Genomic DNA, 57427 nt, shown 5'->3' with positions numbered 1-57427 from the left:
GCTGGATTTTGACGGCGACATCAAGGCCTCGGCCACCGAGAGCCTGCGCCATGAAATCACCGCGCTGCTGAGCCTGGCCACGCCGAAGGACGAAGTGGTGCTGCGCCTCGAAAGCGGCGGCGGCATGGTGCACAGCTATGGCTTGGCCTCTTCGCAACTGGCGCGTATTCGTCAGGCCGGCGTGCCGTTGACTGTGTGCATCGACAAGGTCGCGGCCAGCGGCGGCTACATGATGGCGTGCATTGGCGAGAAGATCATCAGCGCGCCGTTCGCCATCCTCGGCTCCATTGGCGTGGTGGCGCAGTTGCCTAACGTGAACCGCCTGCTGAAAAAACACGACATCGATTTTGAAGTGCTGACCGCCGGTGAATACAAACGCACCCTCACCGTGTTTGGCGAAAACACCGAGAAGGGTCGCGAGAAATTCCAGGAAGACCTGGACATCACTCATCAATTGTTCAAGAACTTCGTGTCGCGCTATCGCCCACAGTTGGCAATCGACGAAGTGGCGACCGGTGAAGTGTGGCTGGGTGTTGCCGCCCTCGACAAACAACTGGTCGACGAGCTGCAAACCAGCGACGAATACCTGGCCACCAAGGCCAAGACCGCCGAGGTGTTCCACCTGCACTATGCCGAGCGTAAAAGCCTGCAAGAGCGGGTAGGCCTGGCGGCCAGCGGCTCGGTAGACCGTGTGCTGTTGACCTGGTGGAGCCGGTTGACCCAGCAGCGCTTCTGGTAAGTCCAGAAGGTAGCCGATCCCAATGTGGGAGCGGGCTTGCCCGCGATAGCGATGTCCCAGTCGATACATCTACCGACTGACCCGCCGCCATCGCGGGCAAGCCCGCTCCCACATTTAGTTCTGAGTCAGTCTGGAAGACTGTTGTTGTACTGAGGGAATTGGTTTTCGCATCAACATCCCCACCACCAACGCCCCCAGCAGCCCCAACAATCCCGCCACCCATAACACCGTGCTGAACCCGCTCACAAATGCCTGCCGCGCCAGCGGTTGCACTTGCGCCCGTGCGGGCTCCGGCAACAAGCCCATCGCCGCCGGCATATCCCCGGCCACTACCCGCGAGGCTATACCCGCCACCTGGTCCTGCCATTGCGTGTCGATACTCGCGCGCAGCAACTGCTCACTGTGGCTGCTCAGCAATGCCCCATACACACCAATGGCCAACAGGATCGCGCTGAAGCGCATGGTGGTGCTCATGCCCGACGCCATCCCCGCCCGGTCGCGTGGCACGCAGGCCATGATGTTTTTCTGCGTGTCGCCATTGAGCAGGCCGGCCCCGGCGCCCGTGACGGCAATCGCCAGCGCGAAGGGCAGGTAGCCGCCGACATTGACCGCCCAGGCGCTCAACACGTTGCCGCAGCCGACCAGGGTCAAACCCGTGGCCATCATTGTCGCTGGCGCAAAGCGCACCGCCAGGCGTGCACCGATGCGTGGGCAGATCAGCATGGTCAGGGCAAACGGCAACATGCCCAGGCCCGAAGCAATGGCCGAGAAGCCCAGGCCGTTCTGCAAGTAGAACGGCAGCAACGTCATCATCACCTGGGCGCAGCCGGCATAGGCAAACATCCCGAGCAGGGCGCCGATAAACCGTGGGTGGCGGAACAGTTGCAGGTCCACCATGGGCCGTTGTTGCGCGCGCTCGACCCGTACAAACACACCCAGCAACACAGCCCCGCCGATCAGGCGCGCAGAGGTCAACGGACTGTCCCAACCGATGCGATTGGCCTCGATCAGCCCCCAGATCAGGCACAACAGGCTGGCACTGAATGCCAGGCTGCCCCATGGATCCAGGCGTGCTGACTGAGTGTCGCGGGACTCTGGAATCGCACGCAGCACCAGCGCCATCAACCCCAGGCCCACGGGCAGGTTGAGGTAGAAAATCCAGCGCCAGCCCAGGTATTGGGTAATCAGGCCGCCCAACGTTGGCGCGGCGGTCATCGCCACGCCCATGCATGCGCCCCAGAACGCCCAGGCTTTGGCGCGTTCCACTTCATCGTGAAAGGTATGGCCGATGGAGGCTAGGGCCGACGTCAGCAGCAAAGCTGCGCCGACGCCTTTGACGGCGCGGGCAATGTCCAGAAACATGGCATTCGGCGCTGCGCCACACCCCATGGACGCCAGGATGAAAAGGCTCAAGCCCCAGACCAGGGTCTTCTTGCGCCCAAAACGGTCGGCGATGCTGCCGGCCGGTAACAGCAGTGCGGCGAACGCGAGCATATAGGCGCTGACCACCCACTCGATATCGGCGAAGTTGGCGCCCAGGTCGCGGGCAATGCTCGGCAGCGTCACGGCGACGATATTGGTGTCGAGCACGATCAGCGAACAAACGCCGGAGGCGGTCAGCAACGTCAAGCGCGGACTGACCTGGCTCATGGCTGAATTACCTTACGGGCAATATGGAAAAGGCAGTTGACGTACATCGCAAGGGCTCTCTAGTGTTGAGGTCTTGTGAGCTTATCCCTGGCGCTTGCTTGAGTTGTTAGCTGGGCTGAAGCACTTCATTACCTTTGAGCTAATCCTGCGATGGAAATCCGCCACTTCCGCTATTTCCTGGCGGTCGCCCGCCAGCGCAATTTCACCCGCGCTGCCGAGCAATTGGGCATCGCGCCGCCCACCCTGAGTCGGCAGATACAGGACATGGAAACCGCCCTGGGCACGCGTTTGTTTATCCGTCAGCAGCGCGAAGTCAGCCTTACCGAGGCGGGCGCTGCGTTACTGATCGAGGCGGAAGTCACCGTGCGTCAGTTCGAGTTTGCCCAGCGCAACGCCCAGCGCGCCGGACGTGGGGATATCGGGCATGTCGAACTGGGCTACGTGGCCTCGGCGGTATACTCGGGGCTGTTGCAGCGGCAAATGCAGGCGTTCAGCCAGGCGTTTCCGGATGTGAGCGTGAATGTGCGCGAATGCGCGATGGCCACATTGCCGACGGCGGTGGCGGACGGGCGCTATGACATCGGCTACATCCGCTCGCCGATGACGCTGCCCGATGGGGTGGAGGCAGTGCGCCTCGACAGCGAAGGTTTTGTGCTGGCGCTGCCGCAGGATTCCTGGCTGCTGGGGCTCAAGGCCATCGGCTGTGAACACCTGCAAAACGAGACCTTTATCTTGCCGGAGCAAATCAGCGGGACGTTGCACGTGGCGGCGCAGGGCGGTTATGCGCCGTGCCTCGGGCCGCAACCGGGCGGCTTGGTGGCGGTGGTGGCGCTGGTGTCGTTAGGGCAGGGCGTCGCGGTGGTGCCGGCGTCGATGGTCGGGCATGTGAGCTTGCCGGGTGTGGTCTACCGCAGTATCCACGGCAGCGAGGCGGCGTCCTGGCTGTCGTTGATTCACCGGCGCTTTGAGCAAGCGCCGGCAGTGGCGCGGTATATCCAGCAAATCAAACGCTCAGTCGGGGCTGCACCGAGTCCGCCAGGCGCGTGAGGATCAGGCAGCACGACACGGCGCCGGCATCCAGCACGCCGAGGGAGCGCTCGCCCAAACGGCTGGCCCGGCCGATTTTGGCGACCAGGTCTTTGGTTGAATCGCGGCCTTGTGACGCGGCGGCTTTCATCGCCTCCAGCGCATCGTTGAAACCAGCGCCTCCCGCATGCGCACGTTCGAAGGCTTCAACCGCCGGGATCAGCGTGTCCATCAAACACTTGTCACCCACGCCCGCTTCGGTGATGTCCTGCAGTGAGGTCAAACCGCCGCGCAGCAAGTGAGCAAAGGTCGCGGCGTCGATATTCTCGCTGCTGCGCACTTCGTCGGCCATGCCGATAAACAGGCTGCCATACAACGGCCCCATGGAGCCGCCGATGCCTTCCATCAGGCTCAGGGTCAGTTCATCCAGGGCCTGGGCCAGCGTCAGTTGGCGGCCTTCGATCATGCGGCCGCAATGGGCGAACCCCTTGGCCATGTTGATGCCGTGGTCGCCGTCGCCAATCGCGCCGTCGACTTCGCTGAGGTATTCACGGTTGGCCACGATCACGCTGACCAGGTCGGCGACGATGGCGCTGCCGTCGCGGGTGGAAAAATGCTGGCTCATGGTTCACTCCGCCTGGGTCATGCCGATGGAGCGGCACGGTTGGTCGATAAGGGTTTTCAGCTCGGCGTCGAGGCCGAGCAGGGTGAGGGTGACGCCCATCATCTCCAGGGAGGTGAAGTAGTTGCCCACGTAGCAACGGTGAATCTTCAAGCCCTTGGCCTTGAGCTGTCGCTCAACCTCGGCGTAAAAAATATACAGCTCCATCACCGGCGTGGCGCCCAGGCCCGAGACCAGCACCACCACACTGTCGTCCTTGCTGAAATCACGGTCAGCCAGGATCGGCGCGAGCATGCGTTCGGCCATGGCAGCGGCGGGTTCGATGGGGACGACTTCAATGCCCGGTTCGCCGTGATGGCCGATGCCCAGTTCCATCTGGCCGTCGGGGATCTGGAAGTTTGGTTTGCCCACCGCCGCAATGGTGCAGGGCGTGAGGCCGATGCCAATTGAGCGGCAGTGATCGACCGTTTTCTGGGCGACGCGAATCACGCCATCGAGGTCGTAATGCTGGGCAGCCGCGGCACCGCCGATCTTCCACATGAAGATCTCCCCGGCCACGCCGCGCCGCTTGGCGATATCGGCCTGGGGGGCGGAGGCCACATCGTCGTTGGCGACCACGGTACGGATGCGCATGTCTTTGCTGGCGGCCATTTTCATTGCCAGCTTTACGTTCATGTTGTCGCCGGCATAGTTGCCGTACAGGCAGGCTACGCCGGCGCCATGGTCGGCGGCGCGGAAGGCATCGAAAAAGCTCTTGGCGGTGGGCGAGGAGAAAATCTCGCCGACGGCCACGGCGTCTACCAGGCCCTGGCCGACGTAGCCGAGAAAGGCCGGCTCATGGCCCGAACCGCCGCCGGTCACGATGCCAACCCGGCCTTGCCCCGATGGCCTGGCTTTGACGATGACCCGAGGGTTGCTCTCGTATTGGCGCAGTTCGGGGTGGGCGACCAGAATACCGTGCAGCATGTCCTCGACCACTTGGTCCGGATCGTTGATGACTCGATTCATAACGCGGGTTCCTGTTCTTGTTCTAAAGGGCAACAACAATTCAATGTGGGAGCGGGCTTGCCCGCGATAGCGGTGGTTCAGTTGATAGATGTGTTGACTGATATACCGCCATCGCAGGCAAGCCAGCTCCCACAGGGTGGTGTGTTGCTGCTGGGATCAGGGCTCCAATACCACTTTGAGCGACTTGTCCCCGCGCTCCATCACCGCAAACGCTTCCTTGAAATCCGCCAGTGCGAATTTATGGGTCACCACGTCGCGCATGTCGATCTTGCGGTTGCCGATAAAGTCGATGGCGCGCGGGTACATGTATGGCCCCAGGTGCGAGCCCAATATGTCCAGTTCCTTGCGGTCGCCGATGATCGACCAATCTACCGTGGCTTCGTCATTAAATACGCTGAACTCGACGAAGCGCCCCAGCTTGCGCAACATCGCCAGGCCCTGGTTCACCGCCTTGTGGTGCCCGGTAGCTTCGATATAAATGTCGCAGCCATAACCGTCGGTGATCGCGCGGATTTTTGCCAGGACGTCGACGTCGGCCGGGTTCCACACTTCGTCGGCGCCCATGCGCAGGGCGAGGGCGGCGCGTTCGGGTTTCATGTCCAGCACGATCAGCTTTTTCGGGTTGCGCAGGCGCACGGCGCCGATGATGCCCAGGCCCAGGGTGCCGGCACCGGCCACCACCACCACGTCGTCATGGTCGACATTCGCGCGCTCGGCGGCATGCAGTGAGCAGGCCAGCGGTTCGATCAGGATCGCTTCGTCGGGGGCGATGGATTCCGGCACTTTGTGGATGATGCCTTCCTTGGTGAAGATCATGTACTGGGCCATGGCGCCCTGCACATTGTTCTGGAAGCCATACAGGTCATGCTTCTGGCACATCCAGTACTGGCCGTGGTTGCAGAAGCGACAGCCCCAGCACGGCACAATCTGCTCGGAGATCACCCGGTCACCCACCGCCACGCCGCGTTTTTCGGCGCCTGGGCCGAGGGCAACCACGCGGCAGACGAATTCATGCCCGGGGATCATCGGCGGTTTCACGTAGCGCGGTTGCTCGGCGTCGCCCCAGAACGACGGTGCGCCGCGATAGGTCTTGATGTCGCCCATGCAGATGCCGCACAGCTCGACTTTGGTGAGAATCTCGTCAGGCCCGGGTGTGGGCACATCGACGGTTTCCAGGCGGTAGTCTTCCGGGCCATGGCAGACCACGGCCTGCATGGTTTTCGGGATGCTGGGGGCGAGCTGTTCAGGGGTGCGTTCGGTGACGGTGGACATGACAAAACCTCACGACAAAAGATGAATTACTGAATGCTGTAGCCGCCGTCGATCACCATGTTGGCGCCGGTGATCATCTGCGCGGCATCGCTGAGCAGGTACAACGCGAGCCCGGCGATTTCTTGCGGCTGGGCAAAACGGCCCGCCGGGATCTGCAATTTGGCCCGTTCACCCACTTCACCGGCCCAGGCTTTCTTGCCCAAGGCGGTCTCGACGATGGTCGGGGAGATGGCGTTGACGTTGATCTGTGGCGCCCACTCCATGGCCAATACCTTGGTCATGCCGACGATGGCCGCCTTGCTCGCGCAGTAGGCGACGTGGCGGTCCAGGCCGATCACGGCGGCCTGGGAGGCGAGGTTGACGATGCGTCCGCCGCCGTTGGCGAGCATGTGTCTGGCGCACGCCTGGGCCACGAAGAAGCTGGCTTTGAGGTTGATATCCAGGGTGCTGTCCCAGGCGCTTTCGCTGACGTCGACGGCCTTGTCGAGCAGGACGATGCCGGCGCTGTTGATCAGGTAATCCAGGCGCTGGAAGTGTTCGAATACGTGGTCGATGGTGTGCTGCACCTGGTCGATCCGGCTGAGGTCGACCGCAATACCCAGATGCCCGGCGCCCAGGCTCGCGGCCACTTCCACCACGGCGGGGTCACGGTCCAGCAACGCCACGCGTGCGCCGCGCTCCACCAGCAGGCTGGCGCAGGCCAGGCCGATGCCGGCGGCGCCGCCGGTAATCACCGCGCAACGGCCGGTGAGGTCGAAGGCTTGGTTCCAGAATCCAGACATGCATGACTCCTCTTTCTAAAGCGTTGGAGATCCAATGTGGGAGCTGGCTTGCCTGCGATGCAGGCGACTCGGTCTTTCAGTCAAACCGAGGTGATGCCATCGCAGGCAAGCCAGCTCCCACACTTGACCGTATTTCAAGGCGAAAGCTGCTTACCGCCGCTGACCTGTTTGTACAGCGCATCCGCATTGGCATTGGTCACCGGCACCCACGGCAGGATGTAGTTCTTGGCGGTGCCGTCACCCCATTTCACGTCCTTGGCATAGCGTTCCCAAATCACCGACTGCGGCTTGTAGTCCTTACCGGCCAATGCGCGCAATGCCACGTCCAGCGCGCCCTGAGACTGGGCCTGGGCGTCTTGCAGGAAGGTGGTGACTTCGTCTTTCTTCGCCGCCTGGATCGCATCCGGCATGCCGTCGATCGAGGTGACCGGCACGTCTTTGGACGACAAGCCATGGGACTTCAGGGCTTGCACGGCGCCGAGGGCCATGTCGTCGTTCTGGGCGATCACGCCGTTAATGCCTTTGGGGTGCGCGTTCAGCCAGTCTTCGGTGAGGGTCAGGGCCTGGGCGCGGTCCCAGTTGGCGGTTTTTTTCTCGATGATCTTGATGTCGGGGTGTTTGCCCAACACTTCCAGCTCGCCTTTTTCCCGGTCGATCTGCGCCGACTGGCCAATCGGGCCCTGGATGATCACGACGTTGCCACGGCCGTTGAGCTTGTCGACCATGGCCTGGGCTTGCAGGCGGCCGCCTTCCACGTCGTCATTACCCACATAAGGCACGGAGGCATCGGCTACTTTCGTATTGGAGGCGATGACGACCACGTCGTTGCTCATGGCTTGTTTTACGGTGCCGACACCGGCCTTGGTGTCGATCGGCACGAACAGGATGGCGTCGTAGTGCTGGGTCACCATGTTTTCGATCTGGTTGTTTTGGGTCAGGGCGTCGTAGTTGCCGTCGAACACGGTCAACTGCACGGTGCCGTCCTTGACCGCCGGATGTTCCTTCAGCTCGCGGACCCAGTTCTGCATGAACTGGCCCTTGAGGCCGTACACGGCGGCGCCGATTTTGTAGGTCTTGCCATCGGCGGCCAGGGCAATACTGCTGGCGAGCAGGGAGAGAGCCGCAACGGCGGCCAACGTCATTCCAGGTTTCATGGTGAGAACTCCGCTTATTGTTGTAGGTCGTTCAGTTCATTTTTTGGAGGAAAAGCGACTAGCGTTTTTTCTTGCGCCACACGTCTATCAGTACTGCGAACACGATGATCAGGCCCTTGGCGACCTGCTGGTAATAGGACGACACGCCGAGCAGGTTCAGCCCGTTGTTGATCACGCCGATCAACAACGCACCAAACAGCGTGCCGACAATGCTGCCGGTGCCGCCCGACAAGCTGGTGCCGCCGATGACCACCGCGGCAATCGCATCCAGCTCATAGGAAACCCCGGCCTGGGGCAGGGCGGAGGTAGTGCGGGCCGACAGCACTACGCCGGCCAGCCCTGCGAGCAGGCCAGACACCACGTACACCGAAAACATCACCTTGCGCACGCCGATGCCGGAGGTGCGTGCGCTCTTTTCATTGCCGCCCACCGCGTACACATAGCGGCCGTAAGTGGTGTAGCGCAGCACCATCCAGAAGATCAGCGCGACCACGGCGAAGATGACGATGGGCACGCCAATCGGGCCGATCTTGCCAATGCCCAGCGCCAGGTAGGCGTCGGGCAGATCCGTGATGGGGCTGCCGTCGTTGAGAATGAAGGTCATGCCCCGTGCGACGCTGAGCATGCCGAGGGTGGCCACGAACGGCGGGATCGACAGGTTGGCGACCATAAAGCCGTTGACCACGCCGAGCATGGCCCCGGCAAACATCCCGGCACTGACCGCCGCCAGCAGGCCGTAGCCCTGAGTCGCGACCATCGCGCTGCACAGTCCGGCGAAGGCCAGTATCGAGCCCACCGACAGGTCGATGCCCTTGGTCAGAATCACGTAAGTCATGCCCACGGCGAGGATGCCGTTGATCGAGGTCTGGCGCAGGATGTCCATCCAGTTGCGCCAGGTCATGAAATATTCGCTGGAAAACGCCATCACCACGCACAGCAGGATAAACACCAGCGGCAGGCCGAAGCGGTCGAGGGATAAACGCAGTCGATTGCGCGGCGCGGCAGTCATGGGTGCAGCGATGGTTTTGGCATTCATGAGGCAAGACTCAACAAGGCTTCCTGGGAAAGGGCGGTGTCGGTGCTGATGGTCACCAGCCGGCCGCCCTTGAATACGGCGATACGATCACTCAGGTGCAGCAACTCGGGGGCTTCGGATGACACCACAATGGCGGCGCCACCGGCGCGCACGAACTGGTCGAGCAGGTGGTAAATCTCCTGCTTGGCGCCTTCATCAATGCCCCGGGTCGGTTCATCGCACAGCAGGCACACCGGTTCGGTCGACAGGCATTTGGCAAGCACCACTTTCTGCTGGTTGCCACCGCTCATGGAGGCCACCGGCAGTTCCAGGGATGTGGTTTTGATCTGCAGGCGCTTGACCATGTCCTGGGCGAGTTGGGTTTCCTTGCGCGCATTGATCAGCGACCAGCTCGACAGGCGTTTGTAGGCCGACAGCGCAATGTTGGAAAGAATGCTGCCGGTGAGTACCAGGCCACTGTCTTTGCGGTCCTCGGTGACCAGCGACATGCCGGCGTTGATCGTGGCTTTGGGCAAGCCGATCGGCATGGGTTTGCCTTGCAGGGTCACGCTGCCGGAGTCCGCGACGGTCAGGCCGTAGATGCAGTTGAGGAATTCGCTGCGCCCCGAACCCATCAGGCCATAAATGCCGAGGATTTCACCCTGGCGCAGTTGCAGGCTGATGTCGTGGAATTCGCCGTTGCGGCTCAGGTTGTCGACTTGCAGGCAGGTCGTGGGGGCGCATTCGCGGCCGACCTTGTGGTCAATGCGCGTCAACTCCTGGCCGACGATGCCGCGCACCAGGTGGTTGCGGTCGATATCGGCCATGCGTCCGCTTTCCACAAAGGCGCCATCGCGAAAGATGCTGTAGTCATCGGCGATCTGCGCCAGTTCGCTCAGACGATGCGACACATAGACGATACCGGCGCCTCGGGCAGTGAGGCGGCGGATGGCTTTGAACAGGGTTTCTGCCTCGCGCTCGCCGATGGCCGAGGTGGGTTCGTCCATGATCATCACCTGGCAGTCATGGCTGAACGCCTTGGCGATTTCCACCAGCTGGATCTGCGCCACGCTCAAACGGTGCATGGGGCGGGTGGCGTCGACGTCGAACTCCAGGCTTTCAAGCAGCTCGCGGGTGCGGCGGTTGAGGGTCTTGCTGTCGACAATGCAGCCGGCATGGCGCGGTTCGCGGCCCAGCCAGATATTTTCGGCGACGGTCATGTAGGGGATGGGTTCCAGCTCCTGGGTGATCATTGCGATCCCCGCCGCCAGGGCTTCACTCGGGCGGTTGAACTGAACGGGGGTGCCGTTAAGCGCAATGGTCCCGGCGTCGCGTTGGGTGATGCCCATCAGGATGCTCAGGAACGTCGACTTGCCTGCGCCATTGCCGCCGCACAACGCATGGACGCTGCCCGCCCGCAGAGAGAGGCGCCCGTCACGCAGGGCAGGCACCCCGGCGTAAGCCTTGGCGACGTGTTCAGCCTGGAGCAGTAATGGCGTGGCCATCGGCGTGTCCTCGTGCTGTGAATTCTTATTAGGTCGCACAGTCATGTTTCGCTGTGATCATATGTGTATCAAATGAAATTCTGATCAGTCAATCTCTTTCACTTAAAACGTAGGAATCTCATCCTGAGTGGTAATGGCGCCCTGTTATAGGGCTTTGACTGTCGGGTCAGTTAAAACTCACTTGACAGAAAGGGCTTAATGCCCGAGAAATGACTGAGAGAAATTTCATCTACTGATCATTTGATCGGTCTTAAATGCCCTCTCGGCAGTGGAGCCAGACGCCATGAACACACCTTTCCCGGTGGCTATCGGATGCGATGAAGCGGGTTTTGAGCTCAAAGAGCTGTTGAAGCGCCATATCGAGGCGCTCGGCTATCCGGTGACCGACTTCGGTACTCACTCCACGGCGCCGGTGCTGTATCCGGACATCGCCCTGGCCGTGGCCACCGCCATCAATGCCGGGCAGCAACGCCTCGGTGTGCTGGTGTGCGGCACCGGGATCGGCATGGCGATCTCGGCCAACAAGGTGTTGGGCATTCGTGCGGCCCAGGCCCATGACACGTATTCGGCGGAGCGCGCGCGCAAGAGCAACGATGCGCAAATCCTGTCCATTGGCGCGCGGGTGATCGGCGCCGAACTGGCCAAAAGCATCGTCAAGTCGTTCCTGGAGTCGGAGTTCGAGGCTGCGCGTTCTGGGGCCAAGGTCGAGCGGATCAATGCGATCGAGCGCGATGGGCATCAGTAGTGGACGTAACGGGGCAAGAGTCGGGAGAATGCGCCTTTGACGCCGAAACGGAAGCCCGTCCCCATGAGTGACAGTACCCAGCGCATTGCCAGCGATATCGATCAGATGACCGAAGTGGCGATGCTCTATTACCTTGAGAACGTCACTCAGGAAGCCATTGCCAAACGCTTCGACCTGTCGCGGGCGAAAGTCAGCCGCTTGCTCAAACGTGCGCGCGATGAAGGGATTGTCGAGGTGCGCGTCTTGCAGCACCCGGCGATGAACAACGAGCTGGAGCGGGCGTTGGTGGAACGCTTCAAGCTGGACCGCGCCTTGATCGCGGTCGACCACGGCGACCCCGACACCCAGCGCTCGGCTGTCGCCAGCCTGGTGGCGAATTACCTGAACAAGACGCTGAGCGACGGCATGATTGTCGCCGTGGGCATGGGGCGTAACGTCGGTGCCGTGGCGGATAACGTATTTTTGCCGGTGACGCGCAATTGCACGTTTGTCTGCGCCATCGGCGGTTCGCTCAAGGCCGGCGAATACATGAACCCCGATCATATTTGCCGTCGCCTGGCCCTGCGTTTTGGTGGCGAGAGCGAAAGCCTGTACGCCCCGGCGCTGGTGGCGAACCCCGAGTTACGGGGCGTGTTGATCAACAATGACACCGTGCGCTCGACCCTGGACCGTGCGCGGCGCGCGGACATTGCGCTGATTGGCATTGGCGACATGAGCGAGAACAGCAACATGGTGCGCATGGGCTGGTTCTCGCCGCAGGAGATCGCGCAGGCGCGGCTGTCGGGCACCGTGGGCGACATGATGGGGTATGACTTTATCGACATCCATGGCCAGCCGGCGGTCAACGCGATTCAAGGTCGGGTGATCGGGTTGACGGTGCAGGAGCTGTTTCGTATCCCGGATGTCGTGGCGATTGCCAGTGAGAACACCAAGGCAGCGGCGACACTTGGCGCGTTGCGCTCGGGGGTGATCAATACGCTGGCGACCACCGTAACGAATGCCCACACCATCCTGGCGCTGGATGATGCGACGCGCAAAACCTGATATTGCGCAGGTCAAAATGTGGGAGCGGGCTTGCTCGCGAAGGCGGTGTGTCAGTCGACATATGGATTGACTGAACCTCCGCATTCGCGAGCAAGCCCGCTCCCACATTGGTTTTGTGTGTGCTTGGGGACAGATTTTGTAATAATTTTGCGTTGTAGGAAGTTTGGGTTTCGCCTGTACGATTCAAGTCCTTTTCTCATTGCAGGACTTGCATGAACACCCTCTCGGAGCCTCCCAGTCGTCTTTCCCCAAGACATCCGCTGTCGCTGTTCCCGCTGAAGCACCCCGTATTCCAACTGCTAACCTTGTCCCGGTCCACTGACCGCGCTTTGCCGTGTCCGGCATTCTGAAACCTATAAAGAGACTCTATAAATGGAATGGTTAGCGGATCCAACGGCCTGGCTCGGCCTGTTGACCTTGATTGTGCTGGAACTGGTGCTGGGCATCGACAACCTGGTGTTTATCGCGATCCTGGCGGACAAGCTGCCGCCGGAGCAGCGCGATCGCGCGCGGTTGATCGGTTTGTCCCTGGCGTTGCTGATGCGTTTGGGCCTGCTGGCGAGTATTTCCTGGCTGGTGACGCTTACGCAGCCGCTGTTCGAGGTGTTCGACAAGAGCTTCTCCGGCCGTGACTTGATCATGTTATTTGGTGGTGTGTTCCTGTTGTTCAAGGCCACCATGGAATTGCACGAGCGCCTTGAAGGCCATGTGGCACAGCGTACGGGCAATGTGGCGTACGCGATGTTCTGGCCGATCGTGGCGCAGATCGTGGTGCTCGACGCGGTGTTCTCCCTCGACGCGGTGATTACCGCCGTGGGCATGGTCGATGAGCTGGCCGTGATGATGATCGCGGTGATCGTGTCCATCGGCCTGATGATCGTGGCGAGTAAACCGCTGACCCGTTTCGTCAACGCGCACCCGACAGTCATCATGTTGTGTCTGGGCTTTTTGATGATGATCGGTTTCGCCCTGACCGCCGAAGGCCTGGGCTTCCATATTCCCAAGGGCTACCTGTATGCGGCGATTGGTTTCTCGATCCTGATCGAGCTGTTCAACCAGATTGCCCGCGCCCGCCGCAAGAAGTCGGCGCAAGGCGTGTTGCCAGTGCGTGAGCGTACCGCCCATGCGGTGATGCGCTTGCTCGGCGGCCGAAGCCTGGCGGTGGAAGAGGTGGGTGAAGACGTGGCTGACTTGCTGGGCGAGCGGGATGCGACCCAGGGTCCGCTGTTTGATCGACGCGAGCGCGTAATGATCAGCGGCGTGCTGCAACTGGCCGAGCGGCCGATCCGTACCTTGATGACGCCACGGGCCAAGGTGGACTGTATCGATCTGGCGGACGATCCCGACACGATCCGCCGCAAACTGATGCATTCGTCCTACTCGCGCCTGCCGTTGATCCGCAACGGCGCGGTGGATGAGCCGCTGGGTTTCGTGCACAAAAAGGAATTGCTCAAGGAATACCTGGCCGGCAACGAGCCTAACCTGGAGCACCTGGCGCGTCGGGCGATCAACCTGCTGGAGAGCTTTTCGATCCTCAATGCCCTGGAGCAGATGCGCCAGGAGTCGACCCACATCGCCTTCGTGATCAACGAATTCGGCGACTTCATGGGCGTGTTGAGCATGACCGACATTCTCGAGTCCATCGCCGGTGAATTGCCGGACGCCAGCGAAATCGAGGGGCCGGATATTGTCGAGGAGGGCGAGGGGTTTCGCGCCAATGGCGCCTTGAACCTCAACCTGGTTCGTCAGCGTACCGGTTTCAATGCCGTTTCCACCGAGGATTATCAGACCCTAGCTGGCTTGGTGATGAGCCTGCTCGATCGCCTGCCGATGGTCGGTGACAGTCTCGAGCATGAAGGCTGGCGCCTGGCTGTGGCGGCGGTGGAAGAGCGACGGGTGACGCAGGTGCTGTTGGCGCCGGTGACGCGTAGTCTTTGAACACCTCCTCCAGGAGTGTTTCCTGTTCATGGGGGTCACCGATGCCCTTGAGGTTTTCGACCTCAAGGGCGTCTTTGTAGACCACCAGCGTGGGGGTGCCGCTAACCCCGTGAATCGGCGGGGTTTGGGTGGTGTCGAGGATCATGCTTTTTACACGCCCGGCGTATTGAGCGGCGATGCGATTGAAACGCAGGTCAGCCCCCAAGCACGCCGGGCAGTAGGGGGAAGTGAACAACACAATCACCAGCGGGTGTTCAGTCAGGATTCTTTGGTATTCGTCGAGGTCACGAATAACCGTTTTTGCAACACCCATGATGATCTCCTTGCGAGCCCGGCCAAATGGTTGCGGGTACGCTAAATCGCGAGATCACCACCGTCTACTGTCAACCTTCACAGGTAACGCTGCTCACGCATCGTCCGCGCGCTCCATGCGTTCCCGGGCCTTTCGCGCCTGATTCGCGCATTTCTTGTATTCCTCATTGTCCCTGGACGCCTTTGCCCGCCGGTAGTCATGGTGGTTCTGACCGGTGTAGTCGGCATTGAAGGCTTCCTTGAGTTTCTGCAGTTGTTCCTTGCATTCGTGGCGGTCGTTCGCGGCCGAGGCGCTGCCGGCTGCCAGGAATGAAAGCAAAACCAAAGTGAGGCTGAGCTTCATCAGAAAGGTCGTCCTTGTTGGCTTGAATGTGCCAAGGCTAGTCCAGCGTGGGGATTTTTGCATGGTGCGCCCGCGCCGCAAGGGTGCGGGGTAACACCGTTGTGGTGCACCCGGTTGGGGCCTTTCACGGCGGTGTGGGGCCTTGGGTAGCAATCTGATTTCCCATGATGGCATCACGCTGTACACCCCATGAGAAATTATCTTTCTGATTTATAACGAATTTATCCTTGGCATATTTTTCTGTTACTGCGTGTGGCACACTTTCTGCTGTCTATTCCGTTGTTACATACCAAGTTCCGGTATAGCGGAATACACAACTCCTGGAGTGCTTGTCATGCATCACCGACCTTCCGTGTTTAAAGCGTGTGTTTTTCTCTTCGCCGCATCGGCGTCCCTCGCAAGCATCGTGCACGCGGCGGACAGCAAGCTCGATGATGTGCTCAAGCGTGGGCATCTCATCGTGGGTACAGGCAGTACCAATGCGCCGTGGCACTTCCAGGGAGCGGATGGCAAGTTGCAAGGTTTTGATATCGACATCGGCCGCATTGTGGCCAAGGGATTGTTCAACGATCCAAGCAAGGTCGAATTTGTGGTGCAGTCGTCCGACGCACGCATTCCCAACCTGCTGACCGACAAGGTCGACATGAGTTGCCAGTTCATCACCGTCACCGCCAGCCGTGCGCAGCAGGTAGCCTTTACCTTGCCGTACTACCGCGAAGGCGTGGGCCTGCTGCTGCCGAACAACAGCAAATACAAAGAAATCGAAGACCTGCAAGCCGCAGGCGACAGCGTCACCGTGGCCGTGCTGCAAAACGTCTATGCCGAAGAGCTGGTGCACCAGGCACTGCCCAAGGCCAAGGTCGATCAGTACGACAGCGTTGACCTGATGTACCAGGCCGTGAACTCCGGCCGCGCCGATGCTGCCGCCACCGACCAATCCTCGGTCAAATACCTGATGGTGCAGAACCCGGGCCGCTACCGCAGCCCGACCTACGCCTGGAGCCCGCAAACCTACGCGTGCGCCGTCAAGCGTGGCGACCAGGACTGGCTGAACTTCGTCAACACGGCGTTGCATGAAGCCATGACCGGTGTGGAATTCCCGACCTACAAAGCCTCGTTCAAGCAGTGGTTCGGTGTGGACCTGCCAGAGCCTGCGATTGGTTTCCCTGTTGAATTCAAGTGATGTGTAAACCGGGGGCGCAGCGTGTTGCGCCCCGCTTCAGGTACTGCCGACCATGAACTATCAGTTGAACTTTGCCGCCGTGTGGCGTGATTTCCCCAGCTTGCTGGCGGGGCTCGGCCTGGGTCTTGAGCTGGCGTTGCTGTCGATCGCGATTGGCTGTGTGATCGGCTTGATGATGGCCTTTGCCATGCTGTCCAGGCACCGGGCGTTGCGAGTCTTCGCCTCGGTGTATGTGACGGTGATCCGCAATACGCCGATCCTCGTGCTGATCCTGTTGATCTACTTTGCCCTGCCGTCGCTGGGGATTCGTCTCGACAAAATCCCTTCCTTCATCATCACCCTGTCACTGTATGCCGGTGCCTACCTGACCGAAGTGTTCCGTGCCGGGCTGTTGAATATTCCCAAGGGCTTGCGTGAAGCCGGCTTGGCCATCGGCCTGGGCGAGTGGCGCATTCGTGCCTACATCACCGTGCCGGTGATGCTGCGCAACGTGTTGCCGGCGCTGTCGAACAACTTTATTTCGCTGTTCAAGGACACCTCGCTGGCCGCCGCTATCGCGGTGCCGGAGCTGACCTATTACGCCCGCAAGATCAACGTCGAAAGCTACCGGGTGATTGAAACCTGGATGGTCACGACCGCGCTCTACGTGGCTGCCTGTTATTTCATCGCCCTGCTGCTCCGTTACCTGGAACAGCGTCTGGCGATACGTCGTTAAGGAGGGTTTCCATGTACGAGTCCCCCAGCTGGCTGCATGAGTTGTGGATCGCCCGGGATACCCTCTGGGCGGGGTTTCAGACCAGCATCTACTGCTCGGTGCTGGCGATTATCTTTGGCACGCTGATCGGTATCTTTGCGGGGTTGATCCTGACCTACGGCAAATTCTGGATGCGTGCGCCGTTTCGTCTGTACGTTGACCTGATCCGTGGCACGCCAGTGTTTGTGCTGGTGCTGGCGTGTTTTTACATGCTGCCGGCGCTCGGTTGGCAGATCACCGCGTTCCAGGCCGGTGCGGTCGGCCTGACGTTGTTCTGCGGCTCGCACGTCTCGGAAATTGTGCGCGGCGCGTTGCAAGCCATCCCCCGTGGGCAACTGGAAGCGGGCAAGGCGATTGGCCTGACGTTCTACCAGTCCCTGGGTTACGTGCTGTTGCCTCAGGCGCTGCGACAGATATTGCCGACCTGGGTCAATTCCTCCACGGAAATCGTCAAGGCCTCGACCTTGCTTTCGGTGATTGGCGTGGCTGAATTGCTGCTGAGCACGCAGCAAGTGATCGCGCGTACTTTCATGACCCTGGAGTTCTATCTGTTCGCCGGGTTTCTGTTCTTTGTCATCAACTACGCCATCGAGTTATTCGGGCGCTACATTGAAAAGCGGGTGGCCTTGCCATGAACCAACCACACACTAACCCACCGCTGCTGAACATTCGCGGCCTGCGCAAACAATACGGCCAGGTGGAAGTGCTCAAAGGCGTCGACCTGTCCATGCAGCGCGGCAACGTGGTGACCTTGATCGGCTCCAGCGGCTCGGGCAAGACCACGCTGCTGCGTTGCGTCAACTTGCTGGAAGAATTCCAGGGCGGCCAGATCACCCTGGATGGCGAATCCATCGGCTACAGCGAAATCGCCGGCAAGCGTGTGCGCCACCCTGAACGCGTGATTGCCCAGCACCGCGCGATGACCGGCATGGCGTTCCAGCAGTTCAACCTGTTTCCGCATCTGACGGCGTTGCAAAACGTCACCCTCGGCCTGCTCAAGGTCAAGAAAATGGGCAAGGACGAAGCTGTGGCCCTGGCCGAAAAATGGCTCGACCGCGTCGGCCTGCTGGAGCGGCGCAACCACTTCCCCGGCCAATTGTCCGGCGGCCAGCAACAGCGTGTGGCGATTGCCCGTGCGATCGCGATGAACCCCAGCTTGATGCTGTTCGACGAAGTCACCTCGGCCCTCGACCCGGAGCTGGTTGGGGAGGTGCTGAGCGTGATCAAGGGCCTGGCGGAGGAGGGCATGACCATGTTGCTGGTCACCCACGAAATGCGTTTTGCCTATGAAGTGTCGGACAAGATCGTATTCATGAACCAGGGCCGCATTGAAGAGCAGGGCACCTCGAAGGACATCTTCGAGCGTCCGCAATCGCCGCGCCTGGCGGAATTTTTGAAGAACATTCGTTTTTAATCAGGAGCAACGTTATGACCATTACTCGTTACGGCACCGGCAGCACCGCCGGCGGTGGCCAGCCACGTCCTTTCGCCCGCGCGGTGGAAGCGGACGGCTGGCTCTACGTCTCGGGCCAGGTGCCAGCGGTGGACGGTGAAATCATCAACGGCGGCATCGTCGAGCAAACCCGCCAGACCCTGCGCAATGTGGTGGCGATTCTGGAAGAGGCCGGCTACGAACTCAAAGACGTGGTGCGCGTGGGTGTATGGCTGGAAGACCCACGGGACTTCTGGAGTTTCAACAAGGTATTCGGCGAATACTTCACCCCGGAACACGCCCCGGCGCGTGCCTGTGTACAGGCCAACATGATGGTGGACTGCAAGGTCGAGATTGATTGCGTGGCCTACAGGAAAAAAGGCTAAATGCCCCATTCTTGAAGCCATAGGAGATCCAATGTGGGAGCGGGCTTGCCCGCGATGACGGAGTGTCAGCCAGCCCATCTGGCACTGACCCACCGCAATCACGGGCAAGCCCGTTCCCACAGGGGATCACTGTGCAGCACCCACCTTTGACGGGACCGATTACTGCCATGACCGAAGACACCATCAAACGCCGCGCCAAAGGCCTGGACCGTGCTTTCGATATCCTCGATTTTCTCAAGGAGATCGGCCAGCCCCTGCGCCCGAATGATATTGCCAGCGGCATCGGCAGCCCCAAATCCACCGTCTATGAGTTGGTCGCATCGCTGCTGGAGCGGCGCATCCTGGAAACGGTGGGCAAGGACGGCCACGTCTACCTCGGCCGCCAGTTGTACTTCCTCGGCCAGGCGCACCTGCGCCATTTCGACCTGACCCGCGAGGCCGACCACGCCTTGCAGGAAATCGTCAGCCAAACCCACGAAACCGCGCAGATGTGCCTGCTCAATGGGCGCAAATACACGGTGGCGCTGATGCGCGAAGGTGAGCGGCATTTCCGTATTTCATCGGACATCGGCGAAAACGCACCCATCCCGTGGACTGCCTCCGGGCGCCTGTTGCTGGGGCACTTGAGCGACCAGCAAATCATCGACCTGATCGACTACGACGATTTCATCCTGCCGGACGGCCAGCGCCTGGCGCTGGACACCTTCCTGGCGCAAATCCGCCAGGCCACGCTCGACGGTTTCTTCTCTTTCGACAGCGTGGCCGACACCTTTACCCATTGCTTCGCTGCCCCGGTCCGCGACGCACAAGGCATCAGCATTGCGACCTTGTGCATCGTCGCCCCACGGGCCGACGCGATTAAAAATTACAACGACTATCGCCGGGTGTTGATCGACAGCGCCAACAACCTGGCCCGTCGCATCAACGAATAGGAGTTTTCCATGTCTGCCTTCAACGCCGTTGAAAAAGGCGCCGCCGCGATTGGCGCCCACCTGGTCCGCGACGTCAGCCTGCCGGCCCTGGTGCTGCACCGTGACGCCCTGGAACACAACATTCGCTGGATGCAAGCGTTTGTCAGCAACAGCGGCGCAGAACTCGCGCCCCATGGCAAAACCAGCATGATGCCCGCGCTGTTCCAGCGCCAGATCGCCCAAGGCGCCTGGGGTATTACCCTGGCCAATGCGGTGCAGACCCGCGCCGCCTACGCCGGTGGCGTGCGCCGCGTGTTGATGGCCAACCAATTGGTTGGTGCGCCGAACATGGCGTTGATTGCCGACCTGTTGGCCGATCCTGATTTCGACTTCCACTGCATGGTCGACCACCCGGACAACGTCGCCGACCTGGGCCTGTTCTTCGCTGCCCGTGGCTTGCGCCTGAACGTGATGATCGAATACGGCGTGGTCGGCGGCCGTTGCGGTTGCCGCAGCGAGCAGGACGTGCGCGAACTCGCCAAGGCGATCAAGGCCCAGCCGGCCCTGGCCCTTACCGGTATTGAAGGCTATGAAGGCGTGATCCACGGTGAACATGCCATCAGCGGCATCCGCGAGTTCGCCGCCAGCCTGGTGCGATTGGCCGTGGACCTGCAAAACAACGGCTCTTTCGACCTGCCCAAGCCCATCATCACCGCATCGGGGTCGGCCTGGTACGACCTGATCGCCGAGTCCTTCGAAACGCAAAACGCCGCCGGCCGTTTCCTCAGCGTGTTGCGCCCGGGCAGCTACGTGGCCCACGACCACGGTATCTACAAAGACGCGCAATGCTGCGTGCTCGACCGCCGCAGCGACCTCAATGAAGGCCTGCGCCCTGCGTTGGAAGTCTGGGCGCATGTGCAATCGTTGCCCGAGCCTGGCTTTGCCGTGATTGCCCTGGGCAAGCGCGACGTGGCCTACGACGCCGGGTTGCCGGTGCCGCTCAAACGCTACAAGGCCGGTATCCTGCCCGCCGAAGGCGATGACGTGACCGCGTGCAAAGTCACGGCGGTGATGGACCAGCATGCGTTCATGACGGTGGCGCCAGGGGTTGAGTTGCGTATCGGTGACATCATCTCGTTCGGCACCTCGCACCCTTGCCTGACCTTCGACAAATGGCAAGTGGGCTGCCTGGTGGATGAGCAGTTGCAGGTGATCGAGTCGCTGCATACCTGCTTCTAGACCGAGTCGCGGCCATCGCAGGCAAGCCAGCTCCCACATTGACCGCGTTGTATCTGAAGGAATGCAGTCAACTGTGAGAGCGGGCTTGCTCGCGAAGGAGCCATCAGCCACACCAGAGATTAGCGGCCATCGCAGGCAAGCCAGTTCCCACATTGACCGCGTTGTATCTGAAGGAATGCAGTCAACCGTGGGAGCGGGCTTGCTCGCGAAGGGGCCATCAGCCACACCAGAGATTAGCGGCCATCGCAGGCAAGCCAGCTCCCACATTGACCGCGTTGTATCTGAAGGAATGCAGTCAACTGTGGGAGCGGGCTTGCTCGCGAAGGAGCCATCAGCCACACCAGAGATTAGCGGCCATCGCAGGCAAGCCAGCTCCCACATTGACCGCGTTGTATCTGAAGGAATGCAGTCAACTGTGGGAGCGGGCTTGCTCGCGAAGGGGTCATCAGCCACACCAGAGATTAAAGGCATGAACACACAACCGCGCATCGCCCTGATCGGCGAATGCATGATCGAACTGCAGCACCGCGCCGACGGCAGCCTGCATCAGAGCTTCGGCGGCGACACCCTGAACACGGCGGTGTACCTGCGCCGCGAGCTGGGCGCTGTCGGCACGGTCGACTACGTCACTGCGTTGGGCGATGACAGTTTCAGCGATGCCATGTGCCAACAGTGGCGCGACGAAGGCCTGGGCCTGGACAGGGTTCAGCGCTTGCCCGGTCGTTTGCCGGGGTTGTATTGCATCCAGACGGACGCCAACGGCGAACGCAAATTCCTCTATTGGCGCAATGAAGCCGCTGTGCGTGATTGCTTCACCACGCCGGCCGCCGAACCGATCCTGGCGGCCTTGCCGGATTACGCCGTGGTGTATTTCAGCGGTATCACCCTGGCGGTGCTCGGTGAAATCGGGCGTGAGCGCTTACTGCAAAGCCTGATTGAAACCCGCCGGCGCGGCGGCAAGGTGGTGTTCGACAACAACTACCGGCCGCGTCTGTGGGCCAGTGTCGAGGCGGCGCGCGCGGCGTATCACACGGTGTTGGCCGAGGTGGATATCGCCTTGCTGACCGAGGATGACGAACGTGCATTGTTTGGGTATGCCGACACTGAGCAGGTGTTTGCGGCGTACCCGGGCATTGAGGAAGTGGTGCTCAAGCGTGGGGCGGATGCGTGTTTGATCCGTTGCGCAGGCGAGCGCTTTGCCGTGCCGGCGTTGCAGGTCGAGCAGGTGGTGGATACGACGGCGGCGGGGGATTCGTTCAGTGCGGCGTATTTGGCCAGTCGGCTGAAGGGTGGTTCGCCAGAGGCGGCGGCCTTGGCTGGGCATCGGTTGGCGAGCCGGGTGATTCAAGTGCCGGGTGCACTGATTCCGAAGTAGCGGGTGAATGGCCGCCTGCGGCGGATCGCGGGCAAGCCCGGCTCCCACATTGACGGCATTCCTTCAGTTGAAATGCAATCAAATGTGGGAGCGGGCTTGCTCGCGAAAGCGGTCTAACGCCAAACCCTCAGTCGCGGTAAAACACCTGCACCAGGTGATAGCCAAACTTGCTCTTGATTGGCCCGTGCACCACCTTCACCGGCTTTTTGAAGATCACCGCATCAATCGCCCCGACCATCTGCCCTGGCCGCACTTCACCCAAATCACCGCCGCGCTTGCCGGACGGGCAGGTCGAGTATTTCTTGGCCAGCACATCAAACGCTTCGCCCTTGGCAATGCGCTGCTTGAGCTGTTCGGCTTCTTCGCTGGTCTTCACCAGAATGTGACGGGCTTGGGCTTTCATTGATTTCTACCAGGTGTGCGGCGGCGCGCGATTATGCCTGAACTCATTCGTCGACGCTGATCATGCTGCGGATTTTTGTCGCCAGCAGGTCAATGGAAAACGGCTTGGCGACCATGTCCATGCCGTCCTCCAGGAAGCCCTGGCGCTCGGCGGCTTTTTCGGCGTAACCGGTCATGAACAACACGCGCAGGCCCGGCCGGTGCTGACGGGCGATTTCCGCCAGTTGTCGGCCGTTCATGCCCGGCAGGCCGACGTCGGTCACCAGCAGGTCCACGCGCAAATCCGACTCCAGCAACGGCAGCGCCGTGCGTGCGTCCGCGGCCTGGTGTGCGGTGTAACCCAACTCATCCAGCACATTGATCACCAGCATGCGCACCGCCGGGTCATCCTCGACCACCACCACCGACTCACCGGCCAGCGCCAACGGGGCTTCGCTCAGATGTTGCGGCAGGTGGCTTTCGAGGGCGGTGCCATGCAGGCGCGGCAGGTACAGGCGCACGCAGGTGCCTTGGCCGGGTTCGCTTTGAATCGTCACGTGGCCACCGGATTGCTGGGCAAACCCATAGATCATCGACAGCCCAAGGCCTGTGCCCTGGCCGATAGGCTTGGTGGTGAAAAACGGGTCGAACGCCTTGGCCAGGATCTTCGGTGCCATGCCGGTGCCGTTGTCACACACGCCCAGCATCACGTAGTCGCCGGCCTTCACCGGTTCGAGGGTGGTGATATCGCTGCCATCGAGGTAGCTGTTGGCGGTTTCGATCAGCAATTCGCCGCCGTCGGGCATCGCGTCGCGCGCGTTGATCACCAGGTTGAGCAGGGCGTTTTCCAACTGGCTGGCATCGGTATTCACGGGCCAGATATCGCGGCCCAGTTGCACCTTGAGCGTGATATGCGCGCCCTTGGTTCGCCGGAACAAATCTTCCAGGGACACCACCAGCTGGTTCGGATCAAGCGGGCGGCGGTCCAGCGATTGGCGGCGGGAGAACGCCAGCAGCCGATGGGTGAGGGCGGCCGCGCGATGGGCGGAAGACACCGCGGCGTCGGTAAAGCGGCCGATTTCGTCGCTGCGCCCGGCACTGATATAGCGCTGCATCAGGTCCAGGCTGCCGATAATCCCGGTCAGCATATTGTTGAAATCATGGGCAATGCCGCCGGTAAGCTGGCCCACGGCTTCCATTTTCTGCGCATGACGCAGCGCATCTTCGGCGCGCTCGCGTTCAAACATTTCGTTTTGCAAGCGCTGGTTGGCCTCCGCCAGCGCCTGTGTGCGCTGGGCGACGCGCTCTTCCAGGTTCTCGTTGAGGTGCCGCAAGGCCTCTTCGGTGAGTTTGCGTTCGGTCTCATCGATGACAAAGATATAGAAACCGTTCACCGAGCCGTCATTGCTGAAGCGTGGCAGGTACTTCATCAACGCGTGGCGCGGCCGGCCGTCGTGATGCGGCGTAACGGTCATGAAGCTGCAGGCCTTGCCCTTGAGCGCGGCAGCGATCTTGTCTTCGCGACCGGCATACAACTCGTCGCCGATCACCTCACGGATGGTTTTGCCGTACAGCTCCTGGGGCGTCATGCCATACCAGTCCAGGTAGGCGCTGTTGTTCAGGCGAAAGCGCTGTTCGTGGTCGACGTAGCCAATCAGCACCGGCATGGCGTTAATGATCAATTGCAGCTCGGTCTGGCTTTGGCGCAGCGCGTGCTCGGTGTGTTTGCGTTCGGTCAGGTCCAGCGCGGCGCCAAGGAAGCGTGCCGGGCGGCCTTGCGGGTCTTTGTAGCAGCGACCACGGGCGAACACCCAGCGCACCTGGCCATCGGCTTGCAGCAAGCGGTATTCCTCGGCGTATTCGGTGCCGAAAGTGATGCAGTGCTTGATGCTGCGCGCCACCATGCCGCGGTCTTCGGGATGGACGCCTTGCAGGTAGTCGCTGATGGGCAGCAGGCCGGCGTCACTCGGGTCGACGCCATGCAAATAGGCGAAGTGGGCGTCGGCGATAAAGCGGTCTTCGCCGATGTCCCAATCCCACGTACCTACCGCATCGGTGGCGGCCAGCGCCAATTGCAGACGTTGTTCGGTGCTGTGCTGGGCCTTGAGGCTGTCATCGGAGCGCTGTTGCAGTTCGATGGCTTTGCTGCGGCGCTCGTTGGTTTCGATGGCGGTGACTAGAATACCGGCGACGGCGCCGCTTTCGTCGCGGACCGGGCTGTAGGTCAGGTCGAGCCAGATTTCGGTGTCGCGGTGGTTGCGTTGCAGGACGAAGCGCTGTTCGGTGAACGTGCGCACCTGGCCGGTGAGGACGGCGTCGTAGATCGGGGCGGTGAAGCTCGCCAGCTCCGGCCAGGTCTCATGCGCGGGTTGGCCCATGGCGCCGGGGTGTTTGTTGCCCGCGAGCGCGGCGAAGCCGTCGTTGTAGAGCTGCGTGAGCTGGCTGCCCCACAGCAGGAGCATCGGCATCGGCGAGTGGACCACGATATCGACGGCTGTGCGCAGGCTTTGCGGCCAGTCATCGGCCTCACCGAGGGGGCTTTGCGCCCAGTCCAGCCGCGCAATCAATGCAACGGCTTCGCTTCCGGTGGATGTTACTTTCATGAAAAAGCCCTAAACCCGACACTTTGAAATACGACAAAGCCGATTATCCCGCGACACGGGAACGGCTGACTACCCCTCGAAAAATAGCATGCATTGGGGTTTTGTCTTCAAATGAGTGCTTACAGGCTGAAACCTTTCATCCTTGTGCCAGCTCCGGGCGGTCACGAAACTGTGCCAGTGCCTCCGGGTTCGCCAACGCGTCAGTGTTTTTTACCGGCTCACCGTGCACCACGTTGCGCACCGCCAGTTCGACGATCTTGCCGCTGATGGTGCGCGGGATATCGCTGACGGCGAGGATCTTCGCCGGCACATGGCGCGGCGTGGTGTTGGCGCGAATCACCTGGCGAATCTGTTGCTCCAGGGCTTCATCCAGTTCAATGCCGTCATTGAGGCGCACAAACAGCACCACCCGCACATCGTCCTGCCAGCGTTGGCCGATGGCCAGGCTTTCCAGGACCTGCGGGACCTTTTCCACCTGGCGATAAATTTCCGCCGTGCCGATGCGCACGCCACCCGGGTTGAGCACCGCATCGGAGCGACCATGGATCAACAGGCTGCCATTGGGGCACTGTTCGGCGTAGTCGCCCTGGGCCCATACACCGGGAAACTGGCTGAAATACGACGCGCGCAGTTTCTGCTGATCCGGGTCATTCCAGAGCCCGATCGGCATCGCCGGAAAATGCCGAGTGCAGACCAATTCGCCTTTTTCCCCGATCAATGGCTGGCCCTGGTCGTCCCACACTTCGATAGCCATTGCCAGGCTCTTGCACTGCATTTCACCGCGCCGTACCGGTAGCACCGGGTTGCCGATGACAAAGCAGGAGACGATATCGGTGCCGCCCGACATCGACGACAGGCACAGCTCGCCTTTGATTTCGCGGTACACGTAGTCGTAGCTCTGCGGCGACAGCGGCGAGCCAGTCGAAATCAGCCCTTTGAGGCTGCTCAAATCATGACTCAGGCGCGGTTGCAGGCCGGCTTTTTCCAGCGTGGCGAGGAATTTCGGGCTGGTGCCGAATACGCTGATTTTCTCGGCATCGATCAGGTCGATCAGCCGTTCGGGGCCCGGGTGAAAGGGCGAACCGTCATACAGCACGGCCGTCGCGCCGAGGGCCAGCACCGACACCAGCCAGTTCCACATCATCCAGCCGCACGTGGTGTAGTAAAAGAGGCAGTCAGCCCGCGACAGGTCGGCATGCAGACCGTGTTCCTTGAGGTGCGTGAGCAGCACGCCGCCGGTGCCGTGGATGATGCACTTGGGCACGCCGGTGGTGCCGCTGGAATAGAGGATGTACAGCGGGTGATTGAACGGCACGGCGACAAACTCAGGTTCGCCGCCGGGTTGGTAGAAGTCGCTCCACAGCGCGACCCTGGCCTGGGTCTGATAGTCCTCGACTGTCGCCTGCGGGCGGGCATACGGCACGATGATCAACTGTTGCAGGGAGGGCAGGCGCGCAAGGATTTCATTCAGCTTGGTGCTTTGGTCAATGGTCTTGCCGGCGTAGCGATAACCCGCGCAGGTGATCAGCACCTTGGGTTCGATCTGGCCGAAACGGTCGATCACGCCTTGGGTGCCGAAGTCCGGCGATGAACAGGACCAGATCGCACCGAGGCTGGTGGTGGCGAGCATGCCGACCAGGGTTTGCCAGGTGTTGGGCATGCACGCGGCCACGCGGTCGCCCACGCCGACACCCGCTGCGCGCAGGCTGTTTTGCAGGCCGGCGACGTGGGCAGCCAGTTCGGCGTAGGTCAGTTGTTCGCGCTGGCCGTCTTCGCTGATAGCGACCACTGCCGGGTGATCATCGCGACGGCGCAGCAAGTGTTCGGCAAAGTTCAGTGTCGCGTCGGGGAACCACTGGGCGCTGGGCATTTCACGGTCTTCGATCAGCGTCACCGAGGGCGGGCTGCGAAATTGCACGTCAAAGAACGCGACAATGGCCTGCCAGAAGTCGGGGCGCTGGTCGATGCTCCACTGGTGCAGGGCCGGGTAGTCCGGCAACTGAACGCTGTAGCGGCCGTTGATGAAGCGTCGGAACTGGTCCATCCGCGTGTTGGCGATGCGTTCGGGGGAGGGTTGCCAGAGGATCTCGGACATTGCGCAATCTCTTGTTCTTAGATGAAATCTACCCAACAACACTGAGCCAATGTGGGAGCGGGCTTGCTCGCGAATGCGGTGGGTCAGTTACAAACTTGCTGGCTGACACTCCGCCTTCGCGAGCAAGCCCGCTCCCACATTTTAAAACTCCTGCGTTTGAAATAGCGGGGGTTTACTGCGCCAGCCAGCCGCCATCGATATTCCACGCCGCGCCGCGCACCTGGGCGCCGGCCTCACTGCACAGAAACAACACCAACTCACCCAGCTGCGGCGGCGTCACGAACTCCAGCGACGGCTGTTTCTCCGCGAGCAAATCATGCTGCGCCTGCTGTGGATCAACACCGTTGGCCGCACGGTCATCAATCTGCTTCTGCACCAGCGGCGTCAGCACCCACCCAGGGCAAATGGCGTTGCAGGTGACGTTGGTGGTGGCGGTCTCCAGGCCCACCACTTTGGTCAGGCCGATCACGCCATGCTTGGCCGCCACATACGCGGCCTTGCCCACCGAACCGACCAGGCCATGCACCGAGGCGATATTGACGATACGCCCCCAGCCTTTGGCTTTCATGCCCGGCAGGCTCAAGCGCGTGCTGTGGAATACCGACGACAGGTTGATCGCGATGATCGAATCCCAGCGTTCCACCGGGAAATCCTCCACCGCCGACACATGCTGAATGCCGGCGTTATTGACCAATATATCCACGCCACCGAACTCGCGCTCGGCATAGGCCAGCATGTCGGCGATCTGCGCCGGGTCGCTGACGTCTGCCGGGTGATGGCCGACTTTGCCGCCGAACGCCTGCACCTGGGTGATCACCGCGCTGGCGTCGCCGAAGCCGTTGAGAATCAGGTTGGCGCCGGCCTTGGCCAGGCTCAGCGCTATGCCCAAGCCGATGCCGCTGGTGGAGCCGGTGACCAGGGCGGTCTTGCCGTTCAAGTTCGTCATGTAAACCTCACACAATGCCGGTGGCGTAGAAAGTACCGATCACCACGAACACCGCGAGGGTCTTGATAATCGTGATGCCGAAAATATCCTTGTAGGCTTCGCGGTGGGTCAGGCCGGTCACCGCCAGCAGCGTAATCACCGCGCCGTTGTGGGGCAGGGTGTCCATGCCGCCGCTGGCCATGGCCGCGACCCGGTGCAGCACTTCAAGAGGGATATTGGCCGCATGGGCCGCCGAAATAAAGCTCTCGGACATCGCCGCCAGGGCGATGCTCATGCCGCCCGAGGCGGAACCGGTGATACCGGCCAGCAGGGTCACGGTGATCGCTTCGTTGACCAGCGGATTGGGGATGCCCTTGAGCCAGTCCGCCAGCACCAGAAAGCCCGGCAGCGAGGCGATGACCGCACCAAAGCCATATTCCGACGCGGTGTTCATCGCCGCCAGCAGCGCACCGCTTACCGCGCTTTTACTGCCTTCGGCGAGCTTGTCGCGAATCGCCGACCAGCCGAACACCAGCACCATGACGATACCCACCAGCAACGCCGCCTGCACCGCCCAGATCGCCGTGAGCTTGGCGATCTCGGTGGTCACCGGCGCGCTCATGCCCGGCAAGCTCAGGCTGTGGGTCTTGCCATACCACTGCGGAATCCAGTGGGTGAACAGCAGGTTCATCACGCCCACCAGAATCAGCGGTGACAGTGCGACCCATGGGTTGGGCAAGGTGAGGTTTTCAGCGGTTTCCGGCTCGTTACGCAGCTCGGTGCCATAGCCTTCGCCGGCTCGTTGCGCCTTGTTGCGCTGGCGCGCCAGGTAGAGCATGCCGGTGCAGAACACGAAGAGGGTGCCGATCAAGCCCAGCCACGGCGCAGCCCAGGCGGTGGTATTGAAGAACGTGCTGGGGATGATGTTCTGGATCTGCGGCGTGCCCGGCAGGGCGTCCATGGTGAACGAGAACGCGCCGAGGGCGATGGTCGCGGGGATCAGGCGCTTGGGGATATTGCTCTGGCGGAACATCTCCGCTGCGAACGGGTAAACCGCAAACACCACCACAAACAAGGACACGCCGCCGTAGGTGAGCAGGGCGCAGACCAACACGATCACCAGCATCGCCTGGCGTGTGCCGAGCAAACGGATCGCGGCGGCAACAATCGAGCGCGAAAAGCCCGACAGCTCGATCAGCTTGCCGAACACCGCGCCGAGCAGGAACACCGGGAAATACAGTTTGATAAAACCGACCATTTTCTCCATGAACACCCCGGTAAAGGCAGGGGCGACGGCGGACGGGTCGGTGAGCAGCACGGCGCCGAGGGCGGCGATGGGGGCAAACAGGATGACGCTGTAGCCACGGTAGGCCGCCAGCATCAGCAGCGCGAGGGCTGCCAGGGCAATGATCACACTCATGGTGTGTCTCCAAATCGGATTGTTATTGTTGTGGGGTGGTGCTTTGGAGAGGGGCTATAGCGAGATGTGTGCCAACACGTTAACGCGTTGAAATATAAGAATATTATTTGATTTTAGATCGGCGGGTCAGAATTTTGTCTCTATCTAGAGACAGGTGAAGACCCAATGTGGGAGCGGGCTTGCTCGCGAAAGCGGTGTGTCAGTGCTAGATGTGCTGGCTGAAGTACCGCATTCGCGAGCAAGCCCGCTCCCACATTAGGTTGTCTTCATATATAGAATTGTTTCTCTGTTCTGAGACTAGGCGATGCCAAGGGCAACCATTTTCTTGTACAGGGTCGACCTACCCAGCCCCAACCGCTTGGCCGCGTCCACCACATTGCCTTCACAGGCCTTCAGCGCCGCTGCAATCAGCTGCCGATCAAACCGCTCCCGCGCCGCCGCAAACGTCTCGCCCTCGAGCGTTTCCACCGCGTCACGCTGCACCGGGCTAAACGTCCCAATCGCCGCGCGAATCTCCCTGGCATCCAGCACCAGGTCATCACTCAACAACGCTGCGCGTTCCAGCACATTGCGCAACTCACGGATATTCCCCGGCCACGCATGTTGCGCCAACAGCGCGAGGGCCTCGCGGTCCAGTTCGTGCTGGCTGCGCAGCTCTTCAAGAATCGCCTCGCTCAACGCCGGAATATCATCCAGTCGCTCCCTCAAGGGCGGCACCTGGATCGGCAGCACATTCAGCCGGTAATACAAATCCGCACGGAACTCACCGCGCTTGATCGCCGCCTCCAGGTCCATGGACGTGGCGGCAATCACCCGCACATCGCTATGCAGCATGTCGTTGGAGCCTACCGCTTCGTATTCCTTCTCCTGCAACACCCGCAGCAGTTTGCTTTGCAGCGGCAGCGGCATATCACCGATTTCATCGAGAAACAGCGTGCCGCCCTGGGCGATCTGCAACTTACCCGGGCGGCCTTTGCGGTCGGCTCCGGTAAACGCGCCCGGCGCGGTGCCGAAAAACTCGGCTTCGAGCAGGTCATGGGGAATCGCGGCGCTGTTGATACTGACGAAGGCTTTGTGCGCACGCGGCGAGGCGCCATGGATCGCCTGGGCCAGCAGCTCTTTGCCGGTGCCGGTTTCGCCCAGCAGCAACACCGGTGACTCGGCGCTCGCACTGCGCCGCGCTCGGCGTTTGACTTCCAGGCTGGCCGCGCTGGTGCCGATGAAGTGCGCGAAGTTGTATTTGCTCTGCCGCGAACGCAGCAACGAACGCGTGGAAGCAAGCTCCTGCTGCATGCTGAGGTAGCGCTCGATCAGTGGCGACAGGTTGCGCAGCTCATCAAACAACGCAAACCCAATTGCACCAATCACCGCGCCGGCATCGTCGTGAATCGGCAGGCGCATCACCACCAGCGGGCCCTTGGGCGTGTCCTGGATATCCAGCAAAATCGGCTGATCGTTGCGCACGACCTGGCGCAACAAACTGTTGGCGATCACCTGCTCACAAGGCTGGCCGATGGCATCGTCGGCGCTTTTAAGCCCGAAACGCTTGGCGTAGCGCTCGTTCATCCACACGATATTCGCGTCACGGTCGACAATCACCGTGCCTTCGCTGGACTGCTCGATAATCTCGAACAGCGACTGGATAGCCAGGCCGCGAACCCGTTGGTAATCCTTGAGGCTTTCGTTGCTATTCATGCACCCGCCGCCAACACAAAATATGAAGAGGGCCGCGCTCCTACAAGGGAATATGCGCTGCCGCCAGAAGCTCTTTGGTGTACGCGTGCTGCGGCGCTTCGAACACATCATGGCTCGCGCCGCGCTCCACCACCTTGCCATCCTTGATCACGATCATGTCGTGGGCCATGGCGCGTACTACCGCCAGGTCATGGCTGATAAACAGGTAGGTCAGGCCGTATTTCTCCTGCAGTTCGCGCAGTAACGCCACGACCTGCTTTTGCACTGTGCGGTCGAGGGCGGACGTGGGTTCGTCCAGCAGCATCAGCGCCGGCTTGAGCACCAAGGCGCGGGCGATGGCGATGCGTTGGCGTTGGCCGCCGGAAAACTCATGGGGGTAACGATGACGGCTGGCGGGGTCGAGGCCCACATCCTTGAGCACCTGGATCACCTGCGCATCGCGGTCGGCCAGGCTGCACGGCGCGTGCACTTCCAGGCCTTCGCTGATGATCTGCTGCACCGACATACGCGGGCTGAGGCTGCCGAACGGGTCCTGGAACACCACCTGCATCTGCTTGCGCCACGGGCGCATTTGCTGGTTGTTCAGGGGGTCGAGGGCTTCGCCCTGGAAGCGGATGTTGCCGGTGGAATCGAGCAAACGCAGGATCGCCTGGCCCAGGGTCGACTTGCCTGAACCGGACTCGCCGACAATCCCCAGCGTCTTGCCGCGCTGCACGCTGAGGCTGATGCCGTCGACTGCGCGCAGGTAAGTTTTGCGCCGGAACAGCCCGCCGCCGAGGGGGAATTGCACGGTCAGGTTGTCGACCTGCAACACCGTCTCGCGTTCGTCGTTGCACAGCGCGCTGCCGGCAGGCTCGGCATCCAGCAGCAGGCGGCTGTAAGGATGCTGCGGTGCGTTGAACAGCGTCTGGCAGTCGGCCTGCTCGACAATCTCACCGGCGCGCATCACGCACACGCGTTGGGCAATGCTGCGCACCAGGTTGAGGTCATGGCTGATCAGCAGCAGCGACATGCCCAACCGTTGTTGCAGGGACTTGAGCAGCAGCAGGATCTTGCGCTGCACGGTCACGTCCAGCGCGGTGGTGGGTTCGTCGGCGATCAGCAGTTCCGGCTCGCAGGCCAGAGCCATGGCGATCATCACACGCTGGCGCTGGCCGCCGGACAGTTGATGCGGATAGGCCTTGAGGCGCTCCTGGGGTTTCTGGATGCCCACCAGTTCAAGCAGTTCGAGGATGCGCGCCTGCGCCGCCTTGCCGCCCAGGCCCTTGTGCAACAGCAGGGTTTCGCCGATTTGCTTTTCGATGCTGTGCAACGGGTTGAGGGAGGTCATTGGCTCCTGGAAGATCATCGCAATGCGGTTGCCGCGCAGCTTTTGCAACGTGCTCGCCGACGCGCCGATCAACTCCTGGCCGCGGTACTTCACCGAGCCGGTGGTTTCGGTGCCGGCTTCGGGCAGCAGTTGCAAAATCGAATGGGCTGTCACCGACTTGCCCGAGCCCGACTCGCCCACCAGTGCCAGGCACTCGCCGGGGCGGACATCCAGGCACAATTTGCTCACCACGGTCTGGCCGCTGAAGGCGACGCTGAGGTCGCGGATTTCGATCAGGTTCATCTGCAGTCACTCATGAACGTGGGTCGAAGGCATCACGTAATGCCTCGCCAATAAAGACCAGCAGCGACAGGATCAGCGCCAGGGTGAAAAACGCCGTCAGGCCCAGCCACGGCGCTTGCAGGTTTTGCTTGCCCTGGGCAATCAGCTCGCCCAGCGACGCGCTGCCCGCCGGCATGCCGAAGCCGAGGAAATCCAAGGCGCTCAAGGTAGAAATCGCCCCGGTCAAAATAAACGGCAGGTAACTCAGGGTGGCGGTCATGGCATTCGGCAGGATATGCCGGCGAATGATCTTGCCGTCGCCCAGGCCCAATGCGCGGGCGGCCTTGACGTATTCCAGGTTGCGCCCGCGCAGGAACTCGGCGCGCACCACGTCCACCAGGGCCAGCCAGGAAAACAGCGCCATGATCCCCAGCAGCCACCAGAAATTCGGCTCGACAAAGCCCGACAGAATGATCAGCAGGTAGAGCACCGGCAATCCGGACCAGACCTCCAATATGCGCTGGCCAAGCAGATCCACCCAGCCGCCGTAGTAACCCTGCAAGGCACCGGCGGCAATGCCGATGGCGGCGCTGATTGCCGTCAACGCCAGTGCAAACAGGATCGACACCCGTGCACCAAAGATCACCCGCGCCAGCACATCGCGCGACTGATCGTCGGTGCCCAGCCAGTTCACCGCCGAGGGTGGGCTGGGGGCAGGGCGGGTCAGTTCGTAGTTGGGCGTGTCATCGCTGAACGGGATCGGCGGGAACAGCATCCAGCCACCGTCCTGCTTGATCAGCTTTTGCACGTAGTCACTGCGGTAGTCGGCCTGGAACGGCAACTGGCCGCCGAACTGCTGTTCGGTGTAGCGCTTGAACACCGGAAAATACAGCTCGTTCTTGAAGCTGAGCACCAGCGGTTTGTCATTGGCGATCAATTCGCCGCCCAGGGTCAGGATAAACAGGCCGATAAACAGCCACAGCGACCACCAGCCGCGCCGGTTTTTCTTGAACCGCTCAAAACGCCGACGCGCCACCGGGGATAAATTAAGCATCAGGCGTTCCTCGCGGCGAAGTCGATACGCGGGTCCACCAGGGTGTAGCAGAGGTCACCGATGAGTTTTATCAAGAGCCCGAACAAGGTGAAGATAAACAGCGAGCCGAACACCACCGGGTAGTCACGGGACACGGCGGCCTCGTAGCTCATGCGGCCCAGGCCATCGAGGGAGAAGATCACTTCGATGAGCAGGGAACCGGCGAAAAACACGCTGATAAAGGCCTGGGGAATCCCCGAGATCACCAGCAGCATCGCGTTGCGGAACACATGGCCGTAGAGCACGCGTCGTTCGCTCAAGCCTTTGGCGCGGGCCGTGACCACATACTGGCGGGTGATTTCATTCAAGAATGAGTTCTTGGTGAGGATTGTCAGTGTGGCAAACCCGCCGATCACCAGCGCCGTGACCGGCAACACCAAGTGCCAGAAGTAGTCGGCGATCTTGCCGACGGTGCTGAGTTCATCGAAGTTCTCCGACACCAGCCCGCGCACCGGGAACCAGTTCAGCGACGTGCCACCAGCGAACAGCACAATCAGGAACATTGCAAACAGGAACGCCGGCATCGCGTAGCCGATGACGATGGCGGTGCTGCTCCACACGTCAAAGCTGCTGCCATGGCGCACGGCTTTGCGAATGCCCAGGGGGATCGACACCAGGTAGGTAATCAAGGTGGCCCATAAACCCAGGGAAATGGTCACCGGCATTTTTTCCAGGATCAGGTCGATCACGGTTTTGCCGCGGAAGAAGCTGTTGCCGAAGTCCAGTTGGGCGTAGTTCTTCAGCATCAACCACAGGCGTTCCGGGGCGGGCTTGTCGAAGCCGTATTGTTTTTCAATGTCCTTGATCAGTTTGGGGTCGAGGCCACGGCTGGCGCGTGAGCCGCTGATGCTTTCGCCGGAAGAACCGCCGATGCCGCCCCCGCCGATCCCTTGCAAGTGCGCGATAGCCTGTTCGACCGGCCCGCCGGGCGCGGCCTGTACGATCACGAAGTTCACCAGCAGGATGATCACCAGCGTCGGGATGATCAGCAGCAGGCGCCGCACGATATAGGCAAACATCAGCGTGTACCTGCGCGTTTTTTCAACTCGGCGTCCATTTGCTCATTCGTCAGTGGCGTGGGGCTGATTTCCCACCAGGTTTCCAGCGCTTCGTCGTTTTTGGCCGCGATGGCCGGGCGCCCGAAGCGGTTCCACCACGCGGCGGAGGTGCCGGGCGGGTAGTAATTCGGAATCCACAGGTAGCTCCATTGCAGCACACGGTCCAGGGCGTGGGCGTAGGTGAGCATCTGGGCGTGGGTGTTGGCCTTGACCAGGCCGTTGATCAGGGTGTCGACGGCCGGGTCTTTCAACACCATGTAGTTATTGGCGCCGGGGTCGTAGGCTGCCTGGGAGCCGAAGTAGTTATACAGCTCCATCCCGGGTGAGGTGGTCACCGGGAAGCCAATCACGATCATGTCGTAATCGCGCGCCATCATGCGGTTGACGTATTGCGAGGAGTCGATGCGGCGGATATTCAGGGTGATGCCGATCTGCGCGAGGTTGCGTTTGTACGGCAGCAACAGACGTTCCAGGCCCGGCTGGGCATTGAGGAAAGTGAATTCCAGCGGTTCGCCTTGGGCATTCACCAGCTTGTCGCCGTCCGGTGTCCAGCCGGCTTCTTCCAACAAGGCCAGGGCTTGTAACTGCTTGTCGCGGATCATGCCGCTGCCGTCGGTGATCGGCGCCTTGAAGACCTGGGTGAAGGCTTCGTCTGGAATCTGCCCGCGCAGGGGTTCGAGAATCGCCAGCTCTTCTTTGGTCGGCAATTGGCTCGCCGCCAGCTCGCTATTGGAGAAGTAGCTCTGCTGGCGGATGTACATATTGCGCATCATCTGGCGGTTGGCCCATTCGAAGTCCCACAGCATTGCCAGCGCCTGACGTACACGGCGGTCCTTGAACATCGGCTTTTGCACGTTGAACACATAGCCCTGGGCCGGTTGCGGCATCTCTTTGGCCAAGTGCGCGCGTTGCAGGCGGCCGTCGTCGAGGGCCGGGCCGTTGTAACCGATGGAATAACCGGTGGCGGAGAACTCGCGGTTGAAGTCGTAGGCGCCGCCGCGCAGCACCTGGCGGGCCACTTCGGTGTCGCCGAAATACTCCAGGCTCAGGTGATTGAAGTTGTACAGGCCACGGCTGACGGGCAAGTCCTTGCCCCACCAGTCCGGGTCGCGAGTAAACGTGATGGTGCTGCCGGAGTCGATCTTGCTGATTTTGTACGGGCCGCTGCCCAGCGGGGCTTCATAGCCGCCGCCATTGGCGAAATCGCGGGTTTTCCACCAGTGTTCGGGGAATACCGGCAAGGTGGCGATATCCAGGGGCAGGGTGCGGTTTTCATTGCTGGAAAAGTCAAAACGCACCTGGCGCTCGCCTTCGACTTCGACGTGCTTGACGTCGGCGAACAGGGTGCGAAAACGCAGGCTGCCTTGGGTCATCAGCAGGTCGAAGCTGTAGCGCACATCTTCGGCGGTGATCGGCTTGCCGTCGGCAAAACGCGCCTTGGGGTTGAGGTAGAAACGCAACGACAGGCCGTCGTCCGAGCGTTCCATCTTTTCTGCAACCAGGCCGTAAACCGTGTAGGGCTCATCCAGCGAACGCTGGGCCAGCGGGGCGTACAGCCAGCCGTCGACCTGGGAGACGCCGATGCCTTTGTCGATATACGGCAACACATGGTCGAAACGCCCGATCTCGATGGCCGAGCGGCGCAGGCTGCCGCCTTTGGGGGCGTTAGGGTTGGCGTAGTCGAAATGGGTGAAACCGGCAGGGTATTTGGCGGGTTCACCGTATACGGTCAAGTAAGTTTGCGGGGCCGCAATCGCGGCGGTGCTGGCCATTAGAAGGGCCAGGGCAGTGCCGAAGAGTTTTAGGGAAAAAGCCAATCGCATTATCAGCCTTGAACGCCAGGTGAAGAAGAATAGGGACGGGTACGTTAACGGCTTAAGCGTCGCCCGTCACCCCATGCACAACGGCCCGCCAAAAGGCGGGCCGTTGTTTATAGCAGCAGCGCAGACTGGATCAGTCCTGGCGGCTGGTGACTTCCAGCAGGTGGTAACCGAACTGGGTTTTCACCGGGCCTTGCACGGTGTTGACCGGGGCGCTGAAGACGACGGTGTCGAACTCTTTAACCATTTGGCCTGGGCCGAACGAGCCCAGGTTGCCGCCGTCGCGGCTGGATGGGCAGCTGGAGTTGGCTTTGGCGATTTCTGCGAAATCGGCGCCGCCTTCGATCTGGGCTTTGAGTTCGTTGCACTTGTCTTCAGTGGAAACGAGGATGTGACGGGCGGTAGCTTTGGCCATGGGGAGTAACTCCTTGATGTAAAAAGGGTGAGCCTACCGGATTGAGGCGTTTATTTCTTGGCAAAGTTCCAATGTTTTGTTGGGTGGGTGGTTGGCTGGTTGGTTGGGTACATATCCGTTGCTGCGGTAACGGCGGCTTAGGGTTCCGCCCTTACGGCGGGTCACTTTTTTACAAAGCGCCTAAAAAAGTAACCAAAAAACGCTTTGCCCCACCACTCGGTGCCTCGCCTGGGCTCGGCATGCCCGCACTCCGGCTTGAATCCGTGGGCCGCCGCAATGGGCCATCCTTGGCCCAGTGCGGCTAACCCGGCGTCCTGCCGGGTTACCCACGGATTCAAGCCTGCGTTCGGCCATCGTGGTTAATGGGGCCTGTCAGATCAAGATCAACAGCAGATCAACAGCAGAGCACGGCGGCCTGGTAGCCGACCTGAGTGGTAGAAGCGAAGGCAGGGCAAAAGCACGGCAGAAGCAGAACTGCTTTTCTGTGGGAGCTGGCTTGCCTGCGATGCAGGCACCTCGGTACATCAGGCATACCCAATTGATGCCATCGCAGCGGTTCGGCGGTCCGACAAGCCAGCTCCCACATTGACCGAGTGCAGCCTGAAGAACAGCACACCTTCTGCCTGATGTACTGAGTTCAAAATGTGATTAACAGGGCCTGTCAGATCAAAATCAAAAGCAGAGCACGGCGGCCTGGTAGCCGACCTGAGTGGTAGAAGCGAAAGCAGGGCAAAACAGGGCAAAAACAGGGCTGCTTTTCTGTGGGAGCTGGCTTGCCTGCGATGCAGGCACCTCGGTGTATCAGGCATAAACAGTTGATGCCATCGCAGACAAGCCAGCTCCCACATTGACCGAGTGCAGCCTGAAGAACAGCACACCTTCTGCCTGATGTACTGAGTTCAAAATGTGATTAACAGGGCCTGTCAGATCAAAATCAAAAGCAGAGCACGGCGGCCTGGTAGCCGACTTGAGTGGTAGAAGCGAAAGCAGAGCAAAACAGGGCAGAGCGACACTACTGCTACCTGATGTAATGAGATCCAAACGTGGGAGCGGCGGTGCGACGATTCGACTTGCTCGCGAATGCGGTGGGTCAGTCAGCTTATTTGTAACTGACCCACCGCTTTCGCGAGCAAGCCCGCTCCCACAATTTGACCGAGATCTGCTTCAGTAGCCAGGGCGGCTGTGAGGCCGTCGTGCTCGGCTTTTGATTTGTTTTTGATTTTAGTTTTAGGCGGCCCGCGCCGTAAGGGCGGAACCCCTATCAGCCATCACCCAAATAATGGATAGGCCCAAGGTCACCCGCCAACACCGGCGGGCACCAAAAACGCCGCCTCCAACAACTGCCGTGTGTAAGCATGCTGGGGGTCAGCAAAAATCGCCGATGCCTCTCCCTGTTCCACCACCTGTCCATGCTTGACCACCATCAGTTGGTGACTCAGGGCCTTCACCACCGCCAAGTCATGGCTGATAAACAGATACGTCAGGTTGTACTTGGCCTGCAAACTGCGCAGCAACTCCACCACCTGGCGCTGCACCGTGCGATCCAGTGCTGACGTCGGTTCATCCAGCAAAATCAGGCGTGGCTTGAGTACCAACGCGCGGGCGATGGCGATGCGTTGCCGTTGGCCGCCGGAGAACTCGTGCGGGTAGCGATGCCGCGCGTCCGGGTCCAGGCCGACCTCCTTGAGCGCCGCAATAATCGCCGCTTCCTGCTCCACCGGCGTACCCATCTTGTGAATGCGCAAACCTTCGCCAACAATCTCGCTGACGCTCATGCGCGGGCTCAAGCTGCCGAACGGGTCCTGAAACACCACCTGCATTTCCCGACGCAACGGGCGCACCTGTTGCTGGGTAAGCCGGTCCAGTTGCTGGCCCTCAAAGCGAATCCCGCCTGTGCTTGCGATCAAGCGCAAAATCGCCAGGCCCAGGGTGGATTTACCCGAGCCGCTTTCGCCGACAATGCCCAGGGTCTGGCCCTGGGGCAGGCTGAAATTGATGCCGTCCACCGCCTTGACGTAATCGACGGTGTTACGCAAAAAGCCTTTCTTGATCGGAAACCACACCTTCAGGTCATCGACTTCCAGCAGCGGCGGCCCCACCTCATTGGTGGCCGGCCCGCCGCTGGGCTCCGCCGCCAACAGCTCCTGGGTATAAGGATGCTGCGGCGACTGGAACAGCGTCTCGCACTCCGCCTGTTCAACGATGCAGCCCTGTTGCATCACGCATACACGGTGGGCGATGCGTCGCACCAGGTTCAGGTCGTGGCTGATCAGCAGCAACGCCATGCCCAGCCGTGCCTGCAACTCTTTGAGCAGTTCGAGAATCTTCAGCTGCACCGTCACGTCGAGGGCCGTGGTCGGCTCGTCGGCGATCAGCAACTCGGGTTCGTTGGCCAATGCCATGGCGATCATCACCCGCTGGCGCTGGCCGCCGGACAGTTCGTGGGGCAGGGCCTTGAGGCGTTTGTGCGGTTCGGGAATACCCACCAGCTCCAGCAATTCCAGGGTGCGTTGGGTCGCGACCTTGCCCGTGAGCCCCTTGTGCAGGCCGAGCACTTCGTTGATCTGCTTCTCGATGCAGTGCAGCGGGTTCAACGAGGTCATCGGCTCCTGGAAAATCATCGCAATGCGGTTACCGCGAATATGCCGGATGGTTTTTTCTTTGAGCGTCAGCAGGTCTTGCCCGGAATAGTTGATGGTGCCGGCCGGGTGCCCTGCCAGCGGGTAAGGCAGCAGGCGCAGGATCGAGTGGGCGGTCACCGACTTGCCCGAGCCGCTTTCGCCGACCAGGGCCAGGGTTTCGCCGCGCTTGATATCGAAGCTGACGTTGTTGACCACGCGGTGGTGATGGTCGCCGGTGACGAACTCGACGCAGAGGTCGCGGACTTCGATCAGATTGTCCTGATTCATCTCATTTCCTCGGGTCGAAGGCATCGCGCGCGGACTCGCCGATAAACACCAGCAAACTCAGCATGATCGCCAGCACGGCAAAGGCACTCATGCCCAGCCACGGCGCTTGCAGGTTGGATTTACCCTGGGCCACCAGTTCACCCAACGACGGTGAGCCGGCCGGCAGGCCGAAGCCGAGAAAGTCCAGGGCGGTGAGGGTGCCAATGGCGCCAGTGAGGATGAACGGCATAAAGGTCATGGTCGAGACCATCGCATTGGGCAGGATATGCCGGAACATGATTGCGCCGTTCTGCATGCCCAGCGCGCGCGCTGCGCGCACGTATTCAAGGTTGCGCCCGCGCAGGAACTCGGCGCGCACCACGTCCACCAGGCTCATCCAGGAAAACAGCAGCATGATCCCCAGCAGCCACCAAAAATTGGGCTGCACAAAGCTGGCGAGAATGATCAGCAGGTACAGCACCGGCAAACCCGACCAGATCTCCAGGAAGCGCTGCCCGGCCAGGTCGACCCAGCCGCCATAGAAACCCTGCAAGGCCCCGGCGACCACGCCGATGATCGAGCTGAGCACCGTCAGCGTGAGGGCAAACAGCACTGACACACGAAACCCATAGATCACCCGCGCCAGCACATCACGGCCCTGGTCGTCGGTGCCCAGCAGGTTGACCGAGGAGGGCGGCGCGGGGGCCGGCACCTTCAGGTCGTAGTTGATGCTCTGGTAGCTGAACGGGATCGGCGCCCACAGCGTCCATGCGTCCTTGGCCTTGAGCAGTTCCTGGATATACGGGCTCTTGTAGTTGGCCTCCAACGGGAACTCGCCGCCGAAGGTGGTCTCCGGGTAGCGTTTGAGCGCCGGGAAGTACCAGTCACCGTCGAAGTGCACGGCCAACGGCTTGTCGTTGGCGATCAACTCTGCGCCCAGGCTCAGCACGAACAGGACCAGGAACAGCCACAGCGACCACCAGCCACGTTTATTGGCTTTGAAACGCTCGAATCGGCGGCGATTGAGGGGGGATAGATTCATCTCAATGCTCCCGGCTGGCAAAGTCGATACGCGGATCGACCAAGGTGTAGGTGAGGTCACCGATCAGTTTCACCACCAGCCCCAGCAGGGTGAAGATAAACAGCGTGCCGAACACCACCGGGTAGTCACGGTTGATCGCGGCTTCAAAACTCATCAGGCCCAGGCCGTCGAGAGAGAAGATCACTTCCACCAGCAACGAGCCGGTGAAGAAAATCCCGATAAACGCCGAAGGGAAACCGGCGATGACCAGCAGCATGGCGTTGCGAAACACATGGCCATACAGCACACGGTGGTTGGTCAGGCCCTTGGCTTTGGCGGTGACCACATACTGTTTGTTGATTTCGTCGAGGAAGCTGTTTTTGGTCAGCAGCGTCATCGTCGCGAAGTTGCCGATCACCAGTGCGGTGACGGGCAAGGCCAGGTGCCAGAAGTAATCGAGAATCTTGCCGCCCCAGCTCAGCTCGTCAAAATTATTCGAGGTGAGCCCGCGCAAGGGGAACCAGTCGAGGTAACTGCCGCCGGCAAACACTACGATCAGCAGGATCGCAAACAGGAATGCCGGGATCGCGTAGCCGACGATGATCGCCGAGCTGGTCCACACGTCGAAGTGGCTGCCGTGTCGTGTGGCTTTGGCGATCCCCAGGGGGATCGACACCAGGTACATGATCAGCGTGCTCCATAACCCGAGGGAGATGGACACCGGCATCTTTTCCTTGATCAGGTCGATGACCTTGGCATCGCGAAAGAAGCTGTCGCCGAAATCCAGCCTTGCGTAATTCTTGACCATGATCCACAGGCGTTCCGGCGCCGACTTGTCGAAGCCGTACATCTTCTCGATTTCCTTGATCAGCGCCGGGTCCAGGCCCTGGGCGCCGCGGTAGCTGGAGCCGGCCACCGAGACCTCGGCACCGCCCCCGGCAATGCGGCTGGTGGCGCCGTCAAAGCCTTCGAGCTTGGCGATCATCTGCTCCACCGGGCCACCGGGAGCGGCCTGGATGATGATGAAGTTGATCAGCAAAATCCCGAACAACGTGGGGATGATCAGCAACAGGCGGCGAACAATATAGGCCAGCATTTAATCGCCTCCGCTCGCCGGATCGGCGCTGTGTGGGGTGTCCAGGGTGACGGCCGGTTTGACCTCGGGTTTGGCCCACCAGGTGGCCGTGCCCACGTCGTAGCGTGGCGGGGTCTTGGGGTGGCCGAGGTGGTCCCAGTACGCGACGCGGTAGGTCTTGATGTGCCAGTTGGGAATCACGTAGTAGCCGAACTGCAACACGCGGTCCAGCGCTTTGGCGTGGTCCACCAGGCTTTGGCGTGAGCTGGCGTCGATCAACGCTTCCACCAGTTGGTCGATGACCGGGTCCTTGAGGCCCATGTAGTTGCGACTGCCGGGCTTGTCGGCGCTGGACGACGACCAGAATTCGCGCTGTTCGTTACCCGGTGATGTCGATTGCGGGAAGCTGCCTACCAGCATGTCGAAGTCCCGCGAACGCAGGCGGTTGATGTACTGCGAAACGTCGACGCGGCGAATCACCAGGTTGATGCCAAGGTCGGCCAGGTTGCGCTTGAAGGGTAGCAGTACCCGTTCGAAGTCGGTCTGGGCCAGCAGGAACTCGATGTTCACGGGTTTGCCGGTGGTGTCGACCATCTTGTCGTCGACGATCTTCCAGCCGGCCTCTTGCAACAACTGGTAGGCCTCGCGCTGCTGGTTGCGGATCATGCCGCTGCCGTCGGTTTTGGCAGGCTCAAAGGCCTGGGTAAAGACTTCGGCGGGGAGCTTGTCGCGGAACGGTGCCAGGATTGCCGTTTCATCCGGGCCGGGCAAGCCGGTAGCGGCCATTTCCGAGTTCTCGAAGTAGCTGCGGGTGCGGGTGTAGGCGCCGTTGAACAGCTGTTTGTTGCTCCACTCGAAATCCAGCAACAGGCTGATGGCTTTGCGTACCCGCACATCCTGGAACATCGGTTTGCGCGTGTTGAACACAAAACCCTGCATGCCGGTGGGGTTGCCGTTGGGGATTTCTTCCTTGATCAGTCGCCCCTGGGCAACGGCCGGAATGTTGTAGGCGTTTGCCCAGTTCTTCGCGCTGAACTCCAGCCAGTAGTCGAACTGCCCGGCCTTCAAGGCTTCCAGGGCTACGGTGCCGTCACGGTAATAGTCAGTAATACGGGTGTCGAAGTTGTAGAAACCCTGGGTCATCGGCAAGTCCTTGGCCCAGTAGTCCTTGACGCGCTCGTAGCGCACCATGCGCCCGGGCTTGACCTCGGCGACTTTGTACGGCCCGCTGCCGAGCGGTATTTCCAGGTTGCCCTTGGCAAAGTCGCGGGTCGCCCACCAATGTTTGGGTAATACCGGCAGTTGCCCAAGGATCAGCGGCAATTCGCGGTTATTGGTGCGCTTGAACTTGAACAGCACGCGCAGCGGGTCTTCGGCCACCACTTCGTCGACGTCGGCGTAATAGGTGCGGTAGAGCGGCGAGCCGTCTTTGATCAGCGCCTGGAAGGTGAACACCACGTCTTCGGCGCGGATCGGGTGACCATCGTTAAAGCGCGCTTCGGGGCGCAGGTAGAAGCGTACCCAACTGTTGTCCGGTGCCTTTTCGATCTTGCCGGCCACCAGCCCGTATTCAGTGATGGGCTCGTCCAGGCTTTGCATGGCCAGGGTGTCGTAGATCAGCGGCAGGTTGTCCGCCGGCACGCCCTTGCTGATGTAGGGGTTAAGGCTGTCGAAGCCGCCCATGGCCGACTCGCGGAAGGTACCGCCCTTGGGGGCGTCGGGGTTTACGTAGTCGAAATGTTTAAAGTCGGCGGGGTACTTGGGGGGTTCGTTGTAAAGGGTCAACGCATGTTGCGGCGCGGCGTTGGCCGCGGAGCACAGCAGCAGACTGGTGAGCAATGCGTTGCGCAAAGACATCATTGGGCTTTCTCCGAAGCTTTCAGCCACCATGCGCTCAGGCCCAGGCTGTAGGGCGGCGTGGTGACAAAGGCGAACCGGTTGCGGTACGCCAGGCGATGATAGTTGAGGTACCAGTTGGGGATACTGTAGTGCTGCCACAGCAGCACCCGGTCCAAGGCGCGGCCGGCGGCCAATTGTTCTTCGCGGGTCTGCGCCGCCAGCAGTTGGTCCAGCAGGTGGTCCACCACCGGGTTGGCGATGCCTGCGTAGTTCTTGCTGCCCTTGATCGCTGCCTGGCTGGAGTGGAAGTACTGCCACTGTTCAAGGCCGGGGCTCAAGGTCTGGTTGAGGGTGACCAGGACCATGTCGAAGTCGAACTGATCGAGGCGCTGCTTGTATTGCGCCCGGTCCACGGTACGCAAGCGTGCGTCGATGCCGATGCTGATCAGGTTCTCGACATACGGCTGCAGGATGCGTTCCAGGTTCGGGTTCACCAGCAGGATTTCCAAACGCAGCGGCTGCCCTTTGCTGTCCAGCAGGCGCTGGCCCGACAGTTTCCAGCCGGCCTCGCCGAGCAGGGCCAGGGCGCGGCGCAGGGTGTCGCGCGGAATGCCACGACCGTCGGTCTGCGGCAGACTGAAGGCTTGTGTAAACAGGTTGGCCGGCAATTGGTCGCGGTACGGCGAAAGCATCAGCCACTCGTGACCAACCGGCACGCCGGTCGCGGAAAATTCGCTGTTGGGGTAGTAGCTCACGGAGCGTTTGTAGGCGCTGCTGAACAGGGTACGGTTGGTCCACTCAAAATCGAACATCAGCCCCAGCGCCTCGCGCACCTTGGCCTGGGCGAAGGTCGGGCGTCGGGTGTTCATGAACAGGCCCTGGCTCTGGGTTGGGATCTGGTGGGCAATTTGCGCCTTGATCACATCGCCTCGGTTGACCGCCGGGAAGTTATAGCCTGTGGCCCAGTTCTTGGCCTGGTGTTCGATGTAGATGTCGAATTCGCCGGCCTTGAAGGCTTCAAAGGCCACGTCGCTGTCGCGGTAGAACTCGACTTCGACCTTGTCGTAATTGTAGAAGCCCTGGTTGACCGGCAGGTCTTTGCCCCAGTAATCCTTGACCCGCTCGAACACCAGTTGCCGGCCAGGGGTGACTTTGGTGATGCGATACGGCCCGCTGCCCAGCGGTGGTTCGAACGTGGTGGCCTTGAAATCGCGGTTCTTCCAGTAATGCTGGGGCAATACCGGCAACTCGCCCAGGCGCAGGATCAGCAATGGGTTGCCGGCGCGCTTGAACACGAAACGGATGCGATGACGGTTGAGGATGTCGACCCGCGCCACCTCTTGAAGGTTGGTGCGGTACTGCGGGTGGCCTTCGGTCAATAGCGTGCGATAGGAAAATGCCACGTCATAGGCGGTGATGGGTTTGCCATCGTGGAAGCGCGCTTCCGGGCGCAGGTTGAACACCACCCAACTGCGGTCTTCGCTGTATTCCACCGACTGGGCAATCAGCCCGTAGCTGGAGGTCGGTTCGTCGCCGGACGGCGCGTACTGGCCGGTGCCGACCATCAACGGTTCGTTCAGCTCATTGACGCCGTATTGCAGGAAGTTGGGGGTGGAAACCGGGCTTGAGCCCTTGAAGGTGTAAGGGTTGAGGGTGTCGAACGTGCCAAATGCCATGACCCGCAATGTCCCGCCTTTTGGCGCTGCAGGGTTTACCCAATCGAAGTGGGTGAATTTGGCCGGGTACTTGAGCACGCCGAACTGCGTATAACCGTGGCTCTCGGTAATCGTCGCGTTCGCAGCAAAGCTCAAGGCCAGACTTATTAGTAGAAGGAGGGGACGCTTCAAGTCAGAGATCCGATCCAGGCGGCTTGGGCTTTATGATCGGTACAGTAACAGCTTGTTCCGGTTGGAAAAAGGTTGTTTCAGAGGCTGACCGAGGGCTGGCAAGGTCTTGAGCCTGGGGTCAATCAAATGTGGGAGCTGGCTTGCCTGCGATAGCATCGGCTCGGTGTCACTGATACACCGAGGTGTTTGCATCGCAGGCAAGCCCGCTCCCACACAAGCCTGCCCATGCATTGAGTTTGCCTTAGCGCGGCCCGGAAACCACCAGCATCTGCCCCGGCTTCAGCGCCTGGCCAGTACGCGGGTTCCAGCGCTTGAGATGTTGCATCTCAACGTTGAAGCGCTTGGCGACGATGTACAGCGAGTCGCCTTTCTTGACCTTGTATTGCACTGGCTTCTTGCTGTCAGCCTTGGCCACCAGCTTGCGCGTGTCCTGCATCACCAGGGTCTGGCCGACCTTGAGGGCCTGCCCATTGAGCTTGTTCCAGCGCTGCAGGTCATGCACATCGACCTTGTTCGCCTTGGCGATCAGCGTGAGGTTGTCGCCCGTGCGCACTTTGTAGTTGCGAGTGCGCCCGGCAACCCGCGTGGTCTCAACTTCGTCGAACACCTGCTTTTTCGGGCGCATCGCCAGCAATTCTTCCGGCTTCATCGTCGAAAGGGTGCTGGTAAGCAGTTGCGCCTTGGAGCTCGGTACGAGCAAATGCTGGGGGCCGTCGAGGGTGGTGCGTTGTTTCAAGGCCGGGTTGAGCTGGAACAGTTCGTCTTCGTCGATCTCAGCCAGCGCGGCGACCCGGGACAGGTCCATGCTTTGCTTGACTTCAACCACTTCGAAGTAGGGCGTGTTGGCAATCGGGTTCAGGTTGACGCCGTAGGCCTCGGGGGCCAGTACCACCTGGGACAGCGCCAGGAACTTGGGCACGTAGTCCTTGGTTTCCTGGGGCAGGGGCAGGTTCCAGTAGTCGGTAGGCAGGCCGAGTTTTTCGTTGCGCTCGATGGCCCGGCTGACCGTGCCTTCACCGGCGTTGTACGCCGCCAGGGCCAGCAACCAGTCGCCGTTGAACATGTCATGCAGACGTGTCAGATAGTCCAGGGCGGCGGTGGTGGAGGCAGTGATATCGCGGCGGCCGTCGTAGGCACGGGTCTGGCGCAGGTTGAAGTAGCGCCCGGTGGAGGGAATGAACTGCCACAGACCGACCGCATCGCTGCGCGAATAGGCCATTGGGTTGTAGGCACTTTCAATCACTGGCAGCAGGGCCAGCTCCAGGGGCATGTTGCGTTCTTCAAGCCGCTCGACGATGTAATGAATGTAGAGGCTGCCGCGTTCTCCGGCGTTCTCCAGGAAGGAAGGGTTACTGGCGAACCACAAACGCTGTTGCTCGATGCGCGGGTTGACGCCCAGGCCGTCCTGCAATTGAAAGCCCCGTCGCATGCGTTCCCAGACATCCTGGGGTACTTCGGGGCTGGGCTTCTCTGAGAGCCAAATAGGTTTTTGCTTGATCTTGGCGGCAAGATTGGGTTTGGGTTGCACGGTGGATTGTGCAGCGAAATTTGTCGATTGGCAGCCCGCCAGAGTCGCGGACACAGCCACCGCCACGGCTTGAGCCAGGCGGGTCAATGCGTCTGAAGAGATGGATTTACGAATAGATGACGACATTGGCTGGAAGTAAGTTCCGGGCAAAAATGTCGGGCGATTCTAGAAAGCGCTTTGGTTCCGGTCAACCATTCAGAAATTCCGTATCAGATTGCATCCTGTTAGAACTTATCTTTCCATGCCCTCAAGCTAGCAAACACCTCGGCCCCAGAGCGGTTGTCACGACCGTTCCGTTCGTCCGCTTTTTGTTTAACGGATGTTTCGGCGGTACGTAGAAAAGGGTTAGTACGTTTTTCCAGGGCCAGATTGGACGGCAGCGTCATCTCGCCACGGGCCCGCACCTGCTTGACGGTTTCCACGCGTTCGGCGATATCGGGATTGTTCGGTTCCACGGCCTGGGCAAATTTGAGGTTGCTTTGTGTGTACTCGTGGGTGCAGTACACCAGGGTGTCGTCGGGGAGAGCGGCCAGGCGTTGCAGTGAGGTGTGCATTTGTTCCGGCGTGCCTTCGAACAGGCGGCCGCAACCGGCGGCAAACAGGGTGTCGCCACAAAACAGCACGCCTTGGTGGTAAAAGGCGATATGGCCCAGGGTGTGCCCCGGCACGCTATAAATATCGAAATCCCAGCCCAGCGCCGTGACGCGGTCGTTATCCGTCAAGGCCACGTCCCGCGCCGGGATATTCTCGCTCGCGGGGCCGTAGACCTTGGCGCCGGTCACATTTTTCAGTTGCTCGACGCCGCCGACATGATCGTGGTGATGGTGGGTGATCAGGATGTCGCTGAGGGTCCACTGCGGGTTCTGCTTGAGCCAGGCCAGCACTGGCGCGGCATCGCCGGGGTCGACCACGGCGCAGCGTAGGGTGTGCGGGTCTTGTAACAACCAGATGTAGTTGTCGGTGAACGCGGGGAGTGCACTGATCTGTATCATTCTTCGATTCGCCAAGCTGAACACATTGGTGCATCTTAGAACGTCTAGGCGAGTTGGAGAATGCAATGACTGATAAAGCGTTCGCCCAGGCCGATCCTGAGTGGCTGGCCCTGATCAGCGCGGCCCGTGAATGGCTGTCCGGGCCGATCGGGCAATTTCTGCTGGATGAAGAACGGCGCATGCTCGAAGACGAGTTGGGTCGGTTCTTTGGTGGTTACCTGGTGCATTACGGCCCGTCGGCTCAGACGCCGCCTGCCGCGCCGCAGGTGCAACGCAATGTGCGCCTGGGCGCGCCGTTGCCGGGGGTGGAGATTGTCTGCGAGGAACAGGCCTGGCCGTTGAGCGAGCATGCCGCCGATGTGGTGGTGTTGCAGCATGGCCTGGATTTTTGCCTGTCGCCCCACGGTTTGCTGCGCGAAGCCGCGAGCAGTGTGCGCCCGGGTGGCCATTTGCTGATTATCGGCATCAACCCCTGGAGCAGCTGGGGCCTGCGCCATGTGTTCGCCCATGACGGCCTGCGCCAGGCGCGCTGTATCGCGCCGTCACGGGTAGGCGACTGGCTGAACCTGCTGGGGTTTGCGCTGGAGAAACGCCGCTTCGGGTGCTATCGTCCGCCGCTTGCGTCCGCCAAGTGGCAAGGCCGTCTGGCCGGCTGGGAACGCCGGGCGGGTGCGTGGCAGCTGTCGGGCGGCGGCTTCTATTTATTGGTGGCGCGCAAGATTGTGGTCGGGCTGCGGCCGGTGCGTCAGGTGCTACGCCAGCCCATGGGCAAACTGGTGCCGATGCCGATGGCCAAGGTCAATCGCAAGCAAAGCGAACCGTAAACTCCCTTTTTGATTACCGGCCGAATCTTTCGGCCTCGGGATACTGTCGGTCGATTACCGCCAGCCCGTTTTGATGGATGCAACCGATGACCGATACCGTAGAACTCTTCACCGATGGCGCCTGCAAGGGCAACCCCGGACCCGGCGGTTGGGGCGCGTTGCTGGTGTGCAAGGGCGTGGAGAAGGAACTGTGGGGCGGCGAAGCCAACACCACCAACAACCGCATGGAGCTGATGGGTGCCATCCGTGGCCTGGAAGAGCTCAAGCGCCGGTGTGACGTGCTGCTGGTGACCGACTCGCAATACGTGATGAAGGGCATCAACGAGTGGATGGTCAACTGGAAAAAGCGCGGCTGGAAAACGGCGGCCAAGGAACCGGTGAAAAATGCCGACCTGTGGCAGCTGCTCGATGAGCAATGCAACCGCCACAACATCACCTGGAAATGGGTGCGCGGGCACATCGGCCATCCTGGCAACGAACGCGCCGACCAACTGGCCAACCGTGGCGTGGATGAAGTACGGGGTTACAAGCAGGCCTGAGGTTTAAACTACGGCGATGGCCTGTGCCAGCTGCATGTCGCTGAAGGTTTGCTCCGGCAAACGCTCTCGGATATGCATCAGCGCCGACTCCAGGCGCACGCCACGGATCTGGCCATCGCTGGCCACAAACGATTCGGCGTCCTCCCTGGCAGCCTGAACAATCTTGTCATCCTTGAAGGAAGAACTGGTGCCCTTGGTGGCACTCATGGACAGGCTGACCAGGAAGTCGGTCGTCATCACGAAACTGGTGGCGTGCGCCGTGCAGGTGCTGCCTGCCAGCAGCAGGGCACACAGGGTTTTTGACAGGTTCATGGCTCAGCGCAGTCCGCATTCGAGTGGGGTGCGCAGGCTAGCAGGGGCGCCCAGGGCAAACTGCTGCAGCTTTGCTAAAGAGTGTTAAAAACTATAGTGGATCAAGCGCCTTGGGCCAGTCTTGGGCTGCGTAATGCGTGACGTGCTAATATCCCGCCCCTTGAAATACACCACCGTTGAGAGCTGAACCCTGATGGCCATCCGATCTGTTGTACTCGATACCGAAACCACCGGCATGCCGGTGACCGATGGCCACCGGATCATCGAAATCGGTTGTGTCGAGCTGATGGGGCGGCGCCTTACCGGCCGTCACTTTCACGTCTACCTGCAGCCGGACCGGGACAGTGACGAGGGCGCGATCGGCGTCCACGGCATCACCGACGAATTCCTCAAAGGCAAGCCGCGCTTCGCTGAAGTGGCCGACGAGTTTTTCGAATTTATCAACGGCGCCCAGTTGATCATCCATAACGCAGCGTTCGACGTCGGTTTCATCAATAACGAATTTGCCCTGATGGGGCAGAGCGATCGTGCGGATATCTCCCAGCACTGCTCGATCCTCGACACCTTGATGATGGCCCGTGAGCGTCACCCAGGCCAGCGCAACAGCCTGGATGCCTTGTGCAAGCGCTATGGCGTCGACAACTCCGGCCGTGAACTCCACGGCGCCTTGCTCGACTCCGAGATTCTCGCCGACGTTTACCTGACCATGACCGGCGGGCAAACCAGCCTGTCCCTGGCCGGTAATGCCTCCGATGGCACGGGTTCGGCGGAGGGCTCGGGCAATCGTCCTTCGGAAATTCGCCGTTTGCCGGCGGATCGCAAGCCGACCCCCATCATCCGCGCCAGCGAGCAGGATCTGGCTGAGCATGCGGCGCGGTTGGAGGCGATTGCCAAGTCGGCCGGTGCGCCGGCGTTGTGGACGCAACTGACCCAGCAATAGCCTGATTCAACGCGGTTGAAAAATGTGGGAGCTGGCTTGCCTGCGATAGCGGTAGGTTAGTTGATGAATGTGCTGGCTGATACACCGGGTTCGCGAGCAAGCCCGCTTCCACAGTTGATCTCCATCGCCGGAAAAATCTTCATTCGCGTCATCCGCTCCCAGCTTCTACCCTGAATGCATAGCCCTCAGGACTACAAGCGCTCATGTACAAAGACCTGAAGTTCCCTGTTCTTATCGTACACCGCGACATCAAGGCCGACACCGTTGCCGGTGATCGGGTTCGAGGCATCGCCCGCGAGCTGGAACAAGAGGGCTTCAGCATCTTCTCTGCCGTCGACTACGCCGAAGGCCGGCTGGTGGCTTCTACCCATCACGGCCTGGCATGCATGTTGATCGCCGCCGAAGGGGCCGGGGAAAATACCCACTTGCTGCAAAACATGGTCGAGTTAATTCGCCTGGCACGGGTGAGGGCGCCCAACCTGCCGATCTTTGCTCTGGGCGAGCAGGTCACCCTGGAGAATGCGCCGGCCGATGCCATGAGCGAGCTTAACCAGTTGCGCGGGATTCTTTATCTGTTCGAAGACACCGTGCCGTTTCTTGCCCGGCAAGTCGCTCGCGCCGCACGCACTTACCTGGATGGCTTGTTACCGCCGTTCTTCAAAGCATTGGTGCAGCACACCGCCGATTCCAATTACTCCTGGCACACACCCGGCCATGGTGGTGGTGTGGCTTACCGCAAAAGCCCCGTCGGGCAGGCGTTTCATCAGTTCTTTGGGGAAAATACCCTGCGGTCGGACCTGTCCGTGTCCGTGCCCGAATTGGGCTCACTGCTCGATCACACAGGCCCGCTGGCGGAAGCCGAAGCCCGCGCCGCGCGTAACTTCGGCGCCGATCACACGTTCTTTGTGATCAACGGAACCTCGACGGCCAACAAGATCGTCTGGCATTCCATGGTCGGTCGCGACGACCTGGTGCTGGTGGATCGCAACTGCCACAAGTCGGTGTTGCATTCGATCATCATGACCGGCGCGATCCCGTTGTACCTGTGCCCGGAGCGCAACGAACTGGGGATCATCGGCCCGATCCCCCTGAGCGAATTCAGCCCCGAGTCGATCCAGGCCAAAATCGAAGCCAGCCCTTTGACCCGTGGCCGGCCGCCGAAAGTAAAGATGGCGGTGGTCACCAACTCTACCTATGACGGCCTGTGCTACAACGCCGAGCTGATCAAGCAGCAATTGGGCAACAGTGTCGAGGTCTTGCACTTTGACGAGGCCTGGTACGCCTACGCGGCCTTCCACGAGTTTTTCGCCGGTCGTTATGGCATGGGTACCTCGCGCACCCCGGACAGCCCCCTGGTATTTACCACGCACTCGACGCACAAACTGCTGGCGGCCTTCAGCCAGGCTTCAATGATCCATGTGCAGGACGGCGGCGCGCGCCAACTCGACCGCGACCGTTTCAATGAAGCGTTCATGATGCACATCTCCACCTCGCCGCAATACAGCATCATTGCCTCGCTGGACGTGGCGTCGGCGATGATGGAAGGCCCGGCCGGGCGTTCGCTGTTGCAGGAGATGTTCGACGAGGCCCTGAGCTTCCGGCGCGCACTGGCCAACCTGCGCCAGCATATCGCCGCCGAGGACTGGTGGTTTTCGATCTGGCAACCGCCTTCGGTGGCCGGTATCGACCGGGTGGCCACCGCGGATTGGCTGTTGCACCCTCAGGATGACTGGCATGGCTTTGGGGATGTGGCCGAAGACTACGTGTTGCTGGACCCGATCAAAGTGACGCTGGTGATGCCTGGCCTGAGCGCCGGAGGTGCCTTGAGCGAACGCGGAATTCCTGCGGCGGTCGTCAGCAAATTCCTCTGGGAGCGTGGGTTGGTGGTGGAGAAGACCGGGCTATATTCTTTCCTCGTGTTGTTTTCCATGGGGATCACCAAAGGCAAATGGAGTACCTTGCTCACCGAGTTGCTGGAGTTCAAGCGCAACTACGACGCTAACGTCAGCTTGGCCAGTTGTTTGCCATCGGTGTTTAAACAGGGGCCGGCGCGTTATCAAGGCCTGGGCTTGCGCGACCTGTGCGATCAATTGCACAGTTGTTACCGCAGCAATGCCACGGCCAGGCACCTCAAGCGCATGTACACGGTATTACCGGAAATTGCGATGAAACCCGCCGACGCCTACGATCAGTTGGTGCGGGGTGAAGTCGAAGCTGTTTCCATTGATGCCTTGTCAGGGCGCATCGCAGCCGTGATGCTGGTGCCTTATCCGCCGGGCATTCCGTTGATCATGCCGGGCGAGCGCTTTACCGAGGCGACGCGGTCGATCATCGACTACCTGGTGTTTGCCCGCACATTCGATAGCAGTTTCCCCGGTTTTGTCGCGGATGTTCATGGGTTGCAACACGAAGATGACGGCAATGGCCGTTGTTACACCGTCGATTGCATCAAGGGTTAAGAATGTTTATGCAAGCTGTAATGAACCCGAAGTATCCAGGGCTCAGTGTTCGGGTCGCCGACGAAGGTTTTGATGCCTACGTGTGGGGCAATGATTTCAGCTTTGAGGTCAGCGGCTATGGTGTGCCGGAAATGGGCAGGCGTGTCGACCAATGGGCCGTGGAGCGCATCCTGCCGTACCGCAAGTGTTATGGCATCGACCCGGAAGAGTTCGCCAGTTTTCGCGACGCACCCGACAGCGCGATTTTTATGGCTTACCTGGATGACCGTGCGGTAGGGCATGTCGTGGTCAGCACCAACTGGAACGGTTTTGCCCACGTTGACGAACTGGCGGTGGCCTTGCCTGCGCGGCGGCATGGTGTGGCCAAGGCGCTGCTGGATGTGGCGCAGTTCTGGGCGCGCAAGAAAAACCTGCCGGGCATGATGCTCGAAACCCAGAACAACAACCTCGGCGCCTGCCGCCTGTATGAGCGTTGCGGGTATGTGATGGGCGGGATTGATCAACTGCGTTATCGCGGGATTGATCCGCAAACCCGCGAAGTGGCGATTTTCTGGTACCGGTTGTTCAAGACGGAACTCGAACAGGCTTAGCTTGCCAACAGGCTTTCTGCCTTTTGCGTGACAATTTCCAGCAACGCATTCAGCGCGGGTGACGTCACGCCCTCTTTGAGGGTCAGCGCGTACAGATTAACCATGATCGGCGGCGACACCGGGCACGCATCCAGCCCAGCCTCTGGAGCGCCAAAGGCGGTGAACGGATCGACAATCGCCAGGCCTTCGCCGGCTTCCACCATGCTGCGCATCATCTGGTAGGTCTGCACACGCGTTTGCACCACTGGCAGCGGGCGCAGGGCTTGCAGTTTGGCGTCCAACTGACGGCTGAGCGGGTCATGCCCTTCAAGCCCGATCAACGACTGCCCGGCCAGGTCCTGCAGCGCAATGTACTTTTGCTTGGGTTTCAGCCAGCCATGGGGCGCGAGCAATTGCAGCTTGCCTTGGGCCAGTACGGTGCTTTGGATTTGCGGGTGTTGCGGGTCCTGCAGGCTCAGGCCCACATCGGCTTCGTGCAGCAGCAGGCTCCTGACAATCTCCCGGGTTGGCTGGCTCGACAGGTTGCACGGCGTGTCCTGGAAGCGCCGGCGCAGTACGGCGATGCTTTGCGGTAACAGTTGATTGGCCAGGGGCTGGGTGCACAGGGCACGCAGGGTCGGCGCGTGATGGTGTTTCAAGCGGCTGGCCAGGCGTTGTACCGGCTCCAGTGCTTCATAGAGATGGGCGATTTGTGCCTGCAGCTCCAAGGTCTCTCGCGTCGCTTGCAAACGCCCGCGCGCACTGGCAAACAGCATGAAACCCAATTGGAGTTCGGCATCCTTGAGCGTTGCCTCCACATCGCCCACGGGGAGTTGCAACCATTCGGCGGCCGTGCCGAGGTGTCCGGTCTGCAAGATGGCCTGAATCACTTCGATATGACGTAAACGCATCGCCGGAGTCTATGTTCAGTGCGGTGGGGTTTCAATGGCTGGGGAAAAAAGAGCACGAGCATGGCCGGGTGTCGGCTACCGTTAGTGTGTATACAACTGCAACGATCAGGTCATATAAGAACGTATCAGCCGAGGAACAATGGGGAGCCTCACAATGCCAGGACGTACCACAATCGGAAAGATCCCCGGCCAGCGTGGCTTTACGCGTTGGGCGGTGCTGGTGGTGTTGATCATCATTGGCTTGCTGGCCTTTGCGGTGGGGCCACGTTTACTCGGTGAGGTAACCATAACGGAAATTGCCACGGCGAAAGCCCAGGTGGCCGAACTGGGGAAGGCGCTCGAGCAGTTCCATCAAGACATTGGCCGTTACCCCACTGATGAAGAAGGCCTGGAGGCACTGACCACAGCACCCGACGGCGAGGCGAAATGGAAGGGGCCTTATGTGAGCGAAGACCTGCTGGCCGACCCTTGGGGCATTGCCTATCAGTACCACTATCCGCCCACTCAATCCAAAACGCCGTTCGACCTGTTCTCGTTTGGCAAGGACCGCACGCTGGGCGGTGTCGGGGAGAACAAGGATATTACCTACGGCGACAACTGATTCATCTGGCATTACCCATCGACCTGATTAGAATGGCGCATCTGATCATCAACGACCAATGCCGGTTACTCGGCACTTAAAACAAAAACAGGTCCGGTCTCACATGCCTAAACCCTCGATATTCCTCGGGGTAACGGCCAAGCAACTTCTGGTCCTGGTGACCGTTGGGGGCGTGGCTGCTTATCTCTTCAATAATCACGATGAACACACGCCGGAAAATCTCGCCCTTGAGGCGTTTATCCGTTCCCAGGAACAGGTGGGCGAGCAGGTGGGCGCGGTGCTGGAAATTGCGTTGGTCAGGCAGGTGGTTGCCTATCCCGGTTACGGCACGTCGGGCTACAAGCGATCGCTGTATGCCGTCGAAGGGGAGCGGGGTCAATTGATGGTGACGCTCAGGCAAATGGACGGTGAGCAGGGCGTCGAGGTGACGGAAATACGTCGGCCGTGATCACCCAGCCCAGTCAACGCCATCAATGGCCAGGACTGAGCAGGTCGATAAGGCGGGATCTTATGAGGCGAGAACCGTTGGCGATTCGCGGGTGATAACGGTCCCCGACTGGATCAATCTGAATTCTTCGCCGTCCAGTTTCTCTACACGATCGCCAATGGCCAGCTTGTAGGTAGTGGTGGGCGCCGAGCCAGCCGGGTCGCTTTGCGCCGGGTTGGATTCCTGGAACTCATGCACCGAATACACGCGTCCTTCCGCGTCTCTGGCATGGAACTGTCCGACAAGTACTGCAGCCATCTGTTTAGAACCTCTGGAGATAAACACTCGATTTGCGGTTCTGTAGACCGTCATGGAGCGGGGTAGTTTACCTATGGAAAAAAAATACTATTCGTTGATGTTTTCAGACGCTTCCTACGCGAGCTACGGCGAGTCAAACGTCTTGGGGATGATCAAAACCTTCTGGTGAACCCGTCGCGAAGACTCTATAACTACAAGCTCCTTTAGTCAGACGTCGGGAAAACCCCAATGAGCAAGGTCTACACGATTGCCGTCCTGGTCGGCAGCTTGAGAAAAGAGTCGATCAACCGCAAGGTCGCCCTGGCGTTGGCCGAACTGGCCCCTGCCAATCTCAAATTGAACATTGTTGAAATTGGCGATTTGCCGCTCTACAACGAGGACATCGACGGGGCATCACCGCCCGCAGCCTACAGTACTTTCCGTCAGCAGGTACGTTCATCCGACGCGGTGCTGTTCGTGACCCCGGAATACAACCGTTCCGTGCCTGCGCCGTTGAAGAATGCCATCGACGTTGGTTCGCGACCGTACGGGCAAAGCGTCTACAGCGGCAAGCCTGGGGCGATCATCAGTGTGTCGCCGGGGGCGATTGGAGGCTTTGGTGCCAACCATCATCTGCGCCAGTCCCTGGTGTTCCTCGATGTGCCGTGCATGCAGCAGCCGGAAGCGTACCTGGGTGGGGCGGGCAGTGTGTTTGATGAGGCGGGTAAGGTGTCGGAGAAGACCAAGCCGTTCTTGCAGGCGTTTATTGATGCTTATGGGAAATGGGTTGAGAAGCAGTCGGGCTGATCGGGTTGGTTGAGTACATA

The 57427-nt window shown here is 60.7% G+C and carries 51 protein-coding genes and 1 pseudogene (1 of these 52 cut by a window edge); 21 read left to right on the top strand and 31 right to left on the bottom strand.

Annotated features, from left to right (window positions below; all coding sequences use genetic code 11):
• On the top strand, positions 1-739 hold the 3' portion of the coding sequence (sohB, locus tag ACI77D_RS22105; protein WP_064451952.1) for a protease SohB. Its footprint begins 287 nt before the window's first position; only the last 739 of its 1026 coding nucleotides appear in the window; the start codon falls outside the window, past its left edge; it ends in the stop codon at positions 737-739.
• A gap of 114 nt (positions 740-853) precedes the next feature.
• Here sohB and ACI77D_RS22100 read toward each other — a convergent pair whose 3' ends face one another.
• Positions 854-2389 carry an MFS transporter gene (locus ACI77D_RS22100; protein WP_407017481.1) on the bottom strand — a complete coding sequence of 512 codons (1536 nt, stop codon included), beginning with the start codon at positions 2387-2389 and terminating at the stop codon, positions 854-856.
• Positions 2390-2539: 150 nt separating this feature from the next.
• Here ACI77D_RS22100 and ACI77D_RS22095 point away from each other — a divergent pair, with 150 nt between their 5' ends.
• Complete coding sequence (locus ACI77D_RS22095) at positions 2540-3436, top strand: LysR family transcriptional regulator (RefSeq protein ID WP_407017480.1); 897 nt, start codon at positions 2540-2542, stop codon at positions 3434-3436.
• Here the strand turns inward: ACI77D_RS22095 and dhaL are convergent.
• The 7 genes from dhaL to ACI77D_RS22060 all read right to left on the bottom strand — a co-directional run bounded on the left by dhaL (position 3393) and on the right by ACI77D_RS22060 (position 10773).
• Complete coding sequence (dhaL, locus tag ACI77D_RS22090) at positions 3393-4040, bottom strand: dihydroxyacetone kinase subunit DhaL (RefSeq protein WP_407017479.1); 648 nt, start codon at positions 4038-4040, stop codon at positions 3393-3395. The genes ACI77D_RS22095 and dhaL overlap by 44 nt on opposite strands.
• A 3-nt stretch (positions 4041-4043) precedes the next feature.
• On the bottom strand, positions 4044-5045 hold the full coding sequence (locus tag ACI77D_RS22085) for a dihydroxyacetone kinase subunit DhaK (RefSeq protein ID WP_407017478.1): 1002 nt from the start codon (positions 5043-5045) through the stop codon (positions 4044-4046).
• A 156-nt stretch (positions 5046-5201) separates the two neighbouring features.
• Entirely contained in the window at positions 5202-6317 is a 1116-nt protein-coding gene (locus ACI77D_RS22080; RefSeq protein ID WP_064451957.1) for an alcohol dehydrogenase catalytic domain-containing protein, read from the bottom strand.
• Positions 6318-6343: 26 nt separating this feature from the next.
• Positions 6344-7099, bottom strand: coding sequence for an SDR family oxidoreductase (locus ACI77D_RS22075; RefSeq protein ID WP_064451958.1), 756 nt, complete (start codon positions 7097-7099; stop codon positions 6344-6346).
• Positions 7100-7233: 134 nt separating this feature from the next.
• Positions 7234-8253: a substrate-binding domain-containing protein gene (locus ACI77D_RS22070; protein WP_407017477.1), complete on the bottom strand. Its 1020-nt coding sequence runs from the start codon at positions 8251-8253 to the stop codon at positions 7234-7236.
• A gap of 58 nt (positions 8254-8311) precedes the next feature.
• Positions 8312-9289 carry an ABC transporter permease gene (locus tag ACI77D_RS22065; protein WP_064451960.1) on the bottom strand — a complete coding sequence of 326 codons (978 nt, stop codon included), beginning with the start codon at positions 9287-9289 and terminating at the stop codon, positions 8312-8314.
• Positions 9286-10773: a sugar ABC transporter ATP-binding protein gene (locus ACI77D_RS22060; protein ID WP_259762664.1), complete on the bottom strand. Its 1488-nt coding sequence runs from the start codon at positions 10771-10773 to the stop codon at positions 9286-9288. Before ACI77D_RS22060 ends, ACI77D_RS22065 begins: the two co-directional genes overlap by 4 nt.
• A gap of 283 nt (positions 10774-11056) precedes the next feature.
• Between ACI77D_RS22060 and rpiB the strand changes: the two genes are divergently transcribed.
• The 3 genes from rpiB to ACI77D_RS22045 all read left to right on the top strand — a co-directional run bounded on the left by rpiB (position 11057) and on the right by ACI77D_RS22045 (position 14500).
• Positions 11057-11518 carry a ribose 5-phosphate isomerase B gene (gene rpiB, locus ACI77D_RS22055; RefSeq protein ID WP_016969738.1) on the top strand — a complete coding sequence of 154 codons (462 nt, stop codon included), beginning with the start codon at positions 11057-11059 and terminating at the stop codon, positions 11516-11518.
• A 63-nt stretch (positions 11519-11581) separates the two neighbouring features.
• Positions 11582-12562, top strand: a complete 981-nt coding sequence (locus ACI77D_RS22050; protein ID WP_407017476.1) for a sugar-binding transcriptional regulator — start codon at positions 11582-11584, stop codon at positions 12560-12562.
• 372 nt (positions 12563-12934) lie between these two features.
• Positions 12935-14500 carry a TerC family protein gene (locus ACI77D_RS22045; RefSeq protein ID WP_064451962.1) on the top strand — a complete coding sequence of 522 codons (1566 nt, stop codon included), beginning with the start codon at positions 12935-12937 and terminating at the stop codon, positions 14498-14500.
• Positions 14501-14600: 100 nt separating this feature from the next.
• Here ACI77D_RS22045 and ACI77D_RS22040 read toward each other — a convergent pair.
• Both ACI77D_RS22040 and ACI77D_RS22035 read right to left on the bottom strand, forming a co-directional pair.
• A pseudogene (locus ACI77D_RS22040) lies at positions 14601-14813 on the bottom strand (thioredoxin domain-containing protein); the annotation flags it as partial.
• A 93-nt stretch (positions 14814-14906) separates the two neighbouring features.
• Positions 14907-15155 (bottom strand): hypothetical protein, encoded by a 249-nt coding sequence (locus ACI77D_RS22035; protein WP_064451964.1) that lies wholly within the window; start codon positions 15153-15155, stop codon positions 14907-14909.
• A 334-nt stretch (positions 15156-15489) separates the two neighbouring features.
• On the opposite strand from ACI77D_RS22035, the gene ACI77D_RS22030 reads away from it, so the two are divergent.
• From ACI77D_RS22030 to ACI77D_RS21995, 8 genes are all read left to right on the top strand, one after another.
• Positions 15490-16338: a transporter substrate-binding domain-containing protein gene (locus ACI77D_RS22030; protein WP_064451965.1), complete on the top strand. Its 849-nt coding sequence runs from the start codon at positions 15490-15492 to the stop codon at positions 16336-16338.
• A gap of 52 nt (positions 16339-16390) precedes the next feature.
• Positions 16391-17053 carry an amino acid ABC transporter permease gene (locus ACI77D_RS22025; RefSeq protein ID WP_128591019.1) on the top strand — a complete coding sequence of 221 codons (663 nt, stop codon included), beginning with the start codon at positions 16391-16393 and terminating at the stop codon, positions 17051-17053.
• Positions 17054-17064: 11 nt separating this feature from the next.
• On the top strand, positions 17065-17727 hold the full coding sequence (locus ACI77D_RS22020) for an amino acid ABC transporter permease (protein ID WP_053255671.1): 663 nt from the start codon (positions 17065-17067) through the stop codon (positions 17725-17727).
• Positions 17724-18506, top strand: coding sequence for an amino acid ABC transporter ATP-binding protein (locus tag ACI77D_RS22015; protein WP_064451967.1), 783 nt, complete (start codon positions 17724-17726; stop codon positions 18504-18506). The genes ACI77D_RS22020 and ACI77D_RS22015 overlap by 4 nt, the downstream gene beginning before the upstream one ends.
• Before the next feature lie 14 nt (positions 18507-18520).
• On the top strand, positions 18521-18910 hold the full coding sequence (locus ACI77D_RS22010; protein WP_064451968.1) for a RidA family protein: 390 nt from the start codon (positions 18521-18523) through the stop codon (positions 18908-18910).
• A 167-nt stretch (positions 18911-19077) separates the two neighbouring features.
• Positions 19078-19842, top strand: a complete 765-nt coding sequence (locus ACI77D_RS22005; protein WP_064451969.1) for an IclR family transcriptional regulator — start codon at positions 19078-19080, stop codon at positions 19840-19842.
• Between the two features lie 9 nt (positions 19843-19851).
• Entirely contained in the window at positions 19852-21060 is a 1209-nt protein-coding gene (locus ACI77D_RS22000; RefSeq protein WP_064451970.1) for an amino acid deaminase, read from the top strand.
• 469 nt (positions 21061-21529) lie between these two features.
• Positions 21530-22435: a sugar kinase gene (locus ACI77D_RS21995; protein WP_407017475.1), complete on the top strand. Its 906-nt coding sequence runs from the start codon at positions 21530-21532 to the stop codon at positions 22433-22435.
• Between the two features lie 127 nt (positions 22436-22562).
• Here ACI77D_RS21995 and ACI77D_RS21990 read toward each other — a convergent pair whose 3' ends face one another.
• From ACI77D_RS21990 to gloB, 18 genes are all read right to left on the bottom strand, one after another.
• Entirely contained in the window at positions 22563-22838 is a 276-nt protein-coding gene (locus ACI77D_RS21990; protein ID WP_003174397.1) for a peptidylprolyl isomerase, read from the bottom strand.
• 43 nt (positions 22839-22881) lie between these two features.
• Positions 22882-25419, bottom strand: coding sequence for a PAS domain-containing protein (locus tag ACI77D_RS21985; RefSeq protein WP_407017474.1), 2538 nt, complete (start codon positions 25417-25419; stop codon positions 22882-22884).
• 136 nt (positions 25420-25555) lie between these two features.
• On the bottom strand, positions 25556-27514 hold the full coding sequence (locus ACI77D_RS21980; RefSeq protein ID WP_407017473.1) for an acetoacetate--CoA ligase: 1959 nt from the start codon (positions 27512-27514) through the stop codon (positions 25556-25558).
• A 172-nt stretch (positions 27515-27686) separates the two neighbouring features.
• Positions 27687-28460 (bottom strand): 3-hydroxybutyrate dehydrogenase, encoded by a 774-nt coding sequence (locus ACI77D_RS21975; RefSeq protein WP_407017472.1) that lies wholly within the window; start codon positions 28458-28460, stop codon positions 27687-27689.
• A 7-nt stretch (positions 28461-28467) separates the two neighbouring features.
• Positions 28468-29859: a GntP family permease gene (locus tag ACI77D_RS21970; RefSeq protein WP_407017471.1), complete on the bottom strand. Its 1392-nt coding sequence runs from the start codon at positions 29857-29859 to the stop codon at positions 28468-28470.
• Between the two features lie 297 nt (positions 29860-30156).
• Positions 30157-31554, bottom strand: a complete 1398-nt coding sequence (locus tag ACI77D_RS21965; protein WP_064451976.1) for a sigma-54-dependent Fis family transcriptional regulator — start codon at positions 31552-31554, stop codon at positions 30157-30159.
• A gap of 40 nt (positions 31555-31594) precedes the next feature.
• Positions 31595-33166 (bottom strand): ABC transporter ATP-binding protein, encoded by a 1572-nt coding sequence (locus ACI77D_RS21960; RefSeq protein ID WP_407017470.1) that lies wholly within the window; start codon positions 33164-33166, stop codon positions 31595-31597.
• 10 nt (positions 33167-33176) lie between these two features.
• Positions 33177-34199 carry an ABC transporter permease gene (locus ACI77D_RS21955; RefSeq protein WP_043050504.1) on the bottom strand — a complete coding sequence of 341 codons (1023 nt, stop codon included), beginning with the start codon at positions 34197-34199 and terminating at the stop codon, positions 33177-33179.
• On the bottom strand, positions 34199-35257 hold the full coding sequence (locus ACI77D_RS21950) for a microcin C ABC transporter permease YejB (RefSeq protein WP_064451978.1): 1059 nt from the start codon (positions 35255-35257) through the stop codon (positions 34199-34201). Before ACI77D_RS21950 ends, ACI77D_RS21955 begins: the two co-directional genes overlap by 1 nt.
• Positions 35257-37119 (bottom strand): extracellular solute-binding protein, encoded by a 1863-nt coding sequence (locus ACI77D_RS21945; RefSeq protein ID WP_064451979.1) that lies wholly within the window; start codon positions 37117-37119, stop codon positions 35257-35259. The genes ACI77D_RS21950 and ACI77D_RS21945 overlap by 1 nt, the downstream gene beginning before the upstream one ends.
• A 130-nt stretch (positions 37120-37249) precedes the next feature.
• Positions 37250-37531, bottom strand: a complete 282-nt coding sequence (locus ACI77D_RS21940) for a peptidylprolyl isomerase (RefSeq protein ID WP_010210937.1) — start codon at positions 37529-37531, stop codon at positions 37250-37252.
• A gap of 1295 nt (positions 37532-38826) precedes the next feature.
• On the bottom strand, positions 38827-40440 hold the full coding sequence (locus tag ACI77D_RS21935; RefSeq protein ID WP_407017469.1) for an ABC transporter ATP-binding protein: 1614 nt from the start codon (positions 40438-40440) through the stop codon (positions 38827-38829).
• A 1-nt stretch (position 40441) separates the two neighbouring features.
• Positions 40442-41461 (bottom strand): ABC transporter permease, encoded by a 1020-nt coding sequence (locus ACI77D_RS21930; protein WP_064451981.1) that lies wholly within the window; start codon positions 41459-41461, stop codon positions 40442-40444.
• Position 41462: 1 nt separating this feature from the next.
• The gene (locus tag ACI77D_RS21925; RefSeq protein WP_064451982.1) at positions 41463-42536 is read right to left on the bottom strand and encodes a microcin C ABC transporter permease YejB; all 1074 of its coding nucleotides are present in this window, start codon (positions 42534-42536) and stop codon (positions 41463-41465) included.
• Positions 42537-44375, bottom strand: coding sequence for an extracellular solute-binding protein (locus tag ACI77D_RS21920; RefSeq protein WP_221294496.1), 1839 nt, complete (start codon positions 44373-44375; stop codon positions 42537-42539).
• Complete coding sequence (locus ACI77D_RS21915; RefSeq protein WP_064451984.1) at positions 44372-46201, bottom strand: extracellular solute-binding protein; 1830 nt, start codon at positions 46199-46201, stop codon at positions 44372-44374. Before ACI77D_RS21915 ends, ACI77D_RS21920 begins: the two co-directional genes overlap by 4 nt.
• Before the next feature lie 241 nt (positions 46202-46442).
• On the bottom strand, positions 46443-47855 hold the full coding sequence (locus tag ACI77D_RS21910) for a transglycosylase SLT domain-containing protein (RefSeq protein WP_064451985.1): 1413 nt from the start codon (positions 47853-47855) through the stop codon (positions 46443-46445).
• A 98-nt stretch (positions 47856-47953) separates the two neighbouring features.
• Complete coding sequence (gene gloB / locus ACI77D_RS21905; protein ID WP_407017468.1) at positions 47954-48721, bottom strand: hydroxyacylglutathione hydrolase; 768 nt, start codon at positions 48719-48721, stop codon at positions 47954-47956.
• A 65-nt stretch (positions 48722-48786) separates the two neighbouring features.
• Here gloB and ACI77D_RS21900 point away from each other — a divergent pair, with 65 nt between their 5' ends.
• Together ACI77D_RS21900 and rnhA are read left to right on the top strand one after the other, a co-directional pair.
• The gene (locus ACI77D_RS21900) at positions 48787-49545 is read left to right on the top strand and encodes a class I SAM-dependent methyltransferase (RefSeq protein ID WP_064451987.1); all 759 of its coding nucleotides are present in this window, start codon (positions 48787-48789) and stop codon (positions 49543-49545) included.
• A gap of 86 nt (positions 49546-49631) precedes the next feature.
• Positions 49632-50084: a ribonuclease HI gene (rnhA, locus tag ACI77D_RS21895; protein ID WP_407017467.1), complete on the top strand. Its 453-nt coding sequence runs from the start codon at positions 49632-49634 to the stop codon at positions 50082-50084.
• Positions 50085-50087: 3 nt separating this feature from the next.
• Here rnhA and ACI77D_RS21890 read toward each other — a convergent pair whose 3' ends face one another.
• Positions 50088-50396 (bottom strand): DUF2388 domain-containing protein, encoded by a 309-nt coding sequence (locus ACI77D_RS21890; protein ID WP_407017466.1) that lies wholly within the window; start codon positions 50394-50396, stop codon positions 50088-50090.
• 199 nt (positions 50397-50595) lie between these two features.
• Here ACI77D_RS21890 and dnaQ point away from each other — a divergent pair, with 199 nt between their 5' ends.
• From dnaQ to ACI77D_RS21875, 3 genes are all read left to right on the top strand, one after another.
• Positions 50596-51336: a DNA polymerase III subunit epsilon gene (dnaQ, locus tag ACI77D_RS21885; RefSeq protein WP_167353727.1), complete on the top strand. Its 741-nt coding sequence runs from the start codon at positions 50596-50598 to the stop codon at positions 51334-51336.
• Positions 51337-51539: 203 nt separating this feature from the next.
• The gene (locus ACI77D_RS21880) at positions 51540-53795 is read left to right on the top strand and encodes an Orn/Lys/Arg decarboxylase N-terminal domain-containing protein (RefSeq protein WP_064451990.1); all 2256 of its coding nucleotides are present in this window, start codon (positions 51540-51542) and stop codon (positions 53793-53795) included.
• 8 nt (positions 53796-53803) lie between these two features.
• Positions 53804-54385 (top strand): GNAT family N-acetyltransferase, encoded by a 582-nt coding sequence (locus ACI77D_RS21875; protein WP_064454914.1) that lies wholly within the window; start codon positions 53804-53806, stop codon positions 54383-54385.
• Here the strand turns inward: ACI77D_RS21875 and ACI77D_RS21870 are convergent.
• Entirely contained in the window at positions 54382-55275 is an 894-nt protein-coding gene (locus tag ACI77D_RS21870; RefSeq protein ID WP_407017465.1) for a LysR substrate-binding domain-containing protein, read from the bottom strand. The genes ACI77D_RS21875 and ACI77D_RS21870 overlap by 4 nt on opposite strands.
• A 154-nt stretch (positions 55276-55429) precedes the next feature.
• Between ACI77D_RS21870 and gspG the strand changes: the two genes are divergently transcribed.
• Positions 55430-55876: a type II secretion system major pseudopilin GspG gene (gene gspG, locus ACI77D_RS21865; RefSeq protein WP_064451992.1), complete on the top strand. Its 447-nt coding sequence runs from the start codon at positions 55430-55432 to the stop codon at positions 55874-55876.
• Between the two features lie 103 nt (positions 55877-55979).
• Positions 55980-56324, top strand: coding sequence for a hypothetical protein (locus ACI77D_RS21860; protein WP_064451993.1), 345 nt, complete (start codon positions 55980-55982; stop codon positions 56322-56324).
• Between the two features lie 60 nt (positions 56325-56384).
• Here the strand turns inward: ACI77D_RS21860 and ACI77D_RS21855 are convergent, their stop codons facing one another.
• On the bottom strand, positions 56385-56621 hold the full coding sequence (locus ACI77D_RS21855; protein ID WP_064451994.1) for a hypothetical protein: 237 nt from the start codon (positions 56619-56621) through the stop codon (positions 56385-56387).
• A 228-nt stretch (positions 56622-56849) separates the two neighbouring features.
• Here ACI77D_RS21855 and ACI77D_RS21850 point away from each other — a divergent pair, with 228 nt between their 5' ends.
• Complete coding sequence (locus ACI77D_RS21850; protein WP_064451995.1) at positions 56850-57407, top strand: NADPH-dependent FMN reductase; 558 nt, start codon at positions 56850-56852, stop codon at positions 57405-57407.
• The last annotated feature ends 20 nt before the right edge of the window (positions 57408-57427 follow it).

It is taken from the genome of Pseudomonas sp. O39 (genome assembly GCF_045447295.1).
GTDB lineage: Bacteria > Pseudomonadota > Gammaproteobacteria > Pseudomonadales > Pseudomonadaceae > Aquipseudomonas > Aquipseudomonas antarctica_A.
Note: the sequence above shows the minus strand (reverse complement) of the source record. Positions and strands in the feature narration are given on the sequence as shown.

Excerpts from the sequence above, each read along its gene's own strand:
- ACI77D_RS22000 (WP_064451970.1), top strand. The coding sequence starts at position 19,852 with ATGTCTGCCTTCAACGCCGTTGAAAAAGGCGCCGCCGCGATTGGCGCC.
- ACI77D_RS22025 (WP_128591019.1), top strand. The coding sequence starts at position 16,391 with ATGAACTATCAGTTGAACTTTGCCGCCGTGTGGCGTGATTTCCCCAGC.
- ACI77D_RS22095 (WP_407017480.1), top strand. The coding sequence starts at position 2,540 with ATGGAAATCCGCCACTTCCGCTATTTCCTGGCGGTCGCCCGCCAGCGC.
- ACI77D_RS21890 (WP_407017466.1), bottom strand. The coding sequence starts at position 50,396 with ATGAACCTGTCAAAAACCCTGTGTGCCCTGCTGCTGGCAGGCAGCACC.
- ACI77D_RS22030 (WP_064451965.1), top strand. The coding sequence starts at position 15,490 with ATGCATCACCGACCTTCCGTGTTTAAAGCGTGTGTTTTTCTCTTCGCC.
- ACI77D_RS21900 (WP_064451987.1), top strand. The coding sequence starts at position 48,787 with ATGACTGATAAAGCGTTCGCCCAGGCCGATCCTGAGTGGCTGGCCCTG.
- ACI77D_RS22020 (WP_053255671.1), top strand. The coding sequence starts at position 17,065 with ATGTACGAGTCCCCCAGCTGGCTGCATGAGTTGTGGATCGCCCGGGAT.
- ACI77D_RS21925 (WP_064451982.1), bottom strand. The coding sequence starts at position 42,536 with ATGCTGGCCTATATTGTTCGCCGCCTGTTGCTGATCATCCCCACGTTG.
- ACI77D_RS22005 (WP_064451969.1), top strand. The coding sequence starts at position 19,078 with ATGACCGAAGACACCATCAAACGCCGCGCCAAAGGCCTGGACCGTGCT.
- gspG (WP_064451992.1), top strand. The coding sequence starts at position 55,430 with ATGCCAGGACGTACCACAATCGGAAAGATCCCCGGCCAGCGTGGCTTT.
- ACI77D_RS21985 (WP_407017474.1), bottom strand. The coding sequence starts at position 25,419 with ATGAAAGTAACATCCACCGGAAGCGAAGCCGTTGCATTGATTGCGCGG.
- ACI77D_RS21940 (WP_010210937.1), bottom strand. The coding sequence starts at position 37,531 with ATGGCCAAAGCTACCGCCCGTCACATCCTCGTTTCCACTGAAGACAAG.
- dhaL (WP_407017479.1), bottom strand. The coding sequence starts at position 4,040 with ATGAGCCAGCATTTTTCCACCCGCGACGGCAGCGCCATCGTCGCCGAC.
- ACI77D_RS21850 (WP_064451995.1), top strand. The coding sequence starts at position 56,850 with ATGAGCAAGGTCTACACGATTGCCGTCCTGGTCGGCAGCTTGAGAAAA.
- ACI77D_RS21855 (WP_064451994.1), bottom strand. The coding sequence starts at position 56,621 with ATGGCTGCAGTACTTGTCGGACAGTTCCATGCCAGAGACGCGGAAGGA.
- ACI77D_RS21990 (WP_003174397.1), bottom strand. The coding sequence starts at position 22,838 with ATGAAAGCCCAAGCCCGTCACATTCTGGTGAAGACCAGCGAAGAAGCC.
- ACI77D_RS21860 (WP_064451993.1), top strand. The coding sequence starts at position 55,980 with ATGCCTAAACCCTCGATATTCCTCGGGGTAACGGCCAAGCAACTTCTG.
- gloB (WP_407017468.1), bottom strand. The coding sequence starts at position 48,721 with ATGATACAGATCAGTGCACTCCCCGCGTTCACCGACAACTACATCTGG.
- ACI77D_RS21880 (WP_064451990.1), top strand. The coding sequence starts at position 51,540 with ATGTACAAAGACCTGAAGTTCCCTGTTCTTATCGTACACCGCGACATC.
- ACI77D_RS21955 (WP_043050504.1), bottom strand. The coding sequence starts at position 34,199 with ATGCTTAATTTATCCCCGGTGGCGCGTCGGCGTTTTGAGCGGTTCAAG.
- ACI77D_RS21950 (WP_064451978.1), bottom strand. The coding sequence starts at position 35,257 with ATGTTTGCCTATATCGTGCGGCGCCTGCTGCTGATCATCCCGACGCTG.
- ACI77D_RS21980 (WP_407017473.1), bottom strand. The coding sequence starts at position 27,514 with ATGTCCGAGATCCTCTGGCAACCCTCCCCCGAACGCATCGCCAACACG.
- ACI77D_RS21875 (WP_064454914.1), top strand. The coding sequence starts at position 53,804 with ATGCAAGCTGTAATGAACCCGAAGTATCCAGGGCTCAGTGTTCGGGTC.
- ACI77D_RS21910 (WP_064451985.1), bottom strand. The coding sequence starts at position 47,855 with ATGTCGTCATCTATTCGTAAATCCATCTCTTCAGACGCATTGACCCGC.
- ACI77D_RS22015 (WP_064451967.1), top strand. The coding sequence starts at position 17,724 with ATGAACCAACCACACACTAACCCACCGCTGCTGAACATTCGCGGCCTG.
- ACI77D_RS22080 (WP_064451957.1), bottom strand. The coding sequence starts at position 6,317 with ATGTCCACCGTCACCGAACGCACCCCTGAACAGCTCGCCCCCAGCATC.
- ACI77D_RS22075 (WP_064451958.1), bottom strand. The coding sequence starts at position 7,099 with ATGTCTGGATTCTGGAACCAAGCCTTCGACCTCACCGGCCGTTGCGCG.
- ACI77D_RS21975 (WP_407017472.1), bottom strand. The coding sequence starts at position 28,460 with ATGACGAACTTGAACGGCAAGACCGCCCTGGTCACCGGCTCCACCAGC.
- ACI77D_RS21970 (WP_407017471.1), bottom strand. The coding sequence starts at position 29,859 with ATGAGTGTGATCATTGCCCTGGCAGCCCTCGCGCTGCTGATGCTGGCG.
- ACI77D_RS22100 (WP_407017481.1), bottom strand. The coding sequence starts at position 2,389 with ATGAGCCAGGTCAGTCCGCGCTTGACGTTGCTGACCGCCTCCGGCGTT.
- ACI77D_RS22035 (WP_064451964.1), bottom strand. The coding sequence starts at position 15,155 with ATGAAGCTCAGCCTCACTTTGGTTTTGCTTTCATTCCTGGCAGCCGGC.
- ACI77D_RS21870 (WP_407017465.1), bottom strand. The coding sequence starts at position 55,275 with ATGCGTTTACGTCATATCGAAGTGATTCAGGCCATCTTGCAGACCGGA.
- ACI77D_RS21920 (WP_221294496.1), bottom strand. The coding sequence starts at position 44,375 with ATGATGTCTTTGCGCAACGCATTGCTCACCAGTCTGCTGCTGTGCTCC.
- ACI77D_RS21965 (WP_064451976.1), bottom strand. The coding sequence starts at position 31,554 with ATGAATAGCAACGAAAGCCTCAAGGATTACCAACGGGTTCGCGGCCTG.
- ACI77D_RS22045 (WP_064451962.1), top strand. The coding sequence starts at position 12,935 with ATGGAATGGTTAGCGGATCCAACGGCCTGGCTCGGCCTGTTGACCTTG.
- ACI77D_RS21935 (WP_407017469.1), bottom strand. The coding sequence starts at position 40,440 with ATGAATCAGGACAATCTGATCGAAGTCCGCGACCTCTGCGTCGAGTTC.
- rnhA (WP_407017467.1), top strand. The coding sequence starts at position 49,632 with ATGACCGATACCGTAGAACTCTTCACCGATGGCGCCTGCAAGGGCAAC.
- ACI77D_RS22050 (WP_407017476.1), top strand. The coding sequence starts at position 11,582 with ATGAGTGACAGTACCCAGCGCATTGCCAGCGATATCGATCAGATGACC.
- ACI77D_RS21960 (WP_407017470.1), bottom strand. The coding sequence starts at position 33,166 with ATGAACCTGATCGAAATCCGCGACCTCAGCGTCGCCTTCAGCGGCCAG.
- rpiB (WP_016969738.1), top strand. The coding sequence starts at position 11,057 with ATGAACACACCTTTCCCGGTGGCTATCGGATGCGATGAAGCGGGTTTT.
- ACI77D_RS21930 (WP_064451981.1), bottom strand. The coding sequence starts at position 41,461 with ATGAATCTATCCCCCCTCAATCGCCGCCGATTCGAGCGTTTCAAAGCC.
- ACI77D_RS22060 (WP_259762664.1), bottom strand. The coding sequence starts at position 10,773 with ATGGCCACGCCATTACTGCTCCAGGCTGAACACGTCGCCAAGGCTTAC.
- ACI77D_RS22010 (WP_064451968.1), top strand. The coding sequence starts at position 18,521 with ATGACCATTACTCGTTACGGCACCGGCAGCACCGCCGGCGGTGGCCAG.
- ACI77D_RS21995 (WP_407017475.1), top strand. The coding sequence starts at position 21,530 with ATGAACACACAACCGCGCATCGCCCTGATCGGCGAATGCATGATCGAA.
- ACI77D_RS22065 (WP_064451960.1), bottom strand. The coding sequence starts at position 9,289 with ATGAATGCCAAAACCATCGCTGCACCCATGACTGCCGCGCCGCGCAAT.
- ACI77D_RS22085 (WP_407017478.1), bottom strand. The coding sequence starts at position 5,045 with ATGAATCGAGTCATCAACGATCCGGACCAAGTGGTCGAGGACATGCTG.
- ACI77D_RS21945 (WP_064451979.1), bottom strand. The coding sequence starts at position 37,119 with ATGCGATTGGCTTTTTCCCTAAAACTCTTCGGCACTGCCCTGGCCCTT.
- ACI77D_RS22070 (WP_407017477.1), bottom strand. The coding sequence starts at position 8,253 with ATGAAACCTGGAATGACGTTGGCCGCCGTTGCGGCTCTCTCCCTGCTC.